The following is a 51363-nucleotide window of genomic DNA, read 5'->3' as shown; positions in this document are numbered from 1 at the left end:
CGCTCTGGATTCCGGGTGCCGCTGCGCGGCCCCGAATGACGATCATCATCGGCATATGCGATTGCCCTGCCCCTTCAGGGTGGGGGTAGATTCACATGCGATAGCCCCTGTCCCTCAAGAGGGAGGGGGCTTGCCGCCCATCATGAATGTCCGGCGGTATTGGTTTCCGCAGCCGTTCACCTCAGTGTCGGCGCCCCTGCGGTGAAAAGGGCGGTATCAACCCTGCGCCCCGCCCCGCGGCTCGCCGCGATGCGGAAGAAATCGACGAAGGCGCGCAGGGCCGGCCGCATCTGGCGCCGGCTCGGATAATAGACGTGAAAACCGTCGAACCACGGGCACCAGTCCTCCAGCACGCGCACCAGCCTGCCGTCGGCGAGCGGCTGCCGGACATAATCCTCGAAGACGAAGGCGATGCCGGCGCCGCCGATCGCGGCCTCGACGATCAGCCGGTCCTCGCCGAGGATCAGCGGCCCGTCCACCGCGACCTCCAGGTCCTCGCCGTCCTTCTCGAATTCCCAGCGGTAGAGCGCGCCGCTGGAAAAGCGGAAGCGGATGCAGTCGTGCTCGCTCAGGTCGCGGGGATGCGCCGGCCGCGGCCTCGTCTCGAACCAGGAGGGCGCCGCCACCACCGCGCCGCGCATCGGCGGGCCGATGCGCACAGCGATCATGTCGGGCTGCAGGCTTTCGCCCAGCCGGACTCCCGCGTCGAAGCCGCCCGCGACGACGTCGGTGAAACGGTCGTCCACGACGATCTCCAGCACGATGTCGGGATATGCCTCGGCGAAGGCGCCGAGCCGCGGCGCCAGCGTCAGATGCGCCGCGGTGCGCGGCAAGGTGAGGCGCAGATTGCCGGCCGGCGTCTCGCGCGATTCGATGGCCGATTCCAGCGCCAGGTCGATCTCGGAAAGCGCCGGCCGCAGCCGCTCGAGCAACTGCGCCCCAGCCTCTGTCGGCGCCACGCTGCGCGTGCTGCGGGCCAGCAGCCTGACTCCCAACCCGTCTTCCAGGCTAGCGACGGCATGGCTGACGGCCGAGGGCGCAATGCCGAGCTCCCTGGCGGCGCCGCGAAAGCTGCCATAGCGTGCGACCGCGGCAAGCACGGCGAGCTGGGCGAGATAGGTGCGCTTCATTGCTCCATTTTATCGAACAGGCCATGACATTGCGCGTATATTCTCGAACAGGGTTGCAGGCCCTACGTTTGCTGCATCGCACAAGACAGCAGGAGCGACCGATGCCAAACCGCAAACTTGGAACCGAAATCGACGTCTACCCGGTCGGGCTCGGCTGCATGGGGATGAGCCACGCCTATGGCGGCCAGGACGAAGCCGACGCCATCCGCACGCTGCACCGCGCCGTCGAGATCGGCGTCACCTTCTTCGACACCGCCGAGGTGTATGGGCCGTTCGACAACGAGGTGCTGGTCGGCAAGGCGCTGCGGCCGCTGCGCGACCGCGTCGTCATCGCCACGAAATTCGGCTTCAGGATCGCCGAGCAGGGCAAGGGGACCGAGCGCATGGTCGGACTCGACAGCCGGCCGGAGCATGTGAAGGCCGTCGCCGAGGCGTCGCTGCAGCGGCTCGGCGTCGAGGTGATCGATCTTTTCTACCAGCACCGCGTCGATCCCACGGTGCCGATCGAGGACACGGTCGGCGCGATGGCCGATCTCGTGCGCGCGGGCAAGGTCAGGGCGCTCGGCCTGTCGGAGGCGAGTGCCGCGACCATCCGGCGCGCCCATGCCGTGCATCCGATCGCCGCCGTGCAGAGCGAATATTCGCTGTGGACCCGCGAGCCGGAGGCGGACGTGTTCCCGGTGCTGCGCGAGCTCGGCATCGGCTTCGTGCCCTTCAGTCCACTCGGCCGCGGCCTTCTGACCGGCGCGATCCGCACGGGCGCCGATCTCGGCGCCGACGACTGGCGCCGCACCCTGCCGCGCTTCCAGCCTGAGAACATGGCGACGAACGTTGCCATCGCCGATACGCTGCAGCGACTTGCGGTGGAGAAGGGCGTGACCGCCGCGCAGCTGGCGCTCGCCTGGGTGCTGCATCAGGGCGATTTCATCGTGCCGATCCCCGGCGCGCGGAAGATCCATCACCTGGAGCAGAACACCGCGGCTGCCGGGATTTCGCTCAGCGCGGCCGAGCTGGCGGCGATCGGGGAAGCGGCGTCGCCGGACAAGGTCGCCGGCAATCGCTATCCCGAGGCGGCGCTGGCGCAGGTGGATCGGTGAACTAAGGATCTCACGCCACTGGCGTTGTGATTGACGGCTTTACCCCCACCCCTCCTCCCCACAAGGGGGAGGGGGACTTTGCGGCCGTCTATACCGCGTAAAACCGTCAATGGTTGATTGGCGCCTGGCGGAGACGCAGGCCGATGCCCCTCCCCCTTGTGGGGAGCGGTTAGAGGTGGGGGTAAACTCATCTGGGATTGCCCTGCCTCGGGAGGCCGGATGAAGGAGTATCGGACGGGGGATCATGATCATGAGGCCGCCGGACCAAGCCGTCGGCATAAGCCTATCCCCGCAGCACGCCGCCGGTCTGCTTTTTCACGTTCTCGACGATCCGCCCCGCCAGCGCCTCGAAGTCCTCGTCGGTCAAGGTCCGCTCGACCGGCTGGATCGCCACCTCGATCGCCACCGACTTCTTGCCGGCGCCGAGCGAAGCGCCTTCGAACACGTCGAAGACCGAGACTCCGGTGATCAGCTTCTTGTCGGCGCCGGCGGCGGCGCGCACGATCGTGCCGGCCTCGACGGTGCGGTCGACGACGAAGGCGAAATCGCGCTTGACCGCCTGGAAGGCGGAAAGCTCCAGTCTCGGCTTGGTGCGCGTCGGCTTGGTCTTGGGCTCCGGGATGGCGTCGACGAACACCTCGAAGCCGCAGAGCGGGCCAGACACGTCGAGTGCTTCCAGCGTCTTCGGGTGGAACTCGCCGAAATGGCCGAGCACGGTCTTGGGCCCGAGCTTGATCACGCCGGAGCGGCCGGGGTGGTACCAGGTCGGCGCGCCGGCCTCGACCTGGAGCTTGTCCACCGGCGCGCCGCAGGCCTCCAGCACGGCAAGCGCGTCCGCCTTGGCGTCGAACACGCCGACCGCTCCGGCATTGCCGGCCCAATGGCGGCCGGCGCCGTCGAGCTTTGCCGTGCCGCGCCGCACGCCGGCGGCGACGCGGCGCTGGCCTTCCGGCGTGTCGCCCTCATAGGTGCCCGACACCTCGAACAGCGCGACGTCGGCGAAACCGCGGTCGGCATTGCGCTGCGCGGCGGCGACCAGCCCCGGCAGCAGCGACGGGCGCATGTCCGACATGTCGGCGGCGATCGGGTTGGAAAGCCGCAGCTCCGGCCGGCCACCGCCGAACATTTCGGCGTGCCTTTGCGGGATGAACGACCAGGTGACGGCCTCCATCATGCCGCGCACGGCCAGCGCGCGTTTCGCCGCGCGGCTGCGGATCTGCAGCGTCGTCAGGATTTTTCCGTTGACCGCGTCGTGGCTGGCGAGTGGCCGCGGCGCGATGGCATCGACGCCATGGATGCGCATGACCTCCTCGACCAGGTCGGCCTTGCCGTCGACATCCGGCCGCCAGGACGGAACGGCGACGTCGACGACATCGCCGCTGCCTTTCGGCGCGAAGCCGAGGCGCGACAGGATGTCGAGGGCTTCCTGCTTCGGCACGTCGAGGCCGGTGAGGCGCTTGACCTCCGAGACGGGGAAGGAGACGATCTTCGGCTCATGTCCGGCATAGCCGACCACTTCGCTGGCCGACGGTGTGCCACCGCACAGCGCGAGCACCATCTTGGTGGCGAGCTCCAGGCCCGGCACCATCATCTCGGGATCGACGCCGCGCTCGAAGCGGTAGCGGGCGTCGGTAATGATGCCGAGCGCGCGGCCGGTGCGGGCGACGTTGAGCGGCTCCCACAGGGCGGATTCGATCAGCACGTCGGTGGTGGATTCGTCGCAGCCGGAATGCTCGCCGCCCATGATGCCGGCGATCGATTCGACGCCGTTGTCGTCGGCAATCACGCACATCTCCGGGGTGAGCGCGTAGGGCCGCCCGTCCAGCGCCAGCACCATCTCGTCCTGCGCCGCGCGGCGCACGACGAGACTGCCGGCAACCTTCTTCGCGTCGAAGACATGCAGCGGCCGACCGCGGTCGAAGGTGATGTAGTTGGTGATGTCGACCAGCGCGTTGATGGGGCGCAGGCCGATCGCCAGCAGCCGTTGCTGCAGCCATTTGGGCGAGGGGCCGTTCTTGACGCCGCGCACCAGGCGCAGCGCGAAGCCGGGGCAGAGCTCGGGGGCCGCGATGGTCAGCTCGACCGGGCAGTCGCCGACGCCGGCGACCGGCTCGATGGCAAGAGTCTTCAGCCGGCCGAGGCCGCTGGCGGCGAGGTCGCGGGCGATGCCGTGAACGCCGGTGGCGTCCGGCCGGTTGGGGGTCAGGTTGATCTCGATGACCGGATCGTCGAGTTTCGCCCATGCGGCGTAGGATTGGCCGACCGGCGCGTCGTCAGGCAGGTCGATGATGCCGTCGTGCTCGTCCGACAGCTCCAGCTCGCGCTCCGAGCACATCATGCCGAAGCTTTCGACACCGCGGATTTTTCCAACCGACAGCGTGATGCCGGAGCCGGGAATGACGGTGCCGGGCGCGGCGAAGGCGCCGACCATGCCGGCCCGCGCATTGGGCGCGCCGCAGACGACCTGGACGGGGGGCTTGCCGTTGCCGGTGTCGACCATCAGCACGCGCAGCTTGTCGGCGTCGGGGTGTTTTTCGGCGGTGAGCACCTTGGCAATCACGAAAGGCTTCAGCCCGGCCTTGTCGTCGACGGCCTCGACCTCCAGCCCGATCGCGGTCAGCCGCGCGACGATCTCGTCGAGCGAGGCGTCGGTGTCGAGATGGTCCTTGAGCCAGGAAAGCGTGAGTTTCATTCTGTCGTTCCGTCTGGTCTGGGTACGCTGGTCTTGACGTGGCGGGGCAGCCCGTCGGGCATGTGGACGAAGGGCAGCTGCTCGCGCACATGGGCGTGCTGGGTGGGTCGGTAGAGCGCCGGCTGGTCCATGACGCCGAGCAGGAAATAGATGCGCTCGCCGATGCGCGCGTCGGCATAGGAAATCGGCGAGCCGCAGACGCCGCAGAAGCTGCGCGTCACCGGGCCGTTCTCGAAGCGGCGCAGTTCTTCGCCGCCGTCGATGCTGACCTCGTCGGCCATGAAGCCGACGAAGGCCGCGAGCGGTGCGCCGGTGGCGCGGCGGCAGTCTGCGCAGTGGCAATAGCTGACGTGATGCGGCTCGGCGCGCGCCGAGAAGCGCACGGCGCCGCAGCGGCAGCCGCCGGTGTGCGGGTCGCTCATGCGGCAACCTCCCTGTCCAGGACGTCGACGAGCCTGAAGCGCTCGCACATGAGCCGCATGTCCGGCGAGAAGCCGCCATTGCGCTCGAAATAGGCCTCGTGCGCCTGCCGCCACCAGGTCAGCGACAGGTCGCCTTCGCCCTCGTCGCGGGCGAAGTCGGCATCCACCTCGTCGAAACGGCGGATGGTCACCTCGACGGTCTCGATCACAGCGGCGCGCCGCCCCTGTCCGTCGAGCACCACGTCCCGGCGGCCGACCACCGGCATCGGCTCGCCGCCGGCGCCGAAGTCGCTCAGCGCGCCGCAGGTCGCGGTCTTGCGACCGGCGAGCACCAGCGCCAGAAGCGCGTCGGCGAGCTCCGGGCTGTCGCCGAAGGCGAAGGTGACGGCGGGGGTGTGGGAGGTGAGGGTCATGACGGGGTTCCGGTCACTCGGCGGCGACCGGGCGCCTTTTGCCAAGGAACATGCTCTTACTCGGCGGCCAGCACAGGTTTAACCGCTTTGGGATATTTCCAGCCGCTCAGCATACCCCGGATCGAAAGATCCTCATCGATGTCAGGCCAGTGCACGCCATCCAACATCAACTCGACATTGTTCCGCTCCGCCGGCGAAGCCGAGACGAGGCGAGGATACCACCACAACGGCGTAACCACTTCGCGGCCATCGGCAAGCCGGACATGCAGCTGCGTCGGGTCGCACCAGGCGTCGACCGGACGTTCATTCTCAGAATATGGCTCTGAAGAACTCATGCCATGCCTCCAGAAATTCGTCTCTGTGGTCATTTGTGACCTCGATGATACGCTTCAAGTCGGATGACTTGAAGCCTTGATGCTCCGCCATCTCGACCGGCTCCAACCAGACCTTCGCCTTTCCGCCATGGCCAGCAGCGTGGATGTGCGGCGGTTCGTGCATGTCGGAACCGTAGAAATGGAACCGGATGCCGTATTTGCGAAGGACCGTCGGCATCTTTAGCTCGACAACCCCCCGAACAGCGTCGGCAGGTCGAGCGGGCGGAAGCCGTAGTGCTGCAGCCACCGCATGTCGGCGTCGAAGAAGGCGCGCAGGTCCGGCATGCCGTATTTCAGCATGGCGATGCGGTCGATGCCCATGCCCCAGGCGAAACCCTGGTACTCGTCGGGATCGAGGCCGCCATGGCGCAGCACGTTGGGATGCACCATGCCGCAGCCGAGGATTTCCATCCAGTCGTTGCCCTCGCCGAAGCGCACCTCGCCCGGGCGCGAGCGGTCGCACTGGATGTCGACCTCAAGCGACGGCTCGGTGAACGGGAAGAAGCTCGGGCGGAAGCGCATCTTGACCTGCGGCACCTCGAAGAAGGCCTTGCAGAATTCTTCCAGCACCCACTTCATGTTTGCGACGTTAGCCGATTTATCGATGACCAGCCCCTCGACCTGGTGGAACATCGGCGAGTGGGTGGCGTCCGAATCCTGCCGGTAGGTTTTTCCCGGAATGACGATGCGGATCGGCGGCTTTTGCGTCTCCATGGTGCGGATCTGCACGGGCGAGGTGTGGGTGCGCAGCACCTTGCGCTCGCCGGAGGCGTCCGGCGGCAGGAAGAAGGTGTCGTGCATCTCGCGCGCCGGATGGCCTTCCGGGAAATTGAGCGCGGTGAAGTTGTAATAGTCGGTCTCGATGTCCGGCCCCTCGGCGACCGAAAAACCCATGTCGGCGAAGATGGCGGTGATCTCGTCGATGACCTGGCTGATCGGATGGATGCGGCCGCGCTCGGCCGGCGAGGCGCGCACCGGCAGCGTCACGTCGACCTTTTCGGCGGCGAGCCGGGCCGTGATGGCGGCGTCCTTCAGCTCGGCGCGGCGGATGGCGAGCGCCTCGGTGACGCGGTTCTTCAGGCCGTTGATGGGCGGGCCCTTCACCTGCCGCTCCTCGGCGGTCATGCCGCCCAGCGTCTTCAGCAGGTTGGAGATGACGCCCTTCTTGCCGAACAGAAAAACCCGCTCGACCTCAAGGTCATCTTCATTCGAGATTTTCGCGATATCGTCCAAGAAGCGCGACTCAGCGTCGGCAATCCCTCCAAGCCCTTCAACGGCATCCGTTACATCGCTCATTGCTGGTCTCCGCGGTGATCACCCCCACCCCTAACCCCTCCCCACAAGGGGGAGGGGGACTTGGCGTAAGCGCTTCCGAATCCCCCTCCCCCCTGTGGGGAGGGGTTAGGGGTGGGGGTAAACTGCCGAATGCTCATTTTCGTGTCTCGAACGCAAAGAAAAACCCGCGCCGGCCCTGCCAGCGCGGGTTTCCCAAATCAGAATTTCCAAAGCTTGGGAAGCGCTGGCTAGGCTACAGCGCTCTCAAAAGCGTTCGGCGTGGTGTTCTTCAGGTATTCGAGCGCGACCTTGGCCTTGCCGACCAGCGCGGCGAAAGCCTGGGGCTCGTGGATGGCCATGTCGGACAGCACCTTGCGGTCGATCTCGATGCCGGCCTTGTTGAGGCCGTCGATGAAGCGGCCGTAGGTCAGGCCGTGCTCGCGCACCGCGGCGTTGATGCGCTGTACCCAGAGGGCGCGGAAGTTGCGCTTGCGCACCTTGCGGTCACGATAGGCGTACTGCAGCGACTTCTCGACCGCCTGCTTGGCGATGCGGATGGTGTTCTTGCGGCGGCCGTAGAAACCCTTGGCGGCTTTCAGGACCTTCTTGTGCTTGGCGTGGGAGGTGACGCCTCTCTTTACGCGTGCCATGTCATGATCTCCTTATTCGTTCCGGGCTCAGAGGCCGCCGCCGTTGGGCAGAAAGTTCTTCACGACCTTCTCGCCGTCGGCCTTGAACAGAACCATCGTGCCGCGCGCGTCGCGGATGAACTTGTTGGAACGCTTGATCATGCCATGCCGCTTGCCGGCGGCTGCCGCCTTCACCTTGCCGGTGCCGGTGATCTTGAACCGCTTCTTGGCGGCCGATTTGGTCTTCATCTTGGGCATTTTGCTTTACTCCTTTGAGGCGTCATGGCCTCTTGTTTTTCTGTTTCCGGAGCCGACCAAAGCCCGGAAAGCATAAAGAACCGCCACGGCATGCCCTGCCGGGCGGTTTTTTTGAACGGGCGGCTCATACCAGCAAGTGCCGGCCGGCGCAAGCACGCGCGAGGAATGGCTTCAGAAAAGGTGGAACAGCACGGGTATGAGGCCGAGTTCCTGGCCTTCCTCGATCAGTTCGAAACAGGGAATGGCAATCAGGAATGCCAAGCCGTCGCGCAGCGTGTGGTTGAAGACCCGCGGGCTGAACGTGACTTCGGCCTGGTCCCTGAACAGGCATGGATTGGGAAAGAAGCGCGGCACCCGCTGGAGATAGGCTTCGTAGGGCGCTCCGAACAATGCCTTCAGGTGCATCTCCTCGCGCAGCGCCACGATATGGAAAGCTGTGGCGCAGAGCACGGCCGCCGCCACGGCGACGCTGATGCTTCCGGTCTGCGAGCCGACGCCAGCCGCGGCTATCGTCGAGAAGAAATAGAGAGGATTGCGCACCACCGAATAGGGGCCGGAGGCGACGATCTCGGCGGATTTGCGCCCGCCGATATAGAGGATCGACCACAGCCGCCCGCCGATGCCGATGAGGATGAGGGCAATGCCGTGCGCTTCGATGCGCTCGTGCATGAGCTCGCTGTGAGGCGAGCCGCTGAACACGAGGAGCAGGCAGAGCAGGCCGATTGCAAGCGCCAAAATGAACCGCCGCGACGCCTGATAACGAGCCATCGCGGCGGCGGTCTTGATATCTGTTTCCATGGTTCTCGATGCCGAAGCGGTCCGAACGGGCGGCACGCTCCGCCGGCATCTTGGCTATTTCGGGGCGAGAACCATCATCATCTGGCGGCCTTCGAGTTTCGGCTCGGCTTCGACCTTGGCGATCGGCGCGACCTCCTCGCGGACCTTGTTCAAGAGCTGCATGCCGAGCTCCATATGCGCCATCTCGCGGCCGCGGAAGCGCAGCGTCAGCTTGACCTTGTCGCCTTCCTCGAAGAAGCGGCGCACCGCCCTCATCTTCACCTCGTAGTCGTGGATGTCGATGTTGGGGCGCATCTTGATCTCCTTGATCTCGATGACCTTCTGGTGCTTGCGCGCTTCCGCCGCCTTCTTCTGGTTGGCGTATTTCAGTTTGCCGAGATCGAGAATCTTGACGACGGGCGGCGTGGCGTTGGGCGAGATCTCGACGAGGTCGAGACCGGCTTCCTCGGCGCGCTGAAGCGCATCCTGGATGGAAACGTCGCCGTGGTTCTTGCCGTCTGCGTCGATCAGCTGGACGCGTGGAACGCGGATGTCCCTGTTTGCGCGGGGGCCCTCCTTGACGGGCGCTCCTGCCTTGAATGGTCTGCGAATGGCCGTGGTCTCCTCGAGCCGTTGGTAGGGTTTGCGGTCCGGGCGCCCTATGTCGGGTCGTCCGGGCGCGAGTCAATAGCACGGCGAAACAAATAAATCACCAGCGCCGGAAAGAGATGTGGCCCAAAAAACGGGCACTTTCCGCTGGTCGCCGACTGTGCAAGAAGTCCTCTTCCGCTTTTCCCCGACAGCAGCATGACCCATTCAGCGCCAGACCATCTCGACGTAGCCGGCATCCCGATCGCCTACCGCCGCCGCGCCGGCCGGCAGCCGGGCGTCGTCTGGCTGGGCGGCTACCGCTCCGACATGCTGGGCACGAAAGCCGTGGCCCTGGACGGCTGGGCGGAAAGGACCGGGCACGCCTGCCTGCGCCACGATTATTCCGGCCACGGCGAGTCGGGCGGTGCCTTCGTCGACGGCACCATCTCGGCCTGGCTGGAGCAGAGCCTCGCCGTGTTCCGGGCCCTGACCGAAGGACCGCAGATCCTGGTCGGCTCGTCCATGGGAGCCTGGGTCGCCCTGCGCCTGGTGCAGGAGCTGGCGAAGACCGGCGAAAGCGCCCGTGTCGGCGGTATGCTGCTGATCGCGCCGGCGCCGGACTTCACGGCGGACCTGGTCGAGCCCGACCTGACGGAAGCCCAGAAGCGCGACCTCGAAACCAGGGGCTTTTTCGAGACGCCGTCCGAATATTCGGGCGAGCCCAGCATCTTCACCCGCGCGCTGATCGAGGACGGCCGCGAGAACCGCGTGCTGACCGGGCCGCTCGACACGTTCTGCCCGGTGCATGTGCTGCAAGGCATGCGCGACCCCGACGTTCCCTACCGGCATGCTCTCAAGCTGGTCGGCCTGCTGCCCGCCGACGACGTGACGCTGGCGCTCGTCCCGGACGGCGACCATAGGCTGTCGCGCCCGCAGGACATCGAGACGATACTCGCGGCGGTCGAGGCGCTGGTCCGACAGGCGGCGGAGTAGGGTGCCGCCATGCGCCTGTCCATCCCGGCCTCGGCCTTCGTGGCGGCTGTCGTCGGCTTCGGCGGCACGCTGGCGCTGATCATCGCCGCGGCGGATGCCGTGGGCGCCACGCACGCGCAGACGGCCAGCATGGTGACCGCGCTCTGCCTGGCGATGGCGGTGGAGACGTTCTGGCTGTCCTGGCGCACCAGGATGCCGGTGATCTCCGCCTGGTCGACCCCGGGCGCGGCACTTGTCGGCGCAAGCTCCGGCTTCACCATCAACGATGCTGTCGGCGCGTTTGTCCTGGTCGGCGTGCTTCTCGTCGCCACCGGCCTGTTCAAGCCGCTGACCCGGCTGATTTCGAGAATTCCCGCTTCCGTCGCGTCAGGCATGCTGGCCGGCATCGTCGTCACCTTCGCCATCAATGCGGTCAAGACCATTCCCGCCGATCCGCTGCTGATCCTGCCCCTGATCGTCGGCTTCTTCATCATCCGCCTGTTCAATCCGGCGCTCTCCGTTCTGGCGGTGCTGCTGGGCGGCGGCGTGCTCGCCGTGCTGCTGGGGCGCGTCGGCGCCATGCCGGCCCTGGAAATGTCGACGCTGGTGCTGACCGTGCCGGAATTCTCCATGACCTCGGTGATCGGGCTGGCGCTGCCGCTCTATCTCGTCACCATGGCCTCGCAGAACCTGTCCGGCCTGGCGGTGCTGAAGGCGGCAGGCTACGAGCCGCCGCCCGGGCCGCTGATCGCCATCACCGGGCTGGTGTCGCTGCTGACCGCGCCGTTCAATGCGCTCACCAGCAATCTCGCCGCCATCTCGGCGGCGATCTGCACGGGGCCGGACGTGCATCCCGATCCGGCGGAGCGCTGGAAGACCGGGCCTTTCTACGCGCTCGCCTATCTGGTGTTCGCGCTGTTCGGCGCGTCGCTGGTGGCCGTGTTCGCGGTGCTGCCGCCGGCACTGATCATGCTGGTCGCCGGCCTCGGCCTGCTGGCGGCGCTCGCCAACGCTCTGGCCATCGCCTTCAAGGACGAGGCGGAGCGCATCCCTGCGACGGTCACTTTCGCCGTCACGGCGTCGGGGTTGACCCTGTTCGGCGTCGGCTCGGCCTTCTGGGGCCTGCTGGCCGGGTTGGCCGTTCTTGCCCTCGACCGCATAAAAATCCGCTAGCTTTTTCAGGTTGTTGTCCGGTTTTGGACGGACATGTCTTGAAGCGGGCAAAAACCCCTACCATCTCGATTCCAAGCAGCCGGCCCGGCTGCCGCAACCGAAGGAACGGGAGAAGATGAACACGACCGCCCTGATCCGTCCGGCCTGGACGCCCGCCACCATCGCGCTGATGGTGCTCGGCTTCGTAGTTTTCTGGCCGCTCGGACTTGCAATGCTCGCCTACATCATCTGGGGCGACCGGCTCGAAGGCTTCAAGCGCGACGTCAACCGCGCCACCGACGGCATTTTCGCCGGTTGCCGCCGCGGCGCCGACAAGACGCATCGCTGGGGCCACGGCGTAAGCCGCACCGGCAACGTCGCCTTCGACGACTGGCGCGAGAAGGAACTCGAGCGCCTCGCCGAGGAGCGCCGCAAGCTCGACGAGACGCTTGCCGAGTTCGACGACTATGTGCGCGAACTGCGCCGCGCCAAGGACCAGGACGAGTTCGACCGCTTCATGGCGAACCGCTCCCGCTCCACCCCGGCGAAGAGCGACAAGAACGACAAGCCGAAGAAGGGATCGTCGGGCCTGCTCGACGACGTCTGAGGCATCGACAGCCTTTCCGGCTGATCCTCCCGGGAGCGGCGTCGCGTCAGCGGCGCCGCTTTCGCTTCCCTCTCGATATACATTCCTGCCCTTCTTCCTAAATATATCCTCGTCCCATCCCCCCGCTCCCGAGGACCAGCCCATGACCAAAGTTCCCGCGATCGCCTTCAACGATGGAAACGCGATACCGCAGATCGGCCTCGGCGTCTGGCAGACGCCGGACGAGGTCGCAGACTCGGCGGTCGCCGCCGCACTCCAGGCCGGCTATCGCCATGTCGACACGGCGGCGATCTACGGCAACGAGCGCGGGGTAGCCCGCGGCATCGCCCAGTCGGGCGTGGCGCGCAAGGACGTGTTCGTCACCACCAAGCTGTGGAACAACGATCAGGGTTTCGACAGCGCCCTGCGCGCCTTCGACAAGAGCCTGGAAAGGCTCGGCACGGACTATATCGATCTCTATCTGATCCACTGGCCGGCGCCGCACCGCCACGCCTATATCGACAGCTGGAAGGCGCTGGTGCGGCTGAAGGAAGAAGGCCGCGCGCGTTCGATCGGCGTGTCGAATTTCCAGCCGGAGCATCTGCAGCGCATCGTCGACGACACGGGCGTCGCGCCGGCGCTCAACCAGATCGAGCTGCATCCGCGCTTCCAGCAGAAGGACGTGCGCGCCGCCAACGAGAAGCTCGGCGTTGCCACCCAGTCTTGGAGCCCGCTGGGCAGCGGCCGCCTGCTCGGCGATGCGGCGATCGGCAGGATCGCGGCGAAGCATCATCGCTCGCCGGCGCAGGTCATCATCCGCTGGCATCTGCAGCAGGGCCTGATCGTCATCCCGAAATCGGTGACGCCCGCCCGCATCGTCGAGAATTTCGAGGTCTTCGACTTCACGCTCGACGACGAGGACATGGCGGCCTTCGCGGCGCTCGACAGCAAGGACGGCCGGACCGGGCCGGACCCGATGACCGCGACGTTCTGAGGCCAACGGTCCAAAAACCCCGACCTTGGGGGTGCTCCATTGATCAAAACCGGCGGTATGGGACGGATTCCCGGAGCGGTCTCAAGACTGGATTTCAGGCGCAAAAAACCGGAAGAATCACGTATCGTCCGCGCATGCCGTTCGGTTTCCTGAAGCCAAAGCCTGTCCGTCCCGTCGCGCCCGCGGAGTTGCGGGTGCATGACGTCGCGGGGCGGCAGCTGCCGCTGCGCATCGTCGAGAACGACAGGGCGCGGCGGCTGACGCTCAGGATCGACGCCGGCGGGCAGGGGCTGCGCATCACCATCCCACCGGGGCTGGCGCGCGGCGAGGTGGAGCGCTTCCTTGTCCGCCACCAGGGCTGGCTTGAGCAGAAGCTGGCGAAAGTGCCGGAGAAACCGCAGGTGCGGCCCGGCATCAAAATCCCGCTGCGCGGCGTGCCGCACATGATCGTGCACGAGCCGGCGGCGCGCGGCACGGTCGTTGTCCGCCAGGGTTTCGACGGGCCGGAGCTCGCCGTTTTCGGCGACCGCCGCCATTTGCCGCGCCGGGTGGCGGATTTCCTGAAGCGCGAGGCCAAGCGCGAGATCGAGCCGCTGGTGGTCCGACACACGGCCGCGGTCGGGCGCAAGGCGAAGGCGGTGCGCTTCAAGGACACGTCGAGCCGCTGGGGCTCGTGCACGGCGGACGGCAATCTCTCCTTCTCCTGGCGCATCATGATGGCGCCGAGACCGGTGATCGACTACCTCGTCGCCCATGAGGTGGCGCATCTCAGGGAGATGAACCACGGCCCGAAATTCTGGAAGCTGTGCGGGGAGCTTTGTCCGGACACCGAGCGCTGCAAGGCCTGGCTGAAGAAGAACGGCAGCGCGCTGCAGGCGATCGGGTTTGAGTGATCTGCCGTGAATCTCAGCGAAAGAGCGCAACACCTGAAATTGCAACGTCCGCAGTTGATTGCCGAACTTACGCTCTATCCAGCCGAACAGAGCGGGCGCACGCTCCCGATTCCCCCCGGATATGGTTGCCCGTGTTCCTCGGATCGTAGCACTAGGGAGACGTGGGACGGCTCGCCTCTCCTCGGCGATGAACCGATGGTGCTTGGCGAGACAAGAACCGTGGGATTCGTCTTTCTGTCGGGCGCAGAGGCGGTGAAAGCACTCGCGGCCAAGCAAACATTCTTTCTATGGGAAGGAAGGTTTATCGGTGAGGCGCGGATTCTCGAGGTCGTTGATGGTTCTCAGTAACGAGTCTCGACTCCGACATGTTTTCATGCCAAGCCCCGGCCATGTCCCTCGACATAAAAATCTGCGGCCTGAAGACGCCGGAGACGCTTGCCGCCGCGCTTGACGGCGGGGCGAGCCATGTCGGCTTCATCTTCTTCGCCAAGAGCCCGCGCTACGTCGAGCCGGACCTTGCCGGCCGCCTGCGCGAGGCGGCGCGGGGCCGCGCAAAAGCCGTAGCGGTGGTGGTCGACGCCGACGATGCCTTCCTCGACCGTATCGTTTCCGAAACGAAGCCGGACATGCTTCAGCTTCACGGCGGGGAGACGGCGGAGCGCGTCGCCGGGGTCAAGGCGCGCTATCGCCTGCCGGTGATGAAGGCGGTTTCCGTCAGCGAGGCGGCCGATCTGGAAAAGATCGCGCCGTATCGCGGCATCGCCGACCGCTTTCTGTTCGACGCCAAGCCGCCGAAGGGTTCGGAACTGCCCGGCGGCAACGGTGTCTCCTTCGACTGGCGGCTGCTGCGAGAACTCGACCCGAAGCTCGACTACCTGCTTTCCGGCGGGCTGAACGCCGAAAACGTCGGCGAGGCGCTGGCGCTAGCCGATCCCCCCGGCATCGACATTTCGTCGGGTGTCGAGAGTGCGCCGGGCGTGAAGGATGTCGGGCTGATCGACGGCTTCTTCCGGGCGGTCGGCGCGGCAAGGGCTGGCCGGGCGGCATGAAAGGTCGCCGGCGGCGGTTTACTTTTTTCGCCGGACAGGTTTAAGCGGAAAGCGCTGGGGACAGTTTACTTTCTTTCCGCCCGCGCCAGTTCTCGACTGCCGGGGCCTTTCTGCGGAAAAAAGTAAACTGTCCCCGGGGAAAATCCCAGGAAACGCCATGAACAAGCCGATCGAACCGAACTCCTTCAAGACCGGCCCTGACGAGCAGGGCATGTTCGGCATCTTCGGCGGCCGGTTCGTCGCCGAGACGCTGATGCCGCTGATCCTCGAGTTGCAGCGCCACTGGGACGAGGCCAAGACCGATCCGGCCTTCCGGGCGGAGCTTTCGGACCTCTCCACCTTCTATGCGGGGCGGCCGTCGAAGCTCTATTACGCCGAGGGCCTGACCAGGCACCTCGGCGGCGCGAAAATCTACCTGAAGCGCGAGGACCTGAACCACACCGGCTCGCACAAGATCAACAACTGCCTCGGCCAGATTCTCCTGGCCAAGCGCATGGGCAAGACGCGCATCATCGCCGAAACCGGCGCCGGCCAGCACGGCGTCGCCTCGGCCACCGTGTCGGCGCGCTTCGGCTTCCCCTGCGTCGTCTACATGGGCTCGACCGACGTCGAGCGGCAGGCGCCCAACGTCTTCCGCATGAAGCTGCTCGGCGCCGAGGTGCGCCCCGTCAGCGCCGGCCACGGCACGCTCAAGGACGCCATGAACGAGGCGCTGCGCGACTGGGTCACCAATGTGCACGACACCTATTACCTGATCGGCACGGCCGCCGGTCCGCATCCCTATCCCGAACTGGTGCGCGACTTCCAGTCGGTGATCGGCACCGAGGCGCGCCAGCAGATTCTTGAGCAGGAGGGTCGGCTGCCCGACCTCATCGTGGCGGCGGTGGGCGGCGGCTCCAACGCCATCGGCATCTTCCATCCCTTCCTCGACGACCGCGGCGTGAAGATCGTCGGCGTCGAGGCGGGCGGTCGCGGCCTCGACGGCGTCGAGCACTGCGCCTCGATGAACGCCGGCAGACCCGGCGTGCTGCACGGCAACCGCACCTACCTCTTGCAGAACGAGGACGGCCAGATCCTCGACGGCCACTCGATCTCGGCGGGACTGGACTATCCCGGCGTCGGCCCGGAGCATAGCTGGCTGCGCGACAGCGGCCGCGTCGACTATGTGCCGATCCTCGACGACGAGGCGCTGGAAGCCTTCCAGCTCACGACGCGGGTGGAAGGTATCATCCCCGCGCTGGAATCGGCGCACGCCATCGCCCATGTGATCAAGGTCGCGCCGAAGATGGGCAAGGACCAGGTGATCATCGCCAACCTCTCCGGCCGCGGCGACAAGGACGTGCATACGGTGGCGAAGATGATGGGCATGGAGATCTGACAGGCGGCGTGTTTGGAGCCGGAGTAGGCGCGTGCTATTCTCGGTTTGAATGAACGGGACGACGGACATGGGTGAAGTGCCACTGTCACTGCACGTCGATGCTGACGTCAGAGAGAAGCTGGAGGCCGAAGCGAACCTGCAACAGACCTCCGCCGAAGATGTCGCTGAGCTTGCGATCAAGCGCTATCTCGAAATCCGCGAGCATGAGCGGGAGATTTTGCGGGAGCGGATAGCGGAAGCGGACAAGGGGGTTTTCATCTCGGGCGAGGCGATGCACCGCTGGATCGAAAGCTGGGGAACCGAAAACGAGCTTCCCCCACCGGAACCTGATGTTTTTCTGCCACCTCGGCGCACATGAAATTCATCTATCTGGCATCGACGAAACCGGACCTGGCCTGGTATCGGCTCTACTATGGGAGCATTTTTCCGGCCGGCGCCAAACACGCCTCAGCTCAATATCTCCGGGCGATCGCCAACCTGGTAGACAATCCTCGTATCGGACAGCCCATGACAGACGATGGTTTGCGCCGATACGTCATCCCGCGTATTCCGTTCTCGATCGTCTATCGCGTCACGGAAGATCACATCGAAATTGTCCACATATGGGATCAGCGTTCCGATCCCGCGAAGCTCGGACTGCAGGAAGAGGCAGCAGCATATACATGACCACCCGCATCGATCGCCGTTTCGCAAAACTCCGGGCCGAGGGCCGGCCGGCTCTCGTCACCTACTTCATGGGCGGCGACCCGAATTACGAGACCTCGCTGTCGATCATGAAGGCCCTGCCGAGGGCGGGCAGCGACGTCATCGAGCTCGGCATGCCGTTCTCCGATCCGATGGCCGACGGTCCGGCGATCCAGGCCGCCGGCCTGCGCGCGCTGAAGGCTGGCCAGACGCTGAAGAAGACGCTGGCCATGGCGGCCGCCTTCCGCGAGGGCGACGACGACACGCCGATCGTGCTGATGGGCTACTACAATCCGATCTACATCTACGGCGTCGAGCGCTTCCTGGCCGACGCCAAGGCGTCGGGCATCGACGGGCTGATCGTGGTCGACCTGCCGCCCGAGATGGATGCCGAGCTGTGCATCCCGGCGCTGAAGGCGGGCGTCAACTTCATCCGCCTCGCCACCCCGACCACCGACGACCGGCGCCTGCCCAAGGTGCTCGAAAACACCTCGGGCTTCGTCTATTATGTGTCGATGACCGGCATCACCGGATCGGCGCTCGCCGACACCGCGGCCGTCGCGGAAGCGGTCACGCGCATCAAGGGCCATACGGACCTGCCGGTCTGCGTCGGCTTCGGCGTCAAGACCGCCGAGCAGGCCAAGGTGATCGGCGCCTCCGCCGACGGCGTCGTGGTCGGAACCGCGATTGTCAATGCCGTCGCCAATGTGATCGGGCCGAAGGGCGAGACCACGGCCGATCCGGCCGAGGCGGTCGCCACGCTGGTCAGCGGCTTGGCGCAGGGCGTTCGCGCCGCCCGGCTTGCGCCGGCGCTCTGACAAGCCCATCTCCACGTTCGAAGGAACGCAGCCATGAACTGGATCACCAATTTCGTCCGCCCGCGCATCAACTCCATGCTGGGGCGCCGCGACATGCCGGAAAACCTCTGGATCAAGGATCCGGAGAGCGGCGAGATGGTCTTCCACAAGGACCTGGAAAGCAACCAGTGGGTCATCCCGTCGTCCGGCCACCACATGAAGATCGCGGCGCGCGAGCGGCTGAAATTCTTCTTCGACGACGGCAGGTTCGACGCGGTCGACAATCCCAAGGTGCCGACCGACCCGCTGAAGTTCCGTGACGAGAAGCGTTATGTCGACCGGCTCAAGGAGGCACGGACCAAGACCAGCCTGGAAGATGCCGTGCTCAACGGGGTGGGCACGATCGAGGGGCTGCCGATCGTCGCCACCGTGCAGGATTTCGCCTTCATGGGCGGCTCGCTCGGCATGGCCGCCGGCGAGGCGATCATCCGCGGCTTCGACACGGCACGCGAGAAGCGACGGCCGCTGGTGCTGTTCGCCGCCTCGGGCGGCGCGCGCATGCAGGAAGGCATCCTGTCGCTGATGCAGTTGCCGCGCACCACCGTGGCGGTCGACCGCTTCAAGGAAGCCGGCCTGCCCTACATCGTCGTGCTGACCAATCCCACCACCGGCGGCGTCACCGCCTCCTATGCCATGCTGGGCGACATCCACATCGCCGAGCCGGGCGCGCTGATCGGCTTCGCCGGGCCGCGCGTCATCGAGCAGACCATCCGCGAAAAACTGCCGGAAGGTTTCCAGCGCGCCGAATACCTGATGGAGCACGGCATGGTCGACATGGTCGTCTCGCGCCTGCAGATGAAGGCGACCGTGGCGAGGCTGCTGAAGATCCTCATGAAGACGCCGGCGGAGCCTGTCGACGCGATCACGTCGGATCGGCCTGCTCCCGCGACCGACGGCGGCGAGGCACGGGCGGCGGCGTGAGGCGCCTGCCCCGCCTGACCGTATTTTCGCCTCGATCCGCGAAAATGTCGGCCGGCGAGGCTTTTCCGGAGCCCTGGTGTAGATGAGCGCCCACAGCACCCAAAGCCTCGCCGAGCGCGAGATCGACCGTCTGCTGGCGCTGCATCCCAAGGGCTTCGATCTGTCGCTGGACCGCATAACGCGGCTGCTCGACAGGCTCGGCAACCCGCATCTCAGGCTGCCCCCGGTCATCCATATCGCCGGCACCAACGGCAAGGGCTCGGCAGCGGCTTTCTCCCGCGCTCTGCTGGAGGCGGAAGATCTCGGCGTCCACGTGCACACCTCGCCGCATCTGGTGAACTGGCACGAGCGCTATCGGCTGGCGGCACCCGGCGGCGGCCGGCTGGTGGCGGACGATGTGCTCGCCGACGCGGTCGCCCGCACGGCGGCGGCCAATCGCGGCGAGACGATCACCGTCTTCGAGATACTGACGGCCGTGACCTTCCTGCTGTTTTCCGAGCATCCGGCCGACGCCGTGGTGCTGGAGGTCGGTCTCGGCGGCCGCTTCGACGCCACCAACGTCATCCCCGACCCGGCGGTCAGCCTGATCATGCCGGTGTCGCTTGACCACGAGGCCTATCTCGGCGATCGCGTGGAGCTGATCGCCGCCGAGAAGGCCGGCATCATCAAGGCGGGCCGGCCGGTGGTGGTCGGCCAGCAGGAAAGCCCGACCGCGCTGGAGGTGATTGTCGGCGTCGCCGACCGGCTGGGCAGCCCCGTGTCGGCATACGGCCAGGACTTCATGGCTTTCGAGGAGAACGGCCGCCTCGTCTACCAGGACGAGGAGGGCCTGATGGATCTGCCGCTGCCGCGCCTGCCGGGCCGGCACCAGTTCGCCAACGCCGCCGCCGCACTTGCGGCGGTCAAGGCGGCGGGCTTCGACATCGGCCACGACGCGGCGGAGCAGGCGATGACCTCGGTCGCCTGGCCCGGACGCATGCAGAGGCTGACCCACGGCAGGCTGGTGGATCTCGCGCCGGCGGGCGCCGAGATCTGGCTCGACGGCGGCCACAATCCCGGCGCCGGCATCGTCGTCGCCGAGGCGCTGACCGAGCAGGAGGAGCGCCAGCCGCGGCCGCTGTTCCTGATCTCCGGCATGATCAACACAAAGGACCAGAGCGGCTATTTCCGCGCCTTCAAGGGCATTGCCCGGCATGTCTTCGCCGTGCCCGTGAGCGCCAGCGACGCCGGCGTTCCGAATGAGGAACTGGCGGCGCGCGCCGGCGAGGCCGGGCTGTCGGCTGAGCCGGTCAATTCGGTCGCCAATGCCCTGATGCTGCTGCGCGACACCTGGGACCAGCGCGAGCCGCCGCCGCGCATCCTGATCGGCGGCTCGCTCTATCTGGCCGGAGCGGTGCTGGCCGAGAACGGCACGCCGCCGACCTGAGCAAGGTGCCGCTGAACCGCGCCGCCGGCGGTCCGGCTATTTCGGCAAGACCTCGACATTGTCGATCAGCCGCGTCTGGCCGAGCCAGGCCGCCACCAGCAGCCGGGCTGGACGGTCGGCCGCCTGCAGCGGCTTGAGGTCTTCCGCCGACCTGAGTTCGAGATACTCGACCTCGCGAAAGCCGGCGCCGAGGATCGTTTCGCGGGTTCCGGCGAGCGTTGGTTCCGCAGGCTCGCCTGCGGCCAGCCGCCCGGCCGCCCCGAACAGCGCGGCCGCCAGCCCCGGCGCCGCCTGGCGCTCGGCCGGCGACAGCCGGACGTTGCGCGACGACAGCGCCAGCCCGTCCGTCTCGCGCACCGTCGGGCGGCCGACGACGGCGATCGGGATGTCGAGATCGCGCGCCATGCGGCGCACCACGTGAAGCTGCTGGAAATCCTTCTCGCCGAAGAAGGCGAGGTCGGCGCCGGTCTGCAGGAACAGCTTTGCCACCACTGTCGCCACGCCGTCGAAATGGCCCGGCCGAAACGCACCGCACAGGCCCTCGCTGACCCCGGCGACCGAGACCGTGGTTGAGAAGCCGTCGGGATACATTTCGGTGCCGTCGGGCACGTAGAGCAGATGCGTGCCGAGCGGCGCGAGCTTTTCGGCGTCGGCATCCTCGGTGCGCGGATAGGCGGCGAGGTCGGCGGCGCTGTTGAACTGTTTTGGATTGACGAATAGGGTGACGATCACCCGATCCGCCTGGTCGAGCGCGGCGCGCACCAGGCTGAGATGGCCTTCGTGCAGCGCTCCCATGGTGGGGACCACGGCTATCCGCGCGCCTGCGCGCCGCCATTCCTTGACGGTCTCGCGCAGCGCGGCAACTGTCCTGACGATCGGCACGCTCATCTGCTGCCTCCGCTGGCGCGGGGTTTCGGTTGGTCGCCGAACAGATGCTCCGCGGCGGGGAAGCGCCGGTCCCGCACGTCGCCGGCGTAGGCGGCGATCGCCGCATCGGCAGCGTCGCCGAGTTCGGCATAACGCTTGACGAATTTCGGGCGGAAGGACGTGAACATGCCGAGCATGTCGTCGACCACAAGGACCTGGCCGTCGCAGGCCGCCGAGGCGCCGATGCCGATTGTCGGGATGGCGATCTTCCGCGTGATCTCCGCAGCCAGCGCGTCGGGCACCTTCTCCAGCACCACCGAGAAGGCGCCGGCCTCGGCCGTGGCGGCGGCGTCGCGCAGGATGCGCTCCGCATCGGCGCCGCGGCCCTGCACCTTGTAGCCGCCAAAGGCGTTCACCGCCTGCGGGGTGAGGCCGACATGCGCCATCACCGGGATGCCGCGCGCGACCAGAAACCGGATCGTCGCCGCCATGCTCTCGCCGCCTTCGAGCTTCACCGCGGCGCAGCCGGTTTCGGCGACCAGCCGGGCGGCGTTGCGGAAGGCCTGCTCCGGGCTCTCCTCATAGGAGCCGAACGGCATGTCGACCACCATCAGCGCCCGCTCCATGCCGCGGCGCACCGCCTTGCCGTGCATGATCATCATGTCGAGCGTGACGCCGAGTGTGGAGGGCAGGCCGTGCAGCACCATGCCGACGCTGTCGCCGACCAGGACGACGTCGCAATGGCGGTCCATCATCCGCGCCATCGGCGTGGTATAGGCGGTGAGGCAGACCAGCGGCGTCCCCCCTTTGCGGGCAAGGATGTCGGGCGGGGTGAGGGCCCGTATTTCCCCTGTCGCGCTCATGGCGCCTCCTTCCCTGACGTTATCGGTCTTTTGCCGGCAGGCTTTGCCATAGTTTTGTGCAATTGCGAAGAGTTTTTGTGCGGTAGCGAATAGTTTGGGCTTGGCTGACGGAAGAGGCGACCTGCGGCCTTGCGGAGCCGCCGAAATCGGGAGGGGCTTGGCCCCGGAGAGAAAAAAGTTTCTGTGAACGCACCCAAACAGTGCGGAAAATTCGGAACGAAAGCCAAGATTGGGGATTTTGCTACGCCGATAATGTCTACCTCGCAGGTAGAATATGCTCGTTTCTCGAAAACGGAGGCGGTCATGATCCTCAATCGCAGGTCCCTGTTCCTGTCGGCGCTCATCGCCGGCTCTGTCCAGTTCGGCGCGCTCGGCTTCGCCTTTGCCGATACGACGCTGCTCAATGTTTCTTACGATCCGACGCGTGAGCTCTATCGCGAGTACAACGCCGCCTTCGCCGCCCATTGGCAGAAGGAGACCGGCGAGACGGTCACCATCCAGACCTCGCATGGCGGTTCCGGCAAGCAGGCCCGCGCGGTGATCGACGGCCTCGATGCCGACGTGGTGACGCTGGCGCTGGAAAGCGACATCAACGCCATCGTCCAGAACGGCGGCAAGATCAACAAGGACTGGCGTACGAAATTCGAGCACAATTCCTCGCCCTACACCTCGACCATCGTCTTCCTGGTGCGCAAGGGCAATCCCAAGGGCATCCAGGACTGGGGCGACCTGGTGAAGGATGGCGTCGAGGTGATCACGCCCAATCCGAAGACCTCCGGCGGCGCCCGCTGGAACTATCTCGCCGCCTGGGCCTGGGCCAACAAGGAATATGGCGGTGACGAGGCCAAGGTGAAGGAATACATCGGCGAGCTGTTCCGCCACGTACCGGTGCTCGACACCGGCGCGCGCGGCTCGACCACCACCTTCGCGCAGCGCCAGCTCGGCGACGTGCTGCTTGCCTGGGAGAACGAGGCCTTCCTGGTCGGCAAGGAGTTCGGCGAGGACCAGTTCGACGTCGTCGTGCCGCCGCAATCGATTCTGGCCGAGCCGCCGGTGGCGGTGGTCGACGCCAATGTCGACGCCAAGGGCTCGCGCAAGGTGGCGGAAGCCTATCTGCAGTATCTCTATTCGGAAGAAGGCCAGCAGCTTGCTGCCAAGCACTTCTATCGCCCGTCGAAGCCGGAACTGGTGCCGGCGGCGGAGCTGGAGCGCTTCCCGAAGATCAACCTGGTCACCATCGACGATCCGCAGTTCGGCGGCTGGGCCAAGGCGCAGCCCTATCACTTCGGTGACGGCGGCGTCTTCGATCAGATCTACAAGCCGGCGTCGTCGAACTGATGTCGATAGCCGCTGCGACCCCTGCGAGGTTGCAGTTCCGCAAGCCGAGCGTCATCCCGGGTTTCGGGCTGACGCTCGGCTTCACGGTACTGTACCTCACCCTGATCGTCCTCATCCCGCTCGCCGGCGTGGTGTGGCGCACCACCGAGCTCGGCTGGGCCGATTTCTGGGCGATCGCCACCGACGACCGCACGGTGAGCGCGCTGAAGGTCTCGTTCGGGACGGCGCTGCTCGCGGCAGCCGTCAACGTCGTCTTCGGCGTGCTCGTCGCCTGGGTGCTGGTGCGCTACCGATTCCCGGGCCGGCGCATCCTCGACGCCGCCGTCGACCTGCCCTTCGCGCTGCCGACGGCGGTCGCCGGCATCGCGCTTGCCGCCATCTACGCGCCCAACGGCTGGGTCGGCCAGTTCCTGGCGCCGCTCGGCATCAAGGTGGCGTTCACACCGCTGGGCATCGTCGTGGCGCTGATCTTCATCGGCCTGCCCTTCGTGGTGCGCACCGTGCAACCGGTCATGGAGGAGATCGACAAGGAGGTCGAGGAAGTCGCCGCCACGCTGGGCGCCAACCGCTTGCAGACGGTCGCCCGGGTGATCCTGCCAGGACTGGCGCCGGCGGTGCTCACCGGCTTCGCGCTGGCCTTCGCCCGCGCCGTTGGCGAATACGGCTCGGTCATCTTCATCGCCGGCAACATCCCCTACGTCTCGGAGATCGCGCCGCTGCTGATCGTCATCCGGCTGGAGGAATTCCACTATGCCGGCGCGACGGCGATCGCGGCGATCATGCTGGTGATCTCCTTCGCCATGCTGTTCGTCATCAACCTCATCCAGGCCTGGAGCAGGCGGAGGTATGGCTATGTCGGTTGAGGCATTGAGCCGGCCTTTGCCGGACGGCGCCGCTGCTGGTACCCTCGCGCCGGTGAGCAAGGCGGCATTCAAGCGCGCGACGACCGAGACCACCGCCACCAAGGCGGTGCTGATCGGCATCGCGCTGCTGTTCCTTGCGCTGGTGCTGGTCCTGCCGCTGGTGGCGGTGTTCGTCGAGGCGTTCCGCAAGGGCGCCGGCGAGTTCCTGTTCGCGCTGAACGAGCCGGATACGCTGGCCGCGATCCGGCTGACGCTGCTGGTCGCCGCCATCGCCGTGCCCTGCAATCTGATCTTCGGCGTGGCCGCCGCCTGGGCGATCGCCAAATTCGAATTCAAGGGCAAGGCGTTCCTGACGACGCTTATCGACCTGCCCTTCTCGGTTTCGCCGGTCATCTCGGGCCTGGTCTATGTGCTGCTTTTCGGCGCCGGCAGCGTGCTCGGGCCGTGGTTGAAAAGCCATGGCATCGAGATCCTGTTCGCGGTGCCCGGCATCGTGCTCGCCACCATCTTCGTCACCTTCCCGTTCGTGGCGCGCGAGCTGATCCCGCTGATGCAGGACCAGGGCACCGGCGACGAGGAGGCGGCGATTTCGCTCGGCGCCTCCGGCTGGCAGGCCTTCTGGTATGTGACGCTGCCCAACATCAAATGGGGGCTGCTCTACGGCGTGCTGCTGTGCAACGCCCGCGCAATGGGCGAGTTCGGCGCCGTGTCGGTGGTGTCCGGCCACATCCGCGGCCTCACCAACACCATGCCGCTGCATGTCGAAATCCTCTATAATGAGTACAATTTCGTCGCCGCCTTCGCCGTCTCGACGCTGCTGGCGGCCCTCGCGCTGGTGACGCTGGTGCTGAAATCCGTCCTCGAATTCCGGTACGGCGACGAGATCGCCGCGACCGCCAAGCATTGAGCCAGGACCGACCATGGACGTTTCCATCCGCAATGTGCGCAAGGAGTTCGACCGGTTTCCGGCGCTCCGCGACGTGTCGCTCGACATCCGCTCGGGCGAGCTGATCGCCCTGCTCGGGCCCTCCGGCTCGGGCAAGACCACGCTGCTCAGGCTGATCGCCGGGCTGGAGCGGCCGACCGAGGGTGCCGTCTTCTTCGGCGACGAGGACGCCTCGCACAGATCCGTGCAGGAGCGCAATGTCGGCTTCGTCTTCCAGCACTACGCCCTGTTCCGCTATATGACGGTCGCCGACAATATCGGCTTCGGGTTGAAGGTCCGGCCGGGCGCGACGCGGCCGCCCTCGGCCGAGATCCGCCGCCGAGCCTCCGAGCTGCTCGACCTGGTGCAGCTTTCCGGGCTGGAGAAACGCTACCCCAACCAGCTTTCCGGCGGCCAGCGCCAGCGCGTTGCGCTGGCCCGCGCGCTTGCCATCGAGCCGAAGGTTCTCTTGCTCGACGAGCCGTTCGGCGCGCTCGACGCGCAGGTCAGGCGCGAGCTGCGGCGGTGGCTGCGCGAGATCCACGACACCACCGGCCACACCACCGTCTTCGTCACCCACGACCAGGAGGAGGCGCTGGAGCTCGCCGACCGCGTCGTGGTGATGAGCCAGGGCCGCATCGAGCAGGTCGGCACCGCCGACGAGGTCTATGACACGCCCAACTCGCCTTTCGTCTACGGCTTCATCGGCGAGTCGAGCTCGCTGCCGGTCAGGGTCGAAGGCGGCCAGCTCTGGCTGCAGGACCGCACGCTGGGCCTGACGGCCGAGAGCGTGCCGGACGGCGAGGCGACGCTCTATTTCCGGCCGCACGACGTCGAGCTCATCACGGACGGCTGCGGCGGCTGCATCGCGGGTACGGTGGCGGCGAGCCGCCGCGTCGCCGGCACCCGCCGCGTCGAGCTGGAGATCGGCGGCGATCGCCACCGCGTCGAGATCGAGCTGCCGATCGAGCATCCGGCCGCCCAGAAGAACCGCGTCGCCTTCCGCCCGCGCCGCTGGCGCGTGTTTTCCGAGAGCGGCGCTGTCGGCGGTCCGGTGGCCAGCAATGGCCGGTCGCATCACGAGGAATTGGCGCGGACCGGGACGTGAGTCCTTCCCCCTCGAGGAGAGGGTGCCGAGCGAAGCGAGGCGGGTGGGGCAACCTAAACTGCCTCGGCGCGGAAAGAACGTAGAGCACTGCCGCGGCGGGCCCCATCCGGCCGCTTCGCGGCCAGGGGGAGGGAATGCCGCGCTGGCGTCGCCTTCCGATCTGGGCTAGAAGCCGGCATCGGATTCCTCCAGCCCGCACCTGATGCCGCTTCTCCCCCGCCTCGTTTTTGCGCTCGTCGTCGCCGCCCTGTGCTCGGGCTGCGCCGGCAGAACCGCGTCCATCCGGCCGCTTTCGGCACCCGCTCCGCAAAGCGACGTCCCGTCCGAGGAGAAGCCGGAGCCGCTGCCGCCCGGGGTGAAGCCGCTGACGGTCGAGCAGGAAGAGATGATGTCGCAATGAGCCTCTATCTCGGCATCGACACCGGCGGCACCTATACCGACGCGGTGCTGTGGTCGGAGGCGACGGGTGTCGCAGCCAAGGCCAAGGCGCTGACGACCCGCCACGACCTCGCCGTCGGCATCGCCGGCGCGGTGGATGCCGTGATCGAGAAGGCGCGGGTCGATCCGAAGGCGGTCAAGCTGGTCTCCATGTCGACGACGCTCGCCACCAACGCGCTGGTCGAGGGGCAGGGCGGCCGCGTCGCGCTGGTGATGATCGGCTTCGGCCCCGCCGACCTTGCCCGCGACGGCCTCGACAAGGCGCTGGGCGGCGATCCGGTGGTGTTCTGCGAGGGCGGCCACGACGTCCACGGCAATGCCCGTCCGCTCGATCTCGCGCCGCTGGAAGCGGAGTTGCCGGCGCTTTCCAATTCGGTGTCCGGCTTCGCCGTCTGCGCCTATTTCGCGACGCGTAACCCGGCCCACGAGATTCTTGCCCGCGACCTGATCCGCGAGCGGACCGGCCTGCCGGTGACGGCAAGCCACGAGCTGTCGGCAAAACTCGGCGGGCCGCGCCGGGCGCTGACGACGCTGCTCAACGCCCGGCTGATCTCGATGATCGACCGGCTGGTCGCCGCGACCGAAGGCTTTCTGGAGGCGCGCGGCATCGCTGCGCCGCTGATGGTGGTGCGCGGCGACGGCGCGCTCGTGTCGGCGGCCTTTGCCCGCCAGCGGCCGATCGAGACCATCCTGTCGGGACCGGCGGCGAGCCTGGTCGGCGCCCGCCACATGACCGGGCTGGACGACGCTGTTGTCTCCGACATCGGCGGCACCACCACCGACGTCGCCGTGCTCGACCAGGGCCGGCCGCGGCTCGATCCCGAGGGCGCCACCGTCGGCGGTTTCCGCACCATGGTGGAGGCGGTGGCGATGCGCACATTCGGCCTCGGCGGCGATTCCGAGGTGCGGCTGGAAGAGGGCGCGCTGATCCCGAAAATCCTACTGGGCCCGCGCCGGCTGGTGCCGCTCGCGCTGGCCGGGCAGGCGCATGGCGAGACGGTCCGCCAGCACCTGGAGCGGCAGCTGCGCGCGCCCAATCCCGGCCGCATGGACGGCCGCTTTGCCATGCGCACCGGCGTTCCAGACCGGCTGGCCGCCGGTTTGACCGGGCCGGAGCAGAAGCTTTTCGACGCCATCGGCCCGGTGCCGCTGCCGCTCGACACGCTGCTCTCCTCCACCGCCCAGTCGGCGACGCTCAACCGGCTGGTGGCGCGCGGGCTCGTCCATGTCTGCGGTTTCACCCCGTCGGACGCCGCCCACACGCTTGGCCGCCAGGCCAACTGGGACGCCGTCACCGCCCGGCTCGGGGCGGAGCTGTTCGCACGCCGCCGCGACGGCCGCGGCCAGGCGATCGCCGACACGCCCGAGGCGCTGTCGGAACGCGTGCTGGCGACGGTGACGCGCCTGTCCGCCGAGGTGATCCTGGAGACGGCCTTCGCCGAGGACGGGCTCGACGGCGCTGCCACGGTGGCGCATGCGCTGGTGCAGCGCGCGGTCGACGGCAGGGAGGGCATCGCCCGCTTCACCCTGGCGCTCGACCGGCCGGTGATCGGGCTCGGCGCCTCGGCGCCGCTGCATTATGCCGGATTGCCGGCGCTGGTCGGCAACCGCTGCGTGGTACCCGACGACACCGACGTCGCCAATGCGCTCGGTGCCGTGGTCGGCCAGGTGCGGGTTTCGGTCGAGGCCCTGGTCAGCCAGCCCAAGCAGGGGCTTTTCCGGCTGTCGGCCGGCGATTTCCTGCGTGACTTCATCGACGAGAGCGAGGCCGTCGCGGCGGCCGAGGCGCGGGTGCGCGACCTTGCCGCCGAGCGGGCGCTGGTCGCCGGTGCCGAGGTCGCCGAGGTGGCCGTCGAGCAGGACGTGCGCACCTCCACAGTCGAGGGCCAGCGCATGTTCATCGAGGCGCGCATCGTCGCCGTGGCGACCGGCCGGCCGCGCATCGCGGCGTAGGCGGTTCCGAAGCGCCGCGCTGCCGCCCGGCAGGGTCGGGCTCGACCTTGGTCGCAGGGGCACCGATCGTACGCCGTTTCACCATTGACGCACGGGCCGCGCATGTGTTGAACGGGCCCAGCCATTGGCGTGCCGCAACGCAGCGACGAAAGGGTTTTTGCATTGTCCGACACGATCGACATCGACGGCCTGACGGTCGCGCGCGTGCTCTACGATTTCGTCAACGACGAGGCCATGCCCGGCACCGGCGTGGAGCCGGCCGCGTTCTGGTCCGGCTTCTCCGCACTGGTACATGACCTCGCGCCGAAGAACCGCGCTCTGCTCGCCCGCCGCGATGAGCTACAGGGCAAGATCGACGCCTGGCATAGGGAGAACGGCGCGCCGGCGGACCTCGCCGCCTACCGTCAGTTCCTCACCGATATCGGCTATCTCCTGCCGGAAGGGCCGGACTTCGAGATCGCGACCGAGAACGTCGATCCGGAGATCGCCGAAATCGCCGGGCCGCAGCTCGTCGTGCCGGTGATGAACGCGCGCTATGCGCTGAACGCCGCCAATGCCCGCTGGGGCTCGCTCTACGACGCTCTCTACGGCACGGACGCGATCCCGGAGACCGACGGGGCGGAGAAGGGCAAGGGCTACAACCCGAAGCGCGGCGCGAAGGTCGTCGCGTGGGCGCGAAAATTGCTTGACCAAAGCGTTCCGCTCGACGGCGCGAGCTGGAGCGAGGCGAAGGCGTTTGCGGTGAAGGATGCAAGGCTCGCCGTGGCGCTGCTCGACGGCCGCACGACCGGCCTGAAGGATGTGGAAAAATTCGCAGGCTATCTCGGCGAGGCGAGTGCGCCCGGCCAGTTCCTGCTGAGGAACAACGGCCTGCTGATCGAGGTGCTGGTCGACGACACATCGCCGATCGGCAAGGACGACCCTGCCCATATCGCCGACGTCTGGGTCGAGGCGGCGATCACCACCATCATGGACTGCGAAGATTCGGTCGCCGCTGTCGACGCCGAGGACAAGGTCGTCGTCTACCGCAACTGGCTCGGGCTGATGAAGGGCGACCTTGCGGAAGAAGTCACCAAGGGCGGCAAGACCTTCACGCGAAAACTCAATCCCGACCTCGACTACACCGCGCCGGATGGCTCGACCTTCCTGGCGAAGTGCCGCTCGCTGATGCTGATCAGGAATGTCGGTCACCTGATGACCAATCCGGCGATCCGCCTGTCCGACGGCAGCGAGGTGCCGGAGGGCATGATGGACGCGGCTGTCACCGCGCTGGCCGCGCTGCACGACGTCGGCCCGAACGGACGGCGCGCCAACTCGCGCACCGGCTCGGTCTATGTGGTGAAGCCGAAGATGCACGGGCCCGACGAAGTCGCCTTCGCCGTCGAGATTTTCGCGCGCGTCGAAAAGCTGCTGGGGATGGCGGAAAACACCATCAAGATGGGCATCATGGACGAGGAGCGGCGCACCACCGTCAACCTCAAGGAGGCGATCCGCGCTGCCAGGGAGCGGGTTGTCTTCATCAACACCGGCTTTCTCGACCGCACCGGCGACGAGATCCACACCTCGATGGAAGCCGGCCCGATGATCCGCAAGGGCGACATGAAGCAGGCCGCCTGGATTTCCGCCTACGAGAACCGCAACGTCGACGTCGGGCTGCAATGCGGGCTTGCCGGCCGCGCTCAGATCGGCAAGGGCATGTGGGCGATGCCGGACTTGATGGCGGCGATGCTGGAGCAGAAGATCGCCCATCCGAAAGCCGGCGCCAACACCGCCTGGGTGCCGTCGCCGACCGCCGCGACGCTGCATGCCACGCACTACCACAAGGTCGACGTGCATGCCGCGCAGGCGGCGCTGAAGAGCCGGCCGCGGGCCAAGCTGGACGACATCTTATCGGTGCCGGTGGCGCCGCGCCCGAACTGGACGCCGGAGGAAATCCAGCGCGAGATCGACAACAATGCGCAGGGCATCCTCGGCTATGTCGTGCGCTGGATCGACCAGGGGGTCGGCTGCTCCAAGGTTCCCGACATCAACGACGTCGGCCTGATGGAGGACCGCGCGACGCTGCGCATCTCCTCCCAGCACATCGCCAACTGGCTGCGCCATGGCGTGTGCACGAAAGAACAGGTCATGGACTCGCTGCGGCGCATGGCGGCGATCGTCGACCGCCAGAATGCCGGCGACCCGCTCTACCGGCCGATGGCGCCGGATTTCGATGCTTCGATCGCCTTCCTCGCCGCCTGCGACCTCGTCTTCAAGGGCGCCGAGCAGCCCAGCGGCTACACCGAGCCGGTGCTGCATGCGCGGCGGCTGGAGCTGAAGGCGAAGGACAGGGCGAGATGACACGCGCGGCCCAGCCCTCCCCCTCGAGGGGAGGGTGGCCAGCCGAAGGCTGGCCGGGTGGGGTCGCAAAGGCCGTGCTCGACGTCCTCATTCGCGCTCCGCGCTGCCGGACCGACCCCACCCGCCTCTCGAAGGGGAAGGCAGTCGCGTATGAGCCTACCCCCACCCCTAACCCCTCCCCACAAGGGGGAGGGGGATCTTGCTGCGCCTCTGCCATACGCCAATCATTGACGATTCCGGTCGGCACGGCTGCCGCAAGGTCCCCCTCCCCCTTGTGGGGAGGGGTTAGGGGTGGGGGTATCGGGCGATCGAATTCCTCGCCGGTTGTCATATGCGATTGCGCTGCCTCGAGGGGGAGGGAGAGCGCTCTCCCATGATCCTGCTCGCCATCGACTGCTCCGCCGGCCTGTGCGCCGCCTGCGTCTACGACACGGAGGCCGGACGCGAGCTCGGCCGCGCTGTGCGCGACCTCGGCAAGGGCCATGCCGAGCACCTGATCGCGGTGATCGAGGAAGCGCTGGGATCAGCCGGAAAGGCCTATGGCGACCTCGGCGCGGTCGGCGTCTCGGTCGGGCCGGGCTCGTTCACGGGCATCCGTGTCGCGGTATCGGCAGCCCGCGGCTTCTCACTCGCCCTCGGCATCCCGGCGATCGGCGTCGACACGCTGGAGGCTCTGGCGGCCGAGGTGCGCGACCGGCTGGGCGCGAAAACCGTGCTGGCGGGGCTGGCTTCCGGTTCCGGCGAGGCAGCGCCGGCGGTGCAGGCGGCCCTTTACGATGATTTTGGACAGGAGCTGTATGCTCCCGCAATCGTGACGTTGGGCGACGCGGCTGATCTGGCAAGAAAGAAGGGTGCGGTGCTCGCCGGCACGGCGGCGGGACGTGTTGCCGCGCTCGCCGGCGGCGGCTTGACGATCGCCTCGGAGGCTGCCACGGCGGACATCGGCGTCTACGCGAGAGTCGCGGCCGCCAAGGGTACGGCCGGAGGCCGTCCGAGTCCGCTCTATCTGCGCGAGCCGGACGCCAAGCCGCAGGCAGGGTTCGTCCTGCCGAGACGGGAGGAGTGATGCGCATACCGTTCATGCAGCCCCGCCAGCGGGAGTTCGCTGTGGGGCCGCTCACGGCCTCGGACCTGGCGGCCCTCGCCGCCATTCATCGCGAGGATTTCGCCCGGCCGTGGAGCGAGGAGGAGTTTCACGGCCTGCTCACGCAGGACACGGTGTTCGGCTTCACCGTGCGCGAGGTCGGCCACGGCCAGGAAGCGCCGGCGGGCTTCGTGCTGGCGCGGCTGGTGGCCGGCGAGGGCGAGATCCTGACGGTTGCGGTGGCGCGCGCCAGCCGCCGGCAGGGGCTGGGCTGGCAGCTGATGGACGCCGTGCTGCGCGACCTGCATGCGCGCCGCGCCGAGGCATTGTTCCTCGAAGTCGACGAAAACAATGCCGCGGCGCTGGCGCTCTATCGCCGCCTCGGCTTCCTGCAGGTCGGCCGCCGCGCCAACTATTACGCGAATGCAACGGGGCCGGCCGGCGGGGCGCTTGTGATGCGCCGTGATCTCCGTTAAGTATTTTGCCGCCAAATCGGATGCAATTCTGCCGGTACGGGCTCTCTTTGAACTCAAGATCTCTGCCGCAGGTCATGCCTCCGGGCACATTCAAGGCAAAGGCCTCGACTTCAACCAGAACCTGGCCCGGCATCCAGGGTCTTCCCCTGTCGGGTTTCTTGCTTCGGGACCGGCTTGAACGCGGCTTCGGCTGTGGCCCGCGTCGCTCCCGTCGCTTTTTTCCCGTCACCGGACGATCGAATCGCATCCGGTTTGGTCCCTTCCGCAAAGCCCGCCCCGGCAGCACCGGCAGAGAGACCGCGCGGCGATGATCGGGACGCTGCGGACCGTCTTCGCGCTCGCCTGCGTGGCGCTTCTCACCCTGGCGATCGCCCTGCCGCAATGGCTGTGCGTGACCACCGGCCTGTGCCGTGGCCGCCGTCTGCTGCGGCTCTGGCATCGGACTGCCGCGCGGCTGCTCGGGCTGCGCATCCGCGTCTTCGGCAATCTCGCCCATGGCCGGCCGCTGCTGATCGCCTCGAACCACGTCTCCTGGATCGACGTCGTCGTGCTGGCGGCGGTGGCGGACGTCTGCTTCATCGCCAAGTCGGAGATGGCCCGTTGGCCGGTCTTCGGCTGGTTCTCCAGGATGCAGCGCTCCGTCTATGTCGAGCGCGACAGGCGCGGAAAATCCGGCAGGCAGGCGAGCGAGATCGCGGCGCGGCTGGCCGAAGGCGACGTCATGGTGCTGTTCGCCGAAGGCACGACCGGCGACGGCAACCAGATCCTGCCATTCAAGACGACGCTGTTCGGCGCCGCCTCGATGATGCTGTCGGCCGGAAATCACGAGGAGATGTGGATCCAGCCGGTGGCGCTCGCCTATACGCGGCTGCAGGGCCTGCCGATGGGCCGCCAGCACCGCGGCATTGCTGCCTGGGTCGGCGACGAGGATCTGGTGCCGCACCTTGCAACGGTGCTTCGCGAGGGCGCGCTCGACGTCGAGGTGCATTTCGGCGAAGCGGTGCCGTTCACGGCCAAAAGCAGCCGCAAGGATGTGGCCCGCCAGGTCGAGGAACGCGTGCGCGAGATGCTGCACGCGGCGCTCGCCGACCCGGCCCCGCGGAAGTGACTTGCGTCTGTCCTTCGACGTAAAAAGACGCTAGAAGCCCGGCAATGGAGCATGTTGAGATCGACCGCGCGGGCGAACCGGTGATCGGGACGGGCGCGCAAACGCAGGGCGGCAAGAAGGTCTTCGTCAAGACCTATGGCTGCCAGATGAATGTCTACGACTCGCAGCGCATGACCGATGCGCTGGCGGCCGACGGCTATGCCGCGACCGACCGCATGGAGGAGGCCGACCTCGTCCTGCTCAACACCTGCCATATCCGCGAGAAGGCGGCCGAAAAGGTCTATTCCGAACTCGGCCGCATCCGCGAGGTCAAGCGCGAGCGCGAGAAGGCCGGCGCCGGGATGACGATCGGCATCGCCGGCTGCGTCGCCCAGGCGGAGGGCCGCGAGATCATCCGCCGGGCGCCGGTGGTCGACCTGGTGATCGGCCCGCAGACCTACCACCGCTTGCCGGAGGCGCTGCGCAAGGTGCGATCGGGCGAGAAGGTGGTCGAGACGGACTATGCCGTCGAGGACAAGTTCGAGCACCTGCCGCAGGCCCGCCGCGCCGACCTCGCCAAGCGCGGCGTGACCGCCTTCCTCTCCGTGCAGGAAGGCTGCGACAAGTTCTGCACCTTCTGCGTGGTGCCTTATACGCGCGGTTCAGAGGTGTCGCGGCCGGTCGCGCAGATTGTTGGCGAGGCCGAGCGGCTGGCTGGTGCGGGCGTGCGCGAGATCACGCTGCTCGGTCAGAACGTCAACGCCTGGCACGGCGAAGGGCCGGATGGAACGGAATGGGGCCTCGGTCGCCTGCTGCACCGGCTCGCCGAGATTCCCGGAGTGGCGCGGCTGCGCTACACCACAAGCCATCCGCGCGACATGGACGACGAGCTGATCGCCGCCCACCGCGACCTGGCCGAGCTGATGCCATACCTGCACCTGCCGGTGCAGGCGGGCTCCGACCGCATCCTCAAGGCGATGAACCGGCGCCACAAGGCGGCGGACTATCTCGCGCTGCTCGAGCGCATCCGCGCAGCGCGCTCCGACATCGCCATGTCCGGCGACTTCATCGTCGGCTTTCCCGGCGAGACGGAGGCGGATTTCGAGGCCACCCTCGATCTGGTGCGCGCCGTCGGCTATGCGCAGGCCTTCTCCTTCAAATATTCCCCGCGCCCCGGCACGCCCGGCGCCGAGATGAAGGGGCACCTGCCCGAAAAGGTGAAGGACGAGCGCTTGCAGCGCCTTCAGGCGCTCCTATTTGAGCAACAGCACGATTTCACCCGGAGCCGCGTCGGCATGCGCTTCGACGTCTTGATCGAGAAGCCGGGCCGCCAGACCGGCCAGCGTGCCGGCCGGTCGCCGTGGCTGCAGCCGGTAATCGTTGATGAAACCGTCGGCGAAATCGGCGAGATTGTTCCAGTGCGAATCACCAGGGCGGAAGCCTCGACGCTTTTCGCCGAGCCCGCCTGAGGCGGACGGAAGAGGAGAGACGTTTGGTCGCCAACGCAGATCTGAAGCAGGCGCCTTCCGGGGCGTCCGACATGGCGCACATCGTCCTGACCTTCGACAACAACAAGCACGCCGGCGCGCTGTACGGCCAGTTCGACGAGAACCTGGCGCGGCTCGAGCAGAAGCTCGGGGTCGACATCCGTTCGCGCGGCAACCAGGTGTCGATCAAGGGCGACGCCGTTGCCGCCGAGCAGGCGCGGCGGGCGCTCGACCAACTCTACGGCATCCTGCAGAAGGGCGCGCTGATCGCCCAGTCGGACGTCGACGGCGCCATCCGCATGGCGATCGCCGCCGACGACCAGCTGACCCTGCCGACGCTGGAGCGCAAGGGCAAGGTGGCGGCCGCGCAGATCTCGACGCGCAAGCGCACCATCTATGCCCGCTCGCTCAACCAGGACGCCTATATGCGCGCGCTGGAGCGCGCCGAGCTGGTGTTCGGCGTCGGCCCGGCCGGTACGGGAAAAACCTATCTGGCGGTGGCGCATGCGGCGATGCTGCTGGAGCGCGGCATGGTCGAGCGCATCATCCTGTCGCGCCCGGCGGTGGAGGCGGGCGAGCGGCTGGGTTTCCTGCCCGGCGACATGAAGGAGAAGGTCGATCCCTACCTGCGGCCGCTCTACGACGCGCTCTACGACATGATGCCGGCCGACAAGGTCGAGCGGGCGCTGACCGCCGGCGTCATCGAGATCGCCCCGCTTGCCTTCATGCGCGGCCGAACCCTGGCGCATTCGGCTGTCATCCTCGACGAGGCGCAGAACACCACGCCGATGCAGATGAAGATGTTCCTGACGCGTCTCGGCGAGAACTCGCGCATGATCGTCACCGGCGATCCCACGCAGATCGATCTGCCGCCGCAGACGAAATCGGGCCTGGTGGAAGCGCTGCGCATCCTCGACGCCATTTCCGGCGCCGTCATCGTCCGGTTCGGCGACGTCGACATCGTGCGCCATCCGCTGGTTGCCGAGATCGTGCGCGCCTACGACCGCGATGCAAAGCTTTCGCGCGGGCTGGGCGTCGACGAGGATTGAAGCAAAAGCATTCGGGAATCCGCTGACCCATGCCTGCAAAGGCCCGGAAGGAACAGACGATTGCCGTCGAGATCGACCTGACGGTCGAGGCGGGCGATTGGCCGTCCCAGGAAGCGCTGGGCACGCTCGCCGCCCATGCCGTCGAGGCGGCTCTCGCCGAAGCGGGCGCGCATGCGAAACACCCCGTGGAACTCAGCCTGCTGTTCACGGACGACGCGCATGTCCGGATCCTCAATGCCGACTGGCGCGGCAAGGACAAGCCGACCAACGTGCTTTCCTTTCCGGCCTTCCCGACGACGGTCGGCGATCCGCTGCCGCCCATGCTGGGCGACATCGTTCTGGCCGCGGAGACGGTCCGCGGCGAGGCGGAACTGGAAGGCAAGCCGCTCGATCACCATATTACGCACCTCATCGCGCATGGCCTGCTGCACCTGATCGGGCATGACCACGAGACGGACGCGGAGGCGGACGCGATGGAGGGGCTCGAGCGCCGGGCGCTGGCGAGGCTTGCCATTCCCGATCCCTACGCGTAACAGGAAGGCGTCAAACGACCGGAACGAGATGAACGACACTCCCGAGACTGCCGCCAGCCCCGATACGGGCAGCGTCAGGAAGATCGCGGACACGGCAGAAGAACCGCCCAGTCCGAGTACCGCCGCGTCGGCCGTCGCCGAGCGCTCCTCCTTCATAGACTGGCTGTCTGCGCTGTTCCGCCAAAAGAACGGCAGCACGCTGCGCGAGGACCTGACCGACGCACTGGCCGAGAGCGCGCCCGACGGCGAGGCGTTCTCGCCGGCCGAGCGGGCGATGCTGAACAACATCCTGCGGCTGCGCGAGGTGCGCGTCGAGGACGTGATGGTGCCGCGTGCCGACATCGAGGCCGTCGAGATATCGATCACGCTGGGCGAGCTGCTCAACGTGTTCGAGCAGTCCGGCCATTCGCGCATGCCGGTCTATGCCGAGACGCTCGACGATCCGCGCGGCATGGTCCACATCCGCGACGTGCTTGCCCACATCACCCGGTCCGCCCGCGCCAAGAAGGGGCGCGCCACGCGCAAGCCGCCGGCCGGAGCGGTGGCGCTCGACCTCGCCAATGTCGACCTCGGCCGTTCGATCGGCGAACTCAACCTGATCCGCTCGGTGCTGTTCGTGCCGCCGTCCATGCTCGCCTCTGACCTGATGGCGCGCATGCAGGCCGCGCGCACCCAGATGGCGCTGGTGATCGACGAGTATGGCGGAACCGACGGCCTGGCCTCGCTGGAGGACATCGTCGAGACAGTGGTCGGCGACATCGAGGACGAGCACGACGAGGACGAGCCGCTGATCACCCAGGCGGGCGACGGCGTCTACATCGTCGACGCGAAGGCCGAGATCGACGACGTCGCCAAGCTGATCGGCGACGATTTCGCCCCCGGCGAGCACAGCGACTATGTCGACACCATCGGCGGGCTGATCTTCAACGCGCTCGGCCGCGTGCCGGCGCGTGGAGAGGTGGTGCAGGCTGTACCCGGCTTCGAGTTCCATGTGCTCGATGCGGATCCGCGCCGGGTGAAGCGCGTGCGCATCGTTGAGGGCAAGGCGGAGCGCCGCCGCCGCGCCGCCAAGATGGAGCAGGCTGAGCAGGATTAGGCCGAGTTCCCGCCCGGGAACGATTTTGCCCGGTCTGTCTGAAAGCCGAATTTCGTACGAGATCGGCGCTCGAAGCGGAAGCGCAGGGGACAGTTACTTTTCGGCCCGCGCGACCTCTGAATCGCTGCGGCTTTTCTGCCGAAAGAAAGTAATACCGCGCCGTCTCGGTAGCGAACGTCCTGCGCCAATTTCGGGTTGTGGGGTAGAGCGGGCAAACCTGTCCGCGGAGCCCAAGACGGGCCGGGTCCGGCGTTTCATTCCAGCCTTCGCCACGCTATGTTCCAGTCATGACCGCCGCCCCGCTCTCCCCTGAAGAACTCGAACGCTACGCCCGCCACATCGTCCTGCCCGAGGTCGGCGGGGCGGGGCAGCAGAGGTTGAAGCGGGCGCGGGTGCTGGTGGTCGGCGCCGGCGGGTTGGGCGCGCCGGTGCTGCAATATCTGGCGGCCGCCGGGATCGGCACGCTGGGCGTGGTCGACGACGATACCGTGTCGCTCTCCAACCTGCAGCGGCAGGTGATCCATGACACCGCGTCGGTAGGCGAGGCGAAGAACGCCAGCGCCGCCCGCGCGATCGCCCGCATCAATCCCGGTGTGACGGTGGAGGCTTATGACCTCCGCCTCACCACCGACAATGCGCGCGAGCTGGTGCGCGGCTACGACATCGTCGCCGACGGTTCCGACAATTTCGACACGCGCTATGCGGTGGCCGATGCCTGCGAGGCCGAGGAGAAGCCGCTGGTGCATGCCGCGGTCGGCCGCTTCGACGGCTCGATCACCGTGCTGAAGCCGTTCGAGGCGGATGGCGACGGGCGGCTGAACCCGTCCTATCGCGACCTCTTCCCGGAGCCGCCGCCGCCCGGCATGGTGCCCTCCTGCGCCGAGGCCGGCGTGCTCGGGGCGCTCACCGGCGTCATCGGGACGTTGCAGGCGATGGAGGTGATCAAGCTGGTCACCGGCATCGGCGAGCCGCTGGTCGGCCGGCTGCTGCTCTATGACGGGCTCGGCGCCCGCTTCGACACGGTGAGATACAGGCGCCCGGCGGCATGACCGCGTTGCCCGGCGCGCTGACGATCCGCCGAGGCGCCGCCGGGTTCACCGCCTGGGACGAGCTGCTTGCGCTGATCCTCGCCTCCTTCGCCTGGATGGAGGGTCGCATCGACCCGCCGTCCTCGGCGCTCGAGCTGTCGGCGGAAGGCCTGCGGGCGAAATGCACTGTCGAGACGCCGTTCCTCGCCTTTCTCGATGGGCGGCTCGTCGGCTGCGCCTTCCTGGCGGAGCGGACCGACCATTTCTACCTCGGCAAGCTCGCCGTCGCGCCCGGCCTGCAGGGCAGGGGGATCGGTCGGGCGCTGCTCGCCGCGGCGGAGGAGCTGGCGCTCGCTGCCGGCAAACCGGCGATCGTGCTGGAGACGCGGGTGGAACTGGTTGAGAACCATGCCGCCTTCGCGCGGCTGGGCTTTCGCGAGACCGGCCGCGGCGCGCATCCCGGCTTCGACCGGCCGACCTCGCTCACCATGCGGAAGGTGCTGGGGTAGGTGCCAAGGGGACCTCGGTCGGCAGCCTACGAAAAAGGACCCCGCTCGCGACGAGCGGGGCCAGGGCCGAACGGCATCAGGCCGCCAGGATGAAGACGATCTCGTATGTATTCGGATCGACGATGATGATGCGACCGTCAGCCAGGACGAAGAACTGATAGCGCTCATATTGCGGCACGATCTCGATGACGCGCGGCGGCAGCGGCCGCAGGGTCACGGTCCGCGGCACCTCGACGCCGACGCTGACGTCGATATCGATGTCGGCCGGCTCGGGTGCGCTTTCGACGATGATGTTGCGGATCTCGGTCCGCTGCTCCGTATTGATGTCGACGCTGGCCGTCGTCTCCCTGGAGACGTCGTTCTCGCCTTCGGTGGTGGAGGCGGTGCCTTCGGTCTTGTTCGTGCCTTCCTCGGTCGTCGACGCTGTACCCTCGGTTCCGCTCTTGTCCTCCTCCGTTGCAGCCGTACCTTCGGTCTTCTTCGTACCGCTGTCGGCCGCGGCTTCGCCCTCGGTCTGCTTGGTCGTGCCCTCGGCCTTGGTCGATGCGTTGCTCTCTGCACCGGCCTGGCCGGGCTTCTTCTTCATGGCGTCGGCGCCGGCGCTTTCGGAGGCGGGCTCATCCTGCGTCGCGCCGGCAGCCTTGCCGTCCTGTTTCATGGCATCGGACGCGGCGGCGTCCGGCTGGGCCTGTCCGCCCTGCTGGGCGGGAGCCTGGACCCGTCCGGTCTTGCCGTCCTGGACGGTCCCGCTCGCCTCAGGGGACGCTCCCGCCTGGGGCGGCTTCACCACCGGTGCCTGGCCGGATGCTCCGGGGTCCGGTGCCTCCTGCGCGATGACGGGAAAGGCGAGAGCCGAGGACAGCAATGCCGCGGCGATCAGCGAAAGTCGGGTTCTCATCGGGTACCTCCATTGCAAGGACTTCCCTCGGATGCGCTAACCCGGGCGGAGTGCTGCTGTTCCGTCACGAAATGTGACGCGCTTCCGCAAGGCGTGCGGAATGTTCCGAAGCGTGAACGGATGGCAGGATCGGAGCCTGCCACCTGGAAAATATGGGCCGGCGGCTATGGAGGCGGCGGGGCTATTCGCTGCGTCCGAGGGCGCGGGCGACCGCCGCCTCGGCGGGTTGGATCGCGTCCGGTGTGCCGACCGTGATCCAGCTGCCGGAAAGCGGCATGCCGAACAGCCGGCCGGCGGCGATGGCCTGGTCGAAATAGCGGTTGAGCGACGTCTTGGCGACCGGCGCGCCGGCGAAGATGCGCGGGTGCAGGATGCCGGCGCCGGCGTAGATCAGGCCGGACGGAGCGCCGGCGGCGCGCGCTAGCCTACCGTCCGCGGCGAGCAGGAAGTCGGTGCCGCCGCTATGGCCGGTCGCGTTCTCCAGCGCCGAGAGCAGCAGCAGTATGTCCATCCGCTCGGGATCCCACTGCGCCGCGAGCCGCCGCAGGTTGGGCTCCGGGCCGTCGATCCAGAAGGTGTCGGCATTGAGCACGAAGAACGGCTCGCCGCCGAGTGCCGGCAGCGCCTTGACGATGCCGCCGGCCGAATCCAGCAGCCCCTCGCGCTCGTCGGAGATCACGATCTCCGGCACGGCGCGCGCGGCGACGTGGGCGACGATCTGGTCGGGCAGGTAGTGGACGTTGACCACGGCCTTCTCGACGCTGGCGGCCGCAAGGCTGTCCAGGCCCCAGTCGAGCAGCGCTCTGCCGGCCACTTTCACCAGGGGCTTCGGCAGCGTGTCGGTGATCGGCCGCATGCGCACGCCGAGCCCGGCCGCCAGCACCATCGCCGTTTTCGGGGCGCCGCTCATCAGTCCTCCGCCAGCAGGCCGTGCGCGTCGTACAGCGCCGCCACCGGCGCCAGCGCCGGATGCGCAAGCGCTCGCCTGACATAGGCGCGGATGCGCGGCAGGTGCTTCAGATACCCGGGCTTGCCGTCGCGTTCCTTCAGCCGCACGAAGATGCCGAGGACTTTCGTGTTCCGCTGCGCCGCGCAGATCGCATAGGCCTCGCGAAAAGCCGCCTCGTCGAAGCCGCCCGCGGCATGGCGCGCCGCCACGTAGGCGGCCACCGTCGCCTGCTCGATGTCCTCGGGAATGGTGACGCGGGCGTCCATGCCGAGCGAAGCGACGTCATAGGCGAGCGGGCCGATCAGCGCGTCCTGGAAATCGAGGACGCCGATGCGCTCGCTCCCCGAGCGGTCATCACGCCAAACGAAATTGGGCGCCTGGACGTCGCGCAGCACAAGGCCGGCTTCTGCCTTGTCGAGACGCTCGAACACGACGTTCCAGGCCTGTGCGAATTGCCGGCGCAGGGTGGCGTCGGCGTGCCGGCCCGTCTTCCACGGCACATACCAGTCGAGCAGCAACTCCGTCTCGATCGCCAGGGCGCCACGATCGAAGGGCGGCATGTCGTGGAACACGCCGGGCGCCGCCCGCAGCCGCGTCGGCCAGGGTTTTTCGTGCAGGGCCGCGAGCAGTTCGGCCGCCGCCGCATAGCGCCCGGCAACCGGCCGCCCCTCGGCATCGAGGAAACTGCCGGTGCCGAGATGCTCGAGCAGCAGAAAACCTTGATCGAGGTCGGAGGCGAGCACCTCCGGCGCCGCGATGCCGCGTTCGCGCAGGGCCTTGCCGATGGCGACGAAGGCCGTCACGGTCTGTGCCGTGTGGGCGATCACGGCATAGGGCTTGCCGTCCTTGACCGGCGGTCCAAGCACGAGGCGGGGCGAATTCATCAGGATGCGGTCCGGGCCGCCGGCGGACCGGACGGTCTCGTAGGCGCGTGCCGAGGCGTCGCCTGGAAACGGAATGCGGTCGGCAGCCTCCGCTTCGGCCCTGTCCAGGAAATCGCGGATCGCCAGCGAGCGCGCCACGCGGTCGAAGGCAGGTCCGCTGCCGGAGACGATGGCACGGCGGCCCTCGCCCTCGTGCAGAAGCGCGACCGTGACGGTCCCGCCGGGCAGCCGGCCGCCGGCCTGCTCCGGCCACTCGACGACGACGGCGCCCTCGCTCAGCGCCTCGTCGAAGCCGAGTTCGTCCAGCTCCGACGGGCCACCCAGCCGGTAGAGGTCGAAATGGCTCACCGCCACCCGGCCGTCATAGCTCTGCACCAGCGTGAAGGTCGGGCTCGGCACTTCGAGCTCGGCGTCGCCGGCATTGGCGCGCACCAGCGCGCGCGCCAATGTGCTCTTGCCGGCACCGAGGTCGCCGGAGAGGGCCAGCGCATCGCCAGGCTTAAGCGCCAATGCCAGGTCCTGGCCGAGCCGCGCCGTCGCCGCTTCGTCGGGCAGGAAACGTTCGAGGGTCATGCAGCCTTATATCACTCCGCCGCGGCGCGCACGCGCGATGGCACCAGCGGGAACAGGCAGGTCACCGTCGTTCCGGCGCCGGGGCCGGTGTCGATGCGAACCGTGCCGCCGTGGAGCTCGACGAAGCTCTTGACCACGGACAAGCCGAGCCCCGCTCCGCGGCGGCGACCGCCATTGACGCGCGATTCGAAGCGGCGGAATACGGTGTCGAGCACCTCCGGTGCCATGCCCGGACCGTCGTCGTGGACGGAGAACTCGACGCCCTGCGCCGTGGTCCGGCAGGCGAGCGTGATCGTGCTGGCCGCCGGCGCGTAGTTCACCGCATTGCTGAGCAGATTGTAGAGAACCTGGCGGATGCGTATCTCGTCGCCATGGAAGGTTTTCGGCGCCTCCGCGGTGTCGATCGCCAGCTTGATCGAATGCTCTTCCAGTCGGTCGCTGACCAGCGCCGCGGCCGCCGCGACCGTCTGGCCGATCCTCACCTCGGATATCTCGAGCTCCATGATGCCGGCGTCGACGGTGGCAAGGTCCAGGATGTCGTTGACGACCGTCAGCAGGACCGCCGAGGACGAGCCGATATGCTCGACATATTCGCGCTGCCGCGGCGACAGCGGTCCGGTGGCCGGCAGCGACAGGAGCTCGGTGAAGCCGATGATGTTGGTCAGCGGCGAGCGCAGCTCGTATGACACGTGCTGGACGAAGTCGTTCTTGAGCTGGTCGGCCTTCTGCAACGCCTCGTTCTTGTCGATCAGCGCGCGCTCGACATTGACGCTGTCGGTGACGTCGACGAAGGTCATCATAACCTGGCCGTTGGGCAGGTGGATCACGGCGTAACGCAGCACCACGCCGCTCTTCAGCTCCGCCTGGCCGTTACGGTCGCGCCGCTCGTCGTCGAAGCCGGTGACCGCCGCGACGAAGTCGCGCCAAGGATTGTCGTTGGCGAAGGCGTCGCACCATGCCTGGATGGCGGAGATGTGCATCGACTGGGCGACGACGTCGGCCGGCAGCTTCCACAGCGCTGTGAAGGCCGGGTTGGCGAGCCGGATGCGGCCGTCCGGGCCGAACACCGCCACGCCCTCGGCGAGGTTATCGAGGGTTTCGCCCTGCACCCGGACCGCCGTGTTGTAGCGGCTCTCGAGATTCATCCGCTCGGTCAGGTTCTCGAAGATCCAGGTGACGCCGCCGTTCGACTGCGGATTGGCGACGACGCGCACCGTGCGCCCGTCCGGCAGATGCCACCAGTGCTCCTGCGACTGGACGGCGCGATAGGCCTCGAGCAGGTTCTCCTTCCAGCGCCGCCATTCCGGCTGCTCGGCGATCTTGCCGTCGCTGCGCAGCCGGTCGAGCAGCAGCGCGTTGTCGGGCGCGCTTTCGAGAAAGCTCGGCTCCAGTCCCCACAGCTTCTGGAACGCCTGGTTGAAGAAGCGCAGCTTCTCCTTGGCGTCGAAAATGGCCACCGCGGTGGTGAGCTGGTCGAGGGTGTCGGCGTGGCTGCGCACCGCGCGCTCGAACTCCTCGCGGATGGTCGAAGCGGCGCTGATGTCGGTGGCGAGGCCGGCGGCGCCCTCGCTGCCGGAGAAATCGGTCACGGCGAAGATGCGGCGGTCGCCGGCCACCACGGTCGAGACGGTCTGGTCGAAGACGCGGCTCTGCCGATGATGCGCGGCGATCGATTCACGCGCGATCGTACCGAGGAATTCCTTGTTGTCGCGCACCGCCTCGCCGCCGTCGACGGCCTCGACCGCCTCGGCATAGGCGCGGTTGACCCATTTCAGCCGGCCGTCGGCGGAGCGCAGCCAGAAGGGCATCTTCAGCGCGTCGATCAGCCCGAGCATGGTGTCGTAGTCGGCGGCGAGCCGCTGGTTCTCCAGCTTCAGCCGCGCCTGCACGCGCAGGTTCTCCGACAGGCTGGTGAAGCGCACGATCACATGCGAGGCGGTCTTGCGGCCCTGCACCTCGAGCGGCACGCCGGTATTGGTCTCGACCGTCAGGTCGAAGGCGACGGCCTTCTCGCGCAGCGCCAGGACCGCATGGTCGAGCGCGGCGGCCGAGCGCGGCATCAGCCAGCGGCCGAAGGCGAGGAAGGCGGCCCGCTCGTCCGGGGCGCCGGTATCGGTCGGCAACGCGCCCAGCAATTCCGCCTTCTGGCGATCGCTCGCCCACACGACGAGGCGCTGGTCGCGCAGGTTGAGCAGCGCGTCGGAGCGGTGGAGGGAAGCGTTGAGGTCGGCGACCCGGGCGCGCAGCTCGACATTCTCCGCGGCGGTGCGGGTCCGCTCGCGGATCAGCGCGATGGCCGAGATCAGCGCGGCACCCATCACGCCGGTGACGACCGCGATCTGGATGACCTCGACCGTGTTGACGGTGAGCGAGATCGCTTTCGCCTGGGCCAGCGCCGGCAGGAACGGCAGGCCCACCGAAAGGGCGGCGCCGCCGACGGTCGCCTTCAGCGCGCGGATGAGCACGGCGCGAAGCCCGCCACCCTCCGTCCTCGAATCGGTGCGCCGGCCCGTTCCGGCCTGTCCCGCGTGTCGCGGGCCTTCCCCCGGCATGTCCTGTTCCTCTCCGCGCCTGTCTGCAAGACCGCCCCCGGTCCGACGACCGGATGGCCGTAAGCGTCGCGAATCACAGTCAACATACAGGGTCGGCGAATCGACGTGAAGAAGTTTGCCGCGCAAAACAAAGCCGGGCGAAAAGTCAATCGCCCGGCCACAATATATTGTGTTATATGGTTAAGAGATCAATACCTGTAGTGTTCCGGCTTGAACGGTCCCTGCGGCGTCACGCCGATATAGGAGGCCTGCTCGGAGCTGAGCTCGGTCAGCCGGGCGCCGAGCTTGTCGAGGTGCAGGCGGGCGACCTTCTCGTCGAGATGCTTCGGCAGCACGTAGACCTTGTTCTCGTACTGGCCGGGCTTGGTCCACAGCTCCATCTGCGCCAGCACCTGGTTGGTGAAGGACGCCGACATGACGAAGCTCGGATGGCCGGTGGCGTTGCCGAGATTGAGCAGGCGGCCCTCCGACAGCAGGATCATCCGCTTGCCGTCCGGGAAGGTGATCATGTCGACCTGCGGCTTGACGTTGGTCCATTTCAGGTTCTTCAGCGCCGCAACCTGGATCTCGTTGTCGAAGTGGCCGATGTTGCCGACGATCGCCATGTCCTTGAGCAGGCGCATGTGGTCGAGCGTCACCACGTCCTTGTTGCCGGTGGTGGTGATGACGATGTCGGCGGTTGGGGCGGCGTCCTCGAGGGTGACGACCTCGAAACCGTCCATCGCCGCCTGCAGCGCGCAGATCGGATCGACCTCGGTCACCTTGACGCGGGCGCCGGCGCCGCTGAGCGAGGCAGCCGAGCCCTTTCCGACGTCGCCGTAGCCGCAGACGACCGCGACCTTGCCGGCCATCATCACGTCGGTGCCGCGGCGGATGCCGTCGACCAGCGATTCCTTGCAGCCGTATTTGTTGTCGAACTTCGACTTGGTGACCGAGTCGTTGACGTTGATCGCCGGGAAGGGCAGCAGGTCCTTCTTCTGCAGCTGGTAGAGGCGGTTGACGCCGGTGGTGGTCTCCTCGGTGACGCCGCGGATGGCGTCGCGCTGCTTGGTGAAGAAACCCGGGCTGGCGGCCAGCCGCTTCTTGATCTGGGCGAAGAGGATCTCCTCTTCCTCGCTGCCCGGCTTCGACAGGACGTCCTCGCCGGCCTCGGCGCGGGCGCCGAGCAGGATGTACATGGTGGCGTCGCCGCCGTCGTCGAGGATCATGTTCGACAGGCCGCCATCGGCCCACTGGAAGATCTTGTCGGTGTACACCCAATAGTCATCCAGCGACTCGCCCTTGACGGCATAGACCGGGATGCCGCTGGCGGCGATCGCCGCGGCGGCGTGGTCCTGGGTCGAGAAGATGTTGCACGACGCCCAGCGGATCTCGGCGCCGAGCGCCTTCAGCGTCTCGATCAGCACCGCCGTCTGGATGGTCATGTGCAGCGAGCCGGTGATGCGGGCGCCCTTGAGGGGCTTCGCGTTGCCGAACTCTTCGCGGCAGGCCATCAGGCCCGGCATCTCGGTCTCGGCGATGTCGATTTCCTTGCGGCCCCAGTCCGCGAGAGCAAGGTCGGCGACCTTGTAGTCCTTATCCGCCATGGCAGTGCTCCAAGTTGAGGCCCGGGCAGGTGCCCGACGGGCCGGATCGGGCGACTGACTAGCAGAAACGCCGGGGGGCGGCAATGGAGACATAAAGAAATCTTTATTCGTGCATGTCTTCCGCGCTTGGCGGAGGCGGACACGAAGGCAGGCTGGCGGTGTCGGCCAAGCGGATCCTGGCGGCGGACGGGGACGGCCCGCTTGCAGCCTCGAAACGTAGGCCCCGTGCAGGATGTCGAGGCAATATCCGCTTCCGCCCGGTCCCATGTTCCAATCTTCGGGCAAACTCGCTAAGGGTCCGCCAAATTCGCTTGGAGGCGTCCCTTGATCACAGTCATAGGTTCGATAAACCTCGATCTCGTTGCCGACGTCGAGCGCCTTCCCGCGCCGGGCGAGACGGTGCCGGGTTCGGTTTTCCGCACCGCGCCGGGCGGCAAGGGGGCCAACCAGGCGCTGGCGGCGGCCAGGGCCGGCGGCGACACCCGCATGATCGGCGCGGTCGGCAAGGACGCCTTCGCTGCCGAGGCGCTCGCCCTGCTTTCCGACGGCAAGGTCGATCTGTCGGCCGTGCGCGAAACGCATGCCGCGACCGGCGTCGCACTGATCTTCGTCGACGGCAAGGGCGAGAACGTCATCGTCGTGGTGCCCGGTGCCAACGGCACGGTGGTTGCCGGCGACGTCGCGGCGGCAAAGCTGAGCAGGAGCGAGATCGTGCTGCTCCAGCACGAGATCCCGCTCGACACCGTGGCGGCGGCGCTCGACGCTGCACGCGCCGCCGGCGCCGTCTCCATCCTCAACACCGCGCCGTTCCGGCCCGAGGCGGCGGGCCTGCTCGCCAGGGCGGACTTCGTCGTCGCCAACGAGACCGAATTCGACCTTTATGCCGAGGCGCTCGGACTGGCCGGCGGTACCCGCGAGGCGCGCATGCGCGCCTTTGCCGACGGGACCGGCCGCACCATCGTGGTCACGCTCGGCGGGGACGGCGTCGCCGCCGTCGGCGAAGGCCGGCTGCTACGGGTGGCGGCCCTGCCGGTGACGCCGGTGGATACGGTCGGCGCCGGCGACACGTTCTGCGGCTATCTCGCGGCCGGGCTCGGCGAAGGGCTGGCGCTCGACCAGGCGCTGGCGCGGGCCGCTGCAGCCGGTTCGCTCGCCTGCCTCCAGCCGGGCGCACAGCCGGCCATCCCGCTGCGCGGCGACGTCGACGCGGCCCTGCGCGCGGCCTGACGGGAGACGCGTCGGCAGGCGGATAGGAGCCAGCGACGGCGCTGCCCGATCGCCGTAGGGCACCCGGACGCTGATCTCGCCGGCGCGAGGCAGGAAGGCGTCGCCCACACGCAGCGATGGCGCGGCTTCGGACGTCATCGACTTGCCCAGCCTTTCATAGTAGGCAACACGACGGTCGGCGCATAACCGCCGCGAACGAACGGGAGGATGAGAATGTTCCGCTGGGGTGTCCTGTCGACTGCCAAGATCGGGCGCGAGCAGTTGCTGCCCGCCATCCAGGACGCCGAGAACGGCGTGCTGACGGCGGTGGCGAGCCGCGACGTGGCCAAGGCCCGCGCGCTCGCCGACCGCTTCGGCGCGCCGCATGCCTTCGGCTCCTACGAGGAGATGCTTGCCTCCGACACGATCGACGGCGTCTACATCCCCCTGCCGACCTCGCAGCATGTCGAATGGGCGGTGAAGGCGGCCGACGCCGGCAAGCATGTGCTGGTCGAGAAGCCGCTGGCGCTTGACGCGAAGGACATCGCCGAGGTGATCGCCGCCCGCGACCGCAACAAGGTGCTGGTCTGCGAGGCTTTCATGGTGGTCTACCACCCGCAGTGGAAGAAGGTGCGAGAGCTGGTGCAGGACGGCGCCATCGGCCGGCTGCGCCACGTGCAGGGCGCCTTCTCTTATTACAACATCGACGCCACCAACATGCGCAACATCCCCGAACTCGGCGGCGGCGCGCTGCCGGACATCGGCGTCTACCCGACGGTCTCGACCCGTTTCGTCACCGGCCAGGAGCCGCTGCGCATCCAGTCGACGGTCGAGCGCGACCAAAAGTTCGGCACCGACACCTATTCCAGCACCAAGGCCGATTTCGGCGATTTCCACCTCACCTTCTACTGCTCGACGCAGATGGCATTGCGCCAGTTCATGGTCTTCCACGGCGAAAAGGGGTTCATCGAGGTGCATGCGCCGTTCAACGCCGGCGACTACGACCACCACCGCATCGAGCTGCACAACCAGACCCACACCGAGGCGACCGTGTTCCGCTTCCCGGCGACGCGGCAATACCGGCTGGAGGTCGAGACCTTTGCCCGCGCCGCGCTGGGCGGCGACGATCCGGTGTTCACGCTGGAGGAGTCGGTCAAGAACCAGAAGGTCATCGACGCCATCTTCCGCGCCTCTGAAAAGGACGGCTGGGAGCCGGTCTGAGCGTTCTCACCGGTTCCGGCCGTTTCACCACCACACCCCGCCGCGCGTCAGCCGGATGCGCGGGATCCCGTCCGGCGCATTGAGCGACGTCTCGCAACCCGGCTGGTCGTCGAGATCGGCGAGCGGAGCGAAGAACGTGCCGTAGAGCGGGCTGCGCGGCCGCAGTCCGCGTCGTTCGCGGATCGACGGGATCATCGACCGGCGCGGCGTCGGCTGCGGCGGGGTCGGCGGCAGAGCTATCACGACGGGGCCGGCGGCCTGCCCCATCTCGGCCTTCAGCGCGGCAAGCCGCGCCAGGCGGTCCTCGGTCGCCGGATGGGTGCGCAGCACCGACGGATCGGGGACGCGGCCGCCCGGCAGCAATATGCCTTCCCACAGCCGGCCGCGTGCCCGCTCCAGCTTCCGCAGCGCCGAGGCGAGCCCGTCGGGATCGCCGGTGAGCACGGCCGCGCCGAAATCGGCGTCGAACTCGCGCGTGCGCGACAGCGCCATCTGCAGCAGGCCGCCGATGGTCGGAGCCGCCAGCAGCACCAGCACCGCCAGCCACGGCACCTGCTCGCCGGCGCCGCCGAACAGGCCGCCGAGGTTGATCAGCAGCGTGAACAGGCCGACGGTCGACATCACCGAGGTGAAGCGCGAGACGATGTCTGCCAGCGCCATCACCTTGACGTCCTCGTGGGCGATGTGGCTGACCTCGTGCGCCAGCACGCCGGCAAGCTCGCGGGTGGTCAGCCGCCGTGCCAGCGCGTCGGTGAGGGCGATGACGGAATCGTCGCGGCGACCGACCGCGAAGGCGTTCAGCATCTGCGAGGGAATGACGTAGAGTTTCGGCACCGCCGGCAGCGCGGCGCGCTCGGCCAGCATCCGCAGGATGCGCACGCCGGCCGGAAAGTTCGCCTCCGTCACCGGCCGCGCCTTGTACATGGACAGCACCATCTGCGGGCTGATGCGGCGCACCGCCGCCAGCGAGACCGCGCCGAAGATGACGGCGAAGATGACGCCGCTCAGCCCGCCGAACACCCAGGCGGTGACGGCGAGCAGCAGCAGGCTGCCGCCGGCGAGGATGCCGGTGTGCAGGGCGTTGACGAAACGGTGGCGGCGCAGCGCGGCCGGGTTGATCGTGGTGGTGGCGGTCATCGACTGAATATGGGGGAAGACGCGGGTTTTGCCCATATTTCCGCCGACTTGACGCTGGGACGGCGCTTGCGCGCGGAAATGGCTGTTCTTATATACGCGCCACAGCCGCCGGACAGGTCGCGGATGCGGTCCGTCAGGCGAATTTCTTGAGAACAGGGGTTTTCACCGGAACGCCTCATTGGGTCCTGAAAACCTGCTAAGCGGAGAGAATATAGAATGGCAAAAGTTATCGGCATCGACCTCGGAACGACCAATTCCTGCGTCGCCGTCATGGACGGCAAGGACGCCAAGGTCATCGAGAATGCGGAAGGTGCGCGCACGACGCCCTCCATTGTGGCTTTCACCAGCGACGGTGAACGGCTCGTCGGCCAGCCGGCCAAGCGCCAGGCCGTGACCAATCCCGAAAACACCATCTTCGCGGTGAAGCGCCTGATCGGCCGCCGCTACGACGATCCGGTGACCGAGAAGGACAAGAAGCTCGTCCCCTACCACATCGTGAAGGGCGACAATGGCGACGCCTGGGTCGAGGCCGGCGGCAAGAAGCAGTCGCCCTCGCAGATCTCCGCGACCATCCTGCAGAAGATGAAGGAGACGGCGGAAGCCTATCTCGGCGAGAAGGTCGAGAAGGCGGTCATCACCGTTCCCGCCTACTTCAACGACGCCCAGCGCCAGGCCACCAAGGACGCCGGCAAGATCGCCGGCCTCGAGGTGCTGCGCATCATCAACGAGCCGACCGCGGCCGC

At 67.5% G+C, this 51363-nt stretch carries 52 protein-coding genes; 33 read left to right on the top strand and 19 right to left on the bottom strand.

Annotated features, from left to right (window positions below; genetic code table 11):
• Positions 1 to 176: 176 nt before the first annotated feature.
• Positions 177 to 1130 (bottom strand): LysR family transcriptional regulator, encoded by a 954-nt coding sequence (locus tag AC5JDC_RS16305; RefSeq protein WP_495842728.1) that lies wholly within the window; start codon positions 1128 to 1130, stop codon positions 177 to 179.
• Between the two features lie 101 nt (positions 1131 to 1231).
• On the opposite strand from AC5JDC_RS16305, the gene AC5JDC_RS16300 reads away from it, so the two are divergent.
• Positions 1232 to 2227 (top strand): aldo/keto reductase, encoded by a 996-nt coding sequence (locus AC5JDC_RS16300; RefSeq protein WP_495842726.1) that lies wholly within the window; start codon positions 1232 to 1234, stop codon positions 2225 to 2227.
• A gap of 283 nt (positions 2228 to 2510) precedes the next feature.
• Here the strand turns inward: AC5JDC_RS16300 and pheT are convergent, their stop codons facing one another.
• The 10 genes from pheT to infC all read right to left on the bottom strand — a co-directional run bounded on the left by pheT (position 2511) and on the right by infC (position 9679).
• Positions 2511 to 4919: a phenylalanine--tRNA ligase subunit beta gene (pheT, locus tag AC5JDC_RS16295; RefSeq protein WP_495842724.1), complete on the bottom strand. Its 2409-nt coding sequence runs from the start codon at positions 4917 to 4919 to the stop codon at positions 2511 to 2513.
• Positions 4916 to 5341 (bottom strand): GFA family protein, encoded by a 426-nt coding sequence (locus tag AC5JDC_RS16290; protein ID WP_495842722.1) that lies wholly within the window; start codon positions 5339 to 5341, stop codon positions 4916 to 4918. Before AC5JDC_RS16290 ends, pheT begins: the two co-directional genes overlap by 4 nt.
• Positions 5338 to 5754 (bottom strand): ASCH domain-containing protein, encoded by a 417-nt coding sequence (locus tag AC5JDC_RS16285; protein ID WP_495842720.1) that lies wholly within the window; start codon positions 5752 to 5754, stop codon positions 5338 to 5340. Before AC5JDC_RS16285 ends, AC5JDC_RS16290 begins: the two co-directional genes overlap by 4 nt.
• A 56-nt stretch (positions 5755 to 5810) precedes the next feature.
• Entirely contained in the window at positions 5811 to 6089 is a 279-nt protein-coding gene (locus AC5JDC_RS16280) for a DUF2442 domain-containing protein (RefSeq protein WP_495842718.1), read from the bottom strand.
• Positions 6064 to 6306, bottom strand: a complete 243-nt coding sequence (locus AC5JDC_RS16275) for a DUF4160 domain-containing protein (RefSeq protein WP_495842716.1) — start codon at positions 6304 to 6306, stop codon at positions 6064 to 6066. Before AC5JDC_RS16275 ends, AC5JDC_RS16280 begins: the two co-directional genes overlap by 26 nt.
• 2 nt (positions 6307 to 6308) lie before the next feature.
• Entirely contained in the window at positions 6309 to 7424 is a 1116-nt protein-coding gene (gene pheS / locus AC5JDC_RS16270) for a phenylalanine--tRNA ligase subunit alpha (RefSeq protein ID WP_495842714.1), read from the bottom strand.
• A gap of 227 nt (positions 7425 to 7651) precedes the next feature.
• Positions 7652 to 8053 (bottom strand): 50S ribosomal protein L20, encoded by a 402-nt coding sequence (gene rplT / locus AC5JDC_RS16265; RefSeq protein ID WP_106773344.1) that lies wholly within the window; start codon positions 8051 to 8053, stop codon positions 7652 to 7654.
• A gap of 27 nt (positions 8054 to 8080) precedes the next feature.
• The gene (rpmI, locus tag AC5JDC_RS16260; RefSeq protein WP_106773342.1) at positions 8081 to 8290 is read right to left on the bottom strand and encodes a 50S ribosomal protein L35; all 210 of its coding nucleotides are present in this window, start codon (positions 8288 to 8290) and stop codon (positions 8081 to 8083) included.
• Positions 8291 to 8461: 171 nt separating this feature from the next.
• The gene (locus AC5JDC_RS16255; RefSeq protein WP_495842711.1) at positions 8462 to 9088 is read right to left on the bottom strand and encodes a methyltransferase family protein; all 627 of its coding nucleotides are present in this window, start codon (positions 9086 to 9088) and stop codon (positions 8462 to 8464) included.
• A 54-nt stretch (positions 9089 to 9142) separates the two neighbouring features.
• Positions 9143 to 9679 carry a translation initiation factor IF-3 gene (gene infC, locus AC5JDC_RS16250; protein ID WP_106773339.1) on the bottom strand — a complete coding sequence of 179 codons (537 nt, stop codon included), beginning with the start codon at positions 9677 to 9679 and terminating at the stop codon, positions 9143 to 9145.
• A gap of 195 nt (positions 9680 to 9874) precedes the next feature.
• Between infC and AC5JDC_RS16245 the strand changes: the two genes are divergently transcribed.
• The 13 genes from AC5JDC_RS16245 (at position 9875) to AC5JDC_RS16185 (ending at position 20570) form a co-directional block, all read left to right on the top strand.
• Entirely contained in the window at positions 9875 to 10651 is a 777-nt protein-coding gene (locus AC5JDC_RS16245) for an alpha/beta hydrolase (RefSeq protein ID WP_495842709.1), read from the top strand.
• A gap of 9 nt (positions 10652 to 10660) precedes the next feature.
• A complete protein-coding gene (locus tag AC5JDC_RS16240) occupies positions 10661 to 11803 on the top strand; it encodes a benzoate/H(+) symporter BenE family transporter (protein WP_495842707.1) in 1143 nt (380 codons plus the stop codon).
• Between the two features lie 115 nt (positions 11804 to 11918).
• Positions 11919 to 12389, top strand: coding sequence for a DUF2852 domain-containing protein (locus AC5JDC_RS16235; RefSeq protein WP_495842705.1), 471 nt, complete (start codon positions 11919 to 11921; stop codon positions 12387 to 12389).
• Positions 12390 to 12531: 142 nt separating this feature from the next.
• Positions 12532 to 13362, top strand: a complete 831-nt coding sequence (locus AC5JDC_RS16230) for an aldo/keto reductase (protein WP_495842703.1) — start codon at positions 12532 to 12534, stop codon at positions 13360 to 13362.
• A gap of 134 nt (positions 13363 to 13496) precedes the next feature.
• A complete protein-coding gene (locus tag AC5JDC_RS16225; RefSeq protein WP_495842701.1) occupies positions 13497 to 14255 on the top strand; it encodes a M48 family metallopeptidase in 759 nt (252 codons plus the stop codon).
• 6 nt (positions 14256 to 14261) lie between these two features.
• Positions 14262 to 14603 (top strand): hypothetical protein, encoded by a 342-nt coding sequence (locus tag AC5JDC_RS16220; protein ID WP_495842699.1) that lies wholly within the window; start codon positions 14262 to 14264, stop codon positions 14601 to 14603.
• A gap of 41 nt (positions 14604 to 14644) precedes the next feature.
• Entirely contained in the window at positions 14645 to 15304 is a 660-nt protein-coding gene (locus AC5JDC_RS16215; protein WP_495842697.1) for a phosphoribosylanthranilate isomerase, read from the top strand.
• 157 nt (positions 15305 to 15461) lie between these two features.
• Positions 15462 to 16682: a tryptophan synthase subunit beta gene (gene trpB, locus AC5JDC_RS16210; protein ID WP_495842695.1), complete on the top strand. Its 1221-nt coding sequence runs from the start codon at positions 15462 to 15464 to the stop codon at positions 16680 to 16682.
• Positions 16683 to 16749: 67 nt separating this feature from the next.
• A complete protein-coding gene (locus tag AC5JDC_RS16205; RefSeq protein WP_133170107.1) occupies positions 16750 to 17040 on the top strand; it encodes a hypothetical protein in 291 nt (96 codons plus the stop codon).
• Entirely contained in the window at positions 17037 to 17348 is a 312-nt protein-coding gene (locus AC5JDC_RS16200; protein WP_495842693.1) for a type II toxin-antitoxin system RelE/ParE family toxin, read from the top strand. The genes AC5JDC_RS16205 and AC5JDC_RS16200 overlap by 4 nt, the downstream gene beginning before the upstream one ends.
• Complete coding sequence (gene trpA / locus AC5JDC_RS16195; RefSeq protein WP_495842691.1) at positions 17345 to 18184, top strand: tryptophan synthase subunit alpha; 840 nt, start codon at positions 17345 to 17347, stop codon at positions 18182 to 18184. Before AC5JDC_RS16200 ends, trpA begins: the two co-directional genes overlap by 4 nt.
• A gap of 33 nt (positions 18185 to 18217) precedes the next feature.
• Entirely contained in the window at positions 18218 to 19144 is a 927-nt protein-coding gene (accD, locus tag AC5JDC_RS16190) for an acetyl-CoA carboxylase, carboxyltransferase subunit beta (protein ID WP_495842689.1), read from the top strand.
• A gap of 82 nt (positions 19145 to 19226) precedes the next feature.
• Entirely contained in the window at positions 19227 to 20570 is a 1344-nt protein-coding gene (locus tag AC5JDC_RS16185) for a bifunctional folylpolyglutamate synthase/dihydrofolate synthase (RefSeq protein ID WP_495842687.1), read from the top strand.
• A gap of 36 nt (positions 20571 to 20606) precedes the next feature.
• Here the strand turns inward: AC5JDC_RS16185 and panC are convergent, their stop codons facing one another.
• Positions 20607 to 21458: a pantoate--beta-alanine ligase gene (gene panC, locus AC5JDC_RS16180; protein ID WP_495842685.1), complete on the bottom strand. Its 852-nt coding sequence runs from the start codon at positions 21456 to 21458 to the stop codon at positions 20607 to 20609.
• Entirely contained in the window at positions 21455 to 22300 is an 846-nt protein-coding gene (panB, locus tag AC5JDC_RS16175; protein ID WP_495842684.1) for a 3-methyl-2-oxobutanoate hydroxymethyltransferase, read from the bottom strand. Before panB ends, panC begins: the two co-directional genes overlap by 4 nt.
• Before the next feature lie 303 nt (positions 22301 to 22603).
• Here panB and AC5JDC_RS16170 point away from each other — a divergent pair, with 303 nt between their 5' ends.
• The 16 genes from AC5JDC_RS16170 (at position 22604) to AC5JDC_RS16095 (ending at position 39614) form a co-directional block, all read left to right on the top strand.
• On the top strand, positions 22604 to 23638 hold the full coding sequence (locus AC5JDC_RS16170) for a sulfate ABC transporter substrate-binding protein (protein ID WP_106773316.1): 1035 nt from the start codon (positions 22604 to 22606) through the stop codon (positions 23636 to 23638).
• A complete protein-coding gene (gene cysT / locus AC5JDC_RS16165; RefSeq protein WP_106773315.1) occupies positions 23638 to 24501 on the top strand; it encodes a sulfate ABC transporter permease subunit CysT in 864 nt (287 codons plus the stop codon). Before AC5JDC_RS16170 ends, cysT begins: the two co-directional genes overlap by 1 nt.
• Entirely contained in the window at positions 24491 to 25408 is a 918-nt protein-coding gene (gene cysW, locus AC5JDC_RS16160) for a sulfate ABC transporter permease subunit CysW (protein ID WP_495842732.1), read from the top strand. The genes cysT and cysW overlap by 11 nt, the downstream gene beginning before the upstream one ends.
• A gap of 13 nt (positions 25409 to 25421) precedes the next feature.
• Complete coding sequence (locus tag AC5JDC_RS16155) at positions 25422 to 26534, top strand: sulfate/molybdate ABC transporter ATP-binding protein (protein WP_495842681.1); 1113 nt, start codon at positions 25422 to 25424, stop codon at positions 26532 to 26534.
• Between the two features lie 202 nt (positions 26535 to 26736).
• Complete coding sequence (locus tag AC5JDC_RS16150) at positions 26737 to 26934, top strand: hypothetical protein (protein ID WP_495842679.1); 198 nt, start codon at positions 26737 to 26739, stop codon at positions 26932 to 26934.
• Positions 26931 to 28925 carry a hydantoinase/oxoprolinase N-terminal domain-containing protein gene (locus AC5JDC_RS16145; protein ID WP_495842677.1) on the top strand — a complete coding sequence of 665 codons (1995 nt, stop codon included), beginning with the start codon at positions 26931 to 26933 and terminating at the stop codon, positions 28923 to 28925. The genes AC5JDC_RS16150 and AC5JDC_RS16145 overlap by 4 nt, the downstream gene beginning before the upstream one ends.
• Before the next feature lie 162 nt (positions 28926 to 29087).
• Positions 29088 to 31265, top strand: coding sequence for a malate synthase G (locus AC5JDC_RS16140; protein ID WP_495842675.1), 2178 nt, complete (start codon positions 29088 to 29090; stop codon positions 31263 to 31265).
• A 373-nt stretch (positions 31266 to 31638) separates the two neighbouring features.
• Entirely contained in the window at positions 31639 to 32331 is a 693-nt protein-coding gene (tsaB, locus tag AC5JDC_RS16135; protein WP_495842673.1) for a tRNA (adenosine(37)-N6)-threonylcarbamoyltransferase complex dimerization subunit type 1 TsaB, read from the top strand.
• Complete coding sequence (gene rimI / locus AC5JDC_RS16130; RefSeq protein ID WP_495842671.1) at positions 32331 to 32825, top strand: ribosomal protein S18-alanine N-acetyltransferase; 495 nt, start codon at positions 32331 to 32333, stop codon at positions 32823 to 32825. The genes tsaB and rimI overlap by 1 nt, the downstream gene beginning before the upstream one ends.
• A 307-nt stretch (positions 32826 to 33132) precedes the next feature.
• Positions 33133 to 33933: a lyso-ornithine lipid O-acyltransferase gene (olsA, locus tag AC5JDC_RS16125; protein ID WP_495842669.1), complete on the top strand. Its 801-nt coding sequence runs from the start codon at positions 33133 to 33135 to the stop codon at positions 33931 to 33933.
• Between the two features lie 44 nt (positions 33934 to 33977).
• Entirely contained in the window at positions 33978 to 35381 is a 1404-nt protein-coding gene (gene miaB / locus AC5JDC_RS16120) for a tRNA (N6-isopentenyl adenosine(37)-C2)-methylthiotransferase MiaB (protein WP_495842667.1), read from the top strand.
• Between the two features lie 71 nt (positions 35382 to 35452).
• Complete coding sequence (locus AC5JDC_RS16115) at positions 35453 to 36448, top strand: PhoH family protein (RefSeq protein ID WP_495842730.1); 996 nt, start codon at positions 35453 to 35455, stop codon at positions 36446 to 36448.
• Between the two features lie 29 nt (positions 36449 to 36477).
• A complete protein-coding gene (gene ybeY, locus AC5JDC_RS16110; protein ID WP_495842665.1) occupies positions 36478 to 36981 on the top strand; it encodes an rRNA maturation RNase YbeY in 504 nt (167 codons plus the stop codon).
• Between the two features lie 28 nt (positions 36982 to 37009).
• Positions 37010 to 38077, top strand: coding sequence for a hemolysin family protein (locus AC5JDC_RS16105; RefSeq protein ID WP_495842663.1), 1068 nt, complete (start codon positions 37010 to 37012; stop codon positions 38075 to 38077).
• Positions 38078 to 38364: 287 nt separating this feature from the next.
• Positions 38365 to 39126, top strand: coding sequence for a molybdopterin-synthase adenylyltransferase MoeB (gene moeB / locus AC5JDC_RS16100; protein ID WP_495842661.1), 762 nt, complete (start codon positions 38365 to 38367; stop codon positions 39124 to 39126).
• Positions 39123 to 39614: a GNAT family N-acetyltransferase gene (locus AC5JDC_RS16095; RefSeq protein WP_495842659.1), complete on the top strand. Its 492-nt coding sequence runs from the start codon at positions 39123 to 39125 to the stop codon at positions 39612 to 39614. Before moeB ends, AC5JDC_RS16095 begins: the two co-directional genes overlap by 4 nt.
• Positions 39615 to 39690: 76 nt before the next feature.
• On the opposite strand, the gene AC5JDC_RS16090 is transcribed toward AC5JDC_RS16095, so the two are convergent.
• The 5 genes from AC5JDC_RS16090 to ahcY form a co-directional block, all read right to left on the bottom strand.
• A complete protein-coding gene (locus tag AC5JDC_RS16090) occupies positions 39691 to 40512 on the bottom strand; it encodes a DUF1236 domain-containing protein (RefSeq protein WP_495842657.1) in 822 nt (273 codons plus the stop codon).
• Positions 40513 to 40693: 181 nt separating this feature from the next.
• Complete coding sequence (locus AC5JDC_RS16085) at positions 40694 to 41422, bottom strand: nucleotidyltransferase family protein (RefSeq protein ID WP_495842655.1); 729 nt, start codon at positions 41420 to 41422, stop codon at positions 40694 to 40696.
• Positions 41422 to 42918 (bottom strand): tRNA (adenosine(37)-N6)-threonylcarbamoyltransferase complex ATPase subunit type 1 TsaE, encoded by a 1497-nt coding sequence (gene tsaE / locus AC5JDC_RS16080; protein ID WP_495842653.1) that lies wholly within the window; start codon positions 42916 to 42918, stop codon positions 41422 to 41424. Before tsaE ends, AC5JDC_RS16085 begins: the two co-directional genes overlap by 1 nt.
• 11 nt (positions 42919 to 42929) lie before the next feature.
• On the bottom strand, positions 42930 to 45470 hold the full coding sequence (locus tag AC5JDC_RS16075) for a sensor histidine kinase (RefSeq protein WP_495842652.1): 2541 nt from the start codon (positions 45468 to 45470) through the stop codon (positions 42930 to 42932).
• 188 nt (positions 45471 to 45658) lie between these two features.
• The gene (ahcY, locus tag AC5JDC_RS16070) at positions 45659 to 47056 is read right to left on the bottom strand and encodes an adenosylhomocysteinase (protein WP_495842650.1); all 1398 of its coding nucleotides are present in this window, start codon (positions 47054 to 47056) and stop codon (positions 45659 to 45661) included.
• 324 nt (positions 47057 to 47380) lie between these two features.
• Here ahcY and AC5JDC_RS16065 point away from each other — a divergent pair, with 324 nt between their 5' ends.
• Together AC5JDC_RS16065 and AC5JDC_RS16060 are read left to right on the top strand one after the other, a co-directional pair.
• Positions 47381 to 48283, top strand: coding sequence for a ribokinase (locus AC5JDC_RS16065; RefSeq protein ID WP_495842649.1), 903 nt, complete (start codon positions 47381 to 47383; stop codon positions 48281 to 48283).
• 213 nt (positions 48284 to 48496) lie between these two features.
• Positions 48497 to 49483, top strand: a complete 987-nt coding sequence (locus AC5JDC_RS16060; protein ID WP_495842647.1) for a Gfo/Idh/MocA family protein — start codon at positions 48497 to 48499, stop codon at positions 49481 to 49483.
• Positions 49484 to 49507: 24 nt separating this feature from the next.
• Here AC5JDC_RS16060 and AC5JDC_RS16055 read toward each other — a convergent pair whose 3' ends face one another.
• Positions 49508 to 50656, bottom strand: a complete 1149-nt coding sequence (locus tag AC5JDC_RS16055; RefSeq protein ID WP_495842645.1) for a zinc metalloprotease HtpX — start codon at positions 50654 to 50656, stop codon at positions 49508 to 49510.
• Between the two features lie 180 nt (positions 50657 to 50836).
• Here AC5JDC_RS16055 and AC5JDC_RS16050 point away from each other — a divergent pair.
• On the top strand, positions 50837 to 51363 hold a 527-nt coding region (locus AC5JDC_RS16050), incomplete at its 3' end, for an Hsp70 family protein (RefSeq protein ID WP_495842643.1).

The sequence above is a fragment of the Kumtagia sp. genome (assembly GCF_059502445.1).
Note: the sequence above shows the minus strand (reverse complement) of the source record. Positions and strands in the feature narration are given on the sequence as shown.

Coding starts and splice junctions, on each gene's coding strand:
- AC5JDC_RS16305 (WP_495842728.1), bottom strand. CDS start 1,130: ATGAAGCGCACCTATCTCGCCCAGCTCGCCGTGCTTGCCGCGGTCGCA.
- AC5JDC_RS16300 (WP_495842726.1), top strand. CDS start 1,232: ATGCCAAACCGCAAACTTGGAACCGAAATCGACGTCTACCCGGTCGGG.
- pheT (WP_495842724.1), bottom strand. CDS start 4,919: ATGAAACTCACGCTTTCCTGGCTCAAGGACCATCTCGACACCGACGCC.
- AC5JDC_RS16290 (WP_495842722.1), bottom strand. CDS start 5,341: ATGAGCGACCCGCACACCGGCGGCTGCCGCTGCGGCGCCGTGCGCTTC.
- AC5JDC_RS16285 (WP_495842720.1), bottom strand. CDS start 5,754: ATGACCCTCACCTCCCACACCCCCGCCGTCACCTTCGCCTTCGGCGAC.
- AC5JDC_RS16280 (WP_495842718.1), bottom strand. CDS start 6,089: ATGAGTTCTTCAGAGCCATATTCTGAGAATGAACGTCCGGTCGACGCC.
- AC5JDC_RS16275 (WP_495842716.1), bottom strand. CDS start 6,306: ATGCCGACGGTCCTTCGCAAATACGGCATCCGGTTCCATTTCTACGGT.
- pheS (WP_495842714.1), bottom strand. CDS start 7,424: ATGAGCGATGTAACGGATGCCGTTGAAGGGCTTGGAGGGATTGCCGAC.
- rplT (WP_106773344.1), bottom strand. CDS start 8,053: ATGGCACGCGTAAAGAGAGGCGTCACCTCCCACGCCAAGCACAAGAAG.
- rpmI (WP_106773342.1), bottom strand. CDS start 8,290: ATGCCCAAGATGAAGACCAAATCGGCCGCCAAGAAGCGGTTCAAGATC.
- AC5JDC_RS16255 (WP_495842711.1), bottom strand. CDS start 9,088: ATGGAAACAGATATCAAGACCGCCGCCGCGATGGCTCGTTATCAGGCG.
- AC5JDC_RS16245 (WP_495842709.1), top strand. CDS start 9,875: ATGACCCATTCAGCGCCAGACCATCTCGACGTAGCCGGCATCCCGATC.
- AC5JDC_RS16240 (WP_495842707.1), top strand. CDS start 10,661: ATGCGCCTGTCCATCCCGGCCTCGGCCTTCGTGGCGGCTGTCGTCGGC.
- AC5JDC_RS16235 (WP_495842705.1), top strand. CDS start 11,919: ATGAACACGACCGCCCTGATCCGTCCGGCCTGGACGCCCGCCACCATC.
- AC5JDC_RS16230 (WP_495842703.1), top strand. CDS start 12,532: ATGACCAAAGTTCCCGCGATCGCCTTCAACGATGGAAACGCGATACCG.
- AC5JDC_RS16225 (WP_495842701.1), top strand. CDS start 13,497: ATGCCGTTCGGTTTCCTGAAGCCAAAGCCTGTCCGTCCCGTCGCGCCC.
- AC5JDC_RS16215 (WP_495842697.1), top strand. CDS start 14,645: ATGTCCCTCGACATAAAAATCTGCGGCCTGAAGACGCCGGAGACGCTT.
- trpB (WP_495842695.1), top strand. CDS start 15,462: ATGAACAAGCCGATCGAACCGAACTCCTTCAAGACCGGCCCTGACGAG.
- AC5JDC_RS16205 (WP_133170107.1), top strand. CDS start 16,750: ATGGGTGAAGTGCCACTGTCACTGCACGTCGATGCTGACGTCAGAGAG.
- AC5JDC_RS16200 (WP_495842693.1), top strand. CDS start 17,037: ATGAAATTCATCTATCTGGCATCGACGAAACCGGACCTGGCCTGGTAT.
- trpA (WP_495842691.1), top strand. CDS start 17,345: ATGACCACCCGCATCGATCGCCGTTTCGCAAAACTCCGGGCCGAGGGC.
- accD (WP_495842689.1), top strand. CDS start 18,218: ATGAACTGGATCACCAATTTCGTCCGCCCGCGCATCAACTCCATGCTG.
- AC5JDC_RS16185 (WP_495842687.1), top strand. CDS start 19,227: ATGAGCGCCCACAGCACCCAAAGCCTCGCCGAGCGCGAGATCGACCGT.
- panC (WP_495842685.1), bottom strand. CDS start 21,458: ATGAGCGTGCCGATCGTCAGGACAGTTGCCGCGCTGCGCGAGACCGTC.
- panB (WP_495842684.1), bottom strand. CDS start 22,300: ATGAGCGCGACAGGGGAAATACGGGCCCTCACCCCGCCCGACATCCTT.
- AC5JDC_RS16170 (WP_106773316.1), top strand. CDS start 22,604: ATGATCCTCAATCGCAGGTCCCTGTTCCTGTCGGCGCTCATCGCCGGC.
- cysT (WP_106773315.1), top strand. CDS start 23,638: ATGTCGATAGCCGCTGCGACCCCTGCGAGGTTGCAGTTCCGCAAGCCG.
- cysW (WP_495842732.1), top strand. CDS start 24,491: ATGTCGGTTGAGGCATTGAGCCGGCCTTTGCCGGACGGCGCCGCTGCT.
- AC5JDC_RS16155 (WP_495842681.1), top strand. CDS start 25,422: ATGGACGTTTCCATCCGCAATGTGCGCAAGGAGTTCGACCGGTTTCCG.
- AC5JDC_RS16150 (WP_495842679.1), top strand. CDS start 26,737: ATGCCGCTTCTCCCCCGCCTCGTTTTTGCGCTCGTCGTCGCCGCCCTG.
- AC5JDC_RS16145 (WP_495842677.1), top strand. CDS start 26,931: ATGAGCCTCTATCTCGGCATCGACACCGGCGGCACCTATACCGACGCG.
- tsaB (WP_495842673.1), top strand. CDS start 31,639: ATGATCCTGCTCGCCATCGACTGCTCCGCCGGCCTGTGCGCCGCCTGC.
- rimI (WP_495842671.1), top strand. CDS start 32,331: ATGCGCATACCGTTCATGCAGCCCCGCCAGCGGGAGTTCGCTGTGGGG.
- olsA (WP_495842669.1), top strand. CDS start 33,133: ATGATCGGGACGCTGCGGACCGTCTTCGCGCTCGCCTGCGTGGCGCTT.
- miaB (WP_495842667.1), top strand. CDS start 33,978: ATGGAGCATGTTGAGATCGACCGCGCGGGCGAACCGGTGATCGGGACG.
- AC5JDC_RS16115 (WP_495842730.1), top strand. CDS start 35,453: ATGGCGCACATCGTCCTGACCTTCGACAACAACAAGCACGCCGGCGCG.
- ybeY (WP_495842665.1), top strand. CDS start 36,478: ATGCCTGCAAAGGCCCGGAAGGAACAGACGATTGCCGTCGAGATCGAC.
- AC5JDC_RS16105 (WP_495842663.1), top strand. CDS start 37,010: ATGAACGACACTCCCGAGACTGCCGCCAGCCCCGATACGGGCAGCGTC.
- moeB (WP_495842661.1), top strand. CDS start 38,365: ATGACCGCCGCCCCGCTCTCCCCTGAAGAACTCGAACGCTACGCCCGC.
- AC5JDC_RS16095 (WP_495842659.1), top strand. CDS start 39,123: ATGACCGCGTTGCCCGGCGCGCTGACGATCCGCCGAGGCGCCGCCGGG.
- AC5JDC_RS16090 (WP_495842657.1), bottom strand. CDS start 40,512: ATGAGAACCCGACTTTCGCTGATCGCCGCGGCATTGCTGTCCTCGGCT.
- AC5JDC_RS16085 (WP_495842655.1), bottom strand. CDS start 41,422: ATGAGCGGCGCCCCGAAAACGGCGATGGTGCTGGCGGCCGGGCTCGGC.
- tsaE (WP_495842653.1), bottom strand. CDS start 42,918: ATGACCCTCGAACGTTTCCTGCCCGACGAAGCGGCGACGGCGCGGCTC.
- AC5JDC_RS16075 (WP_495842652.1), bottom strand. CDS start 45,470: ATGCCGGGGGAAGGCCCGCGACACGCGGGACAGGCCGGAACGGGCCGG.
- ahcY (WP_495842650.1), bottom strand. CDS start 47,056: ATGGCGGATAAGGACTACAAGGTCGCCGACCTTGCTCTCGCGGACTGG.
- AC5JDC_RS16060 (WP_495842647.1), top strand. CDS start 48,497: ATGTTCCGCTGGGGTGTCCTGTCGACTGCCAAGATCGGGCGCGAGCAG.
- AC5JDC_RS16055 (WP_495842645.1), bottom strand. CDS start 50,656: ATGGGCAAAACCCGCGTCTTCCCCCATATTCAGTCGATGACCGCCACC.